At 58.0% G+C, this 56,137-nt stretch carries 58 protein-coding genes and 2 pseudogenes (2 of these 60 only partly in view); 25 read left to right on the top strand and 35 right to left on the bottom strand.

Annotation, left to right across the window (positions count from 1 at the left end; genetic code table 11):
• On the bottom strand, positions 1-344 hold the 5' portion of the coding sequence (locus C1J05_RS15425; protein ID WP_114871032.1) for a PaaI family thioesterase. The gene continues 91 nt to the left of window position 1, outside the view; only the first 344 of its 435 coding nucleotides appear in the window; its start codon is at positions 342-344; the stop codon falls past the left edge of the window.
• 144 nt (positions 345-488) lie between these two features.
• Between C1J05_RS15425 and C1J05_RS15420 the strand changes: the two genes are divergently transcribed.
• On the top strand, positions 489-1,250 hold the full coding sequence (locus C1J05_RS15420; RefSeq protein ID WP_114871031.1) for a LytTR family DNA-binding domain-containing protein: 762 nt from the start codon (positions 489-491) through the stop codon (positions 1,248-1,250).
• On the opposite strand, the gene pdeM is transcribed toward C1J05_RS15420, so the two are convergent.
• The 16 genes from pdeM to C1J05_RS15340 all read right to left on the bottom strand — a co-directional run bounded on the left by pdeM (position 1,251) and on the right by C1J05_RS15340 (position 17,753).
• Positions 1,251-1,913 (bottom strand): ligase-associated DNA damage response endonuclease PdeM, encoded by a 663-nt coding sequence (pdeM, locus tag C1J05_RS15415; protein ID WP_114871030.1) that lies wholly within the window; start codon positions 1,911-1,913, stop codon positions 1,251-1,253.
• A 63-nt stretch (positions 1,914-1,976) separates the two neighbouring features.
• A complete protein-coding gene (locus C1J05_RS15410) occupies positions 1,977-4,412 on the bottom strand; it encodes a ligase-associated DNA damage response DEXH box helicase (RefSeq protein WP_114871029.1) in 2,436 nt (811 codons plus the stop codon).
• Between the two features lie 63 nt (positions 4,413-4,475).
• Positions 4,476-5,276, bottom strand: coding sequence for an NAD(P)-dependent oxidoreductase (locus tag C1J05_RS15405; protein WP_114871028.1), 801 nt, complete (start codon positions 5,274-5,276; stop codon positions 4,476-4,478).
• Positions 5,273-6,583, bottom strand: a complete 1,311-nt coding sequence (locus tag C1J05_RS15400) for an ATPase (RefSeq protein ID WP_114872356.1) — start codon at positions 6,581-6,583, stop codon at positions 5,273-5,275. The genes C1J05_RS15405 and C1J05_RS15400 overlap by 4 nt, the downstream gene beginning before the upstream one ends.
• A 143-nt stretch (positions 6,584-6,726) precedes the next feature.
• A complete protein-coding gene (locus tag C1J05_RS15395) occupies positions 6,727-7,221 on the bottom strand; it encodes a prepilin peptidase (RefSeq protein WP_114871027.1) in 495 nt (164 codons plus the stop codon).
• 6 nt (positions 7,222-7,227) lie between these two features.
• Positions 7,228-8,076, bottom strand: coding sequence for a tetratricopeptide repeat protein (locus tag C1J05_RS15390; RefSeq protein WP_114871026.1), 849 nt, complete (start codon positions 8,074-8,076; stop codon positions 7,228-7,230).
• A 30-nt stretch (positions 8,077-8,106) separates the two neighbouring features.
• Positions 8,107-8,637, bottom strand: coding sequence for a tetratricopeptide repeat protein (locus C1J05_RS15385; protein WP_254684617.1), 531 nt, complete (start codon positions 8,635-8,637; stop codon positions 8,107-8,109).
• A 46-nt stretch (positions 8,638-8,683) separates the two neighbouring features.
• Entirely contained in the window at positions 8,684-9,664 is a 981-nt protein-coding gene (locus C1J05_RS15380; protein WP_114871024.1) for a type II secretion system F family protein, read from the bottom strand.
• Positions 9,665-9,676: 12 nt separating this feature from the next.
• Positions 9,677-10,639, bottom strand: a complete 963-nt coding sequence (locus C1J05_RS15375; protein ID WP_114871023.1) for a type II secretion system F family protein — start codon at positions 10,637-10,639, stop codon at positions 9,677-9,679.
• Positions 10,640-10,650: 11 nt separating this feature from the next.
• A complete protein-coding gene (locus tag C1J05_RS15370) occupies positions 10,651-12,096 on the bottom strand; it encodes a CpaF family protein (RefSeq protein ID WP_114871022.1) in 1,446 nt (481 codons plus the stop codon).
• A 21-nt stretch (positions 12,097-12,117) separates the two neighbouring features.
• Positions 12,118-13,371, bottom strand: coding sequence for an AAA family ATPase (locus C1J05_RS15365; RefSeq protein WP_114871021.1), 1,254 nt, complete (start codon positions 13,369-13,371; stop codon positions 12,118-12,120).
• A gap of 208 nt (positions 13,372-13,579) precedes the next feature.
• Positions 13,580-14,218, bottom strand: a complete 639-nt coding sequence (locus C1J05_RS15360; RefSeq protein WP_433988759.1) for an OmpA family protein — start codon at positions 14,216-14,218, stop codon at positions 13,580-13,582.
• A 16-nt stretch (positions 14,219-14,234) separates the two neighbouring features.
• Positions 14,235-15,674, bottom strand: a complete 1,440-nt coding sequence (locus C1J05_RS15355; RefSeq protein WP_114871019.1) for a type II and III secretion system protein family protein — start codon at positions 15,672-15,674, stop codon at positions 14,235-14,237.
• 194 nt (positions 15,675-15,868) lie between these two features.
• Complete coding sequence (gene cpaB, locus C1J05_RS15350; protein ID WP_114871018.1) at positions 15,869-16,723, bottom strand: Flp pilus assembly protein CpaB; 855 nt, start codon at positions 16,721-16,723, stop codon at positions 15,869-15,871.
• Between the two features lie 535 nt (positions 16,724-17,258).
• Positions 17,259-17,444, bottom strand: a complete 186-nt coding sequence (locus C1J05_RS15345) for a hypothetical protein (RefSeq protein ID WP_114871017.1) — start codon at positions 17,442-17,444, stop codon at positions 17,259-17,261.
• Between the two features lie 126 nt (positions 17,445-17,570).
• Positions 17,571-17,753 carry a hypothetical protein gene (locus C1J05_RS15340; protein WP_114871016.1) on the bottom strand — a complete coding sequence of 61 codons (183 nt, stop codon included), beginning with the start codon at positions 17,751-17,753 and terminating at the stop codon, positions 17,571-17,573.
• A 360-nt stretch (positions 17,754-18,113) separates the two neighbouring features.
• On the opposite strand from C1J05_RS15340, the gene C1J05_RS15335 reads away from it, so the two are divergent.
• Positions 18,114-18,932, top strand: a complete 819-nt coding sequence (locus C1J05_RS15335) for a lytic transglycosylase domain-containing protein (RefSeq protein WP_205388973.1) — start codon at positions 18,114-18,116, stop codon at positions 18,930-18,932.
• A gap of 27 nt (positions 18,933-18,959) precedes the next feature.
• Here the strand turns inward: C1J05_RS15335 and C1J05_RS15330 are convergent, their stop codons facing one another.
• The 9 genes and pseudogenes from C1J05_RS15330 to C1J05_RS15290 form a co-directional block, all read right to left on the bottom strand.
• Positions 18,960-19,250, bottom strand: coding sequence for a GNAT family N-acetyltransferase (locus C1J05_RS15330; RefSeq protein WP_114871015.1), 291 nt, complete (start codon positions 19,248-19,250; stop codon positions 18,960-18,962).
• Positions 19,243-19,869 carry a 3-oxoacid CoA-transferase subunit B gene (locus tag C1J05_RS15325; protein WP_114871014.1) on the bottom strand — a complete coding sequence of 209 codons (627 nt, stop codon included), beginning with the start codon at positions 19,867-19,869 and terminating at the stop codon, positions 19,243-19,245. The genes C1J05_RS15330 and C1J05_RS15325 overlap by 8 nt, the downstream gene beginning before the upstream one ends.
• A gap of 9 nt (positions 19,870-19,878) precedes the next feature.
• Complete coding sequence (locus tag C1J05_RS15320) at positions 19,879-20,577, bottom strand: CoA transferase subunit A (protein WP_114871013.1); 699 nt, start codon at positions 20,575-20,577, stop codon at positions 19,879-19,881.
• A 129-nt stretch (positions 20,578-20,706) separates the two neighbouring features.
• Positions 20,707-23,316, bottom strand: a complete 2,610-nt coding sequence (gene topA / locus C1J05_RS15315; protein WP_114871012.1) for a type I DNA topoisomerase — start codon at positions 23,314-23,316, stop codon at positions 20,707-20,709.
• A gap of 261 nt (positions 23,317-23,577) precedes the next feature.
• Positions 23,578-24,637 (bottom strand): annotated as a pseudogene (dprA, locus tag C1J05_RS15310) (DNA-processing protein DprA).
• Positions 24,638-24,789: 152 nt separating this feature from the next.
• On the bottom strand, positions 24,790-26,121 hold the full coding sequence (locus tag C1J05_RS15305) for a pilus assembly protein TadG-related protein (RefSeq protein ID WP_114871011.1): 1,332 nt from the start codon (positions 26,119-26,121) through the stop codon (positions 24,790-24,792).
• Between the two features lies 1 nt (position 26,122).
• Positions 26,123-26,674, bottom strand: a complete 552-nt coding sequence (locus C1J05_RS15300; RefSeq protein ID WP_205388972.1) for a TadE/TadG family type IV pilus assembly protein — start codon at positions 26,672-26,674, stop codon at positions 26,123-26,125.
• A 406-nt stretch (positions 26,675-27,080) separates the two neighbouring features.
• A protein-coding gene (locus tag C1J05_RS15295) for an IS5 family transposase (RefSeq protein WP_205388971.1) occupies positions 27,081-27,832 on the bottom strand; the annotation gives its coding sequence in 2 pieces (ribosomal slippage) (positions 27,081-27,499 and positions 27,499-27,832; 753 coding nt in all).
• Between the two features lie 247 nt (positions 27,833-28,079).
• Positions 28,080-28,280 (bottom strand): hypothetical protein, encoded by a 201-nt coding sequence (locus C1J05_RS15290; RefSeq protein ID WP_114871009.1) that lies wholly within the window; start codon positions 28,278-28,280, stop codon positions 28,080-28,082.
• Positions 28,281-28,615: 335 nt separating this feature from the next.
• Between C1J05_RS15290 and C1J05_RS21925 the strand changes: the two are divergent.
• Positions 28,616-28,732: pseudogene (locus C1J05_RS21925) on the top strand (IS481 family transposase); the annotation flags it as partial.
• Positions 28,733-28,967: 235 nt separating this feature from the next.
• Here the strand turns inward: C1J05_RS21925 and tldD are convergent.
• Positions 28,968-30,410 carry a metalloprotease TldD gene (gene tldD, locus C1J05_RS15280; protein WP_114872354.1) on the bottom strand — a complete coding sequence of 481 codons (1,443 nt, stop codon included), beginning with the start codon at positions 30,408-30,410 and terminating at the stop codon, positions 28,968-28,970.
• 217 nt (positions 30,411-30,627) lie between these two features.
• Between tldD and coxB the strand changes: the two genes are divergently transcribed.
• The 11 genes from coxB to C1J05_RS15230 all read left to right on the top strand — a co-directional run bounded on the left by coxB (position 30,628) and on the right by C1J05_RS15230 (position 40,422).
• Positions 30,628-31,467, top strand: coding sequence for a cytochrome c oxidase subunit II (coxB, locus tag C1J05_RS15275; RefSeq protein ID WP_114871008.1), 840 nt, complete (start codon positions 30,628-30,630; stop codon positions 31,465-31,467).
• A 59-nt stretch (positions 31,468-31,526) separates the two neighbouring features.
• A complete protein-coding gene (gene cyoE, locus C1J05_RS15270; RefSeq protein ID WP_114871007.1) occupies positions 31,527-32,474 on the top strand; it encodes a heme o synthase in 948 nt (315 codons plus the stop codon).
• Positions 32,471-32,632: a hypothetical protein gene (locus C1J05_RS21745; RefSeq protein WP_205388970.1), complete on the top strand. Its 162-nt coding sequence runs from the start codon at positions 32,471-32,473 to the stop codon at positions 32,630-32,632. The genes cyoE and C1J05_RS21745 overlap by 4 nt, the downstream gene beginning before the upstream one ends.
• Positions 32,632-33,207 (top strand): cytochrome c oxidase assembly protein, encoded by a 576-nt coding sequence (locus tag C1J05_RS15265; protein WP_114871006.1) that lies wholly within the window; start codon positions 32,632-32,634, stop codon positions 33,205-33,207. Before C1J05_RS21745 ends, C1J05_RS15265 begins: the two co-directional genes overlap by 1 nt.
• 23 nt (positions 33,208-33,230) lie before the next feature.
• Positions 33,231-34,034, top strand: coding sequence for a cytochrome c oxidase subunit 3 (locus C1J05_RS15260; RefSeq protein ID WP_114871005.1), 804 nt, complete (start codon positions 33,231-33,233; stop codon positions 34,032-34,034).
• A 119-nt stretch (positions 34,035-34,153) separates the two neighbouring features.
• The gene (locus C1J05_RS15255; RefSeq protein WP_114871004.1) at positions 34,154-34,831 is read left to right on the top strand and encodes an SURF1 family protein; all 678 of its coding nucleotides are present in this window, start codon (positions 34,154-34,156) and stop codon (positions 34,829-34,831) included.
• 4 nt (positions 34,832-34,835) lie between these two features.
• Positions 34,836-36,227, top strand: coding sequence for a threonine synthase (gene thrC / locus C1J05_RS15250; protein WP_114871003.1), 1,392 nt, complete (start codon positions 34,836-34,838; stop codon positions 36,225-36,227).
• Positions 36,224-37,486 carry a M16 family metallopeptidase gene (locus C1J05_RS15245; protein WP_114871002.1) on the top strand — a complete coding sequence of 421 codons (1,263 nt, stop codon included), beginning with the start codon at positions 36,224-36,226 and terminating at the stop codon, positions 37,484-37,486. The genes thrC and C1J05_RS15245 overlap by 4 nt, the downstream gene beginning before the upstream one ends.
• Positions 37,486-38,070 (top strand): GNAT family N-acetyltransferase, encoded by a 585-nt coding sequence (locus C1J05_RS15240; RefSeq protein ID WP_114871001.1) that lies wholly within the window; start codon positions 37,486-37,488, stop codon positions 38,068-38,070. Before C1J05_RS15245 ends, C1J05_RS15240 begins: the two co-directional genes overlap by 1 nt.
• Before the next feature lie 75 nt (positions 38,071-38,145).
• Positions 38,146-38,964, top strand: coding sequence for an MBL fold metallo-hydrolase (locus C1J05_RS15235; RefSeq protein ID WP_114872353.1), 819 nt, complete (start codon positions 38,146-38,148; stop codon positions 38,962-38,964).
• Positions 38,965-39,003: 39 nt separating this feature from the next.
• Positions 39,004-40,422 (top strand): FAD-binding oxidoreductase, encoded by a 1,419-nt coding sequence (locus tag C1J05_RS15230; RefSeq protein ID WP_114871000.1) that lies wholly within the window; start codon positions 39,004-39,006, stop codon positions 40,420-40,422.
• A gap of 44 nt (positions 40,423-40,466) precedes the next feature.
• On the opposite strand, the gene C1J05_RS15225 is transcribed toward C1J05_RS15230, so the two are convergent.
• The 3 genes from C1J05_RS15225 to C1J05_RS15215 are packed head-to-tail and all read right to left on the bottom strand — an operon-like array spanning position 40,467 to position 42,522.
• On the bottom strand, positions 40,467-40,997 hold the full coding sequence (locus C1J05_RS15225; protein WP_114870999.1) for an adenine phosphoribosyltransferase: 531 nt from the start codon (positions 40,995-40,997) through the stop codon (positions 40,467-40,469).
• Between the two features lie 8 nt (positions 40,998-41,005).
• A complete protein-coding gene (locus C1J05_RS15220) occupies positions 41,006-41,638 on the bottom strand; it encodes a LysE family translocator (RefSeq protein WP_114870998.1) in 633 nt (210 codons plus the stop codon).
• Positions 41,635-42,522: an S-methyl-5'-thioadenosine phosphorylase gene (locus C1J05_RS15215; protein ID WP_114870997.1), complete on the bottom strand. Its 888-nt coding sequence runs from the start codon at positions 42,520-42,522 to the stop codon at positions 41,635-41,637. The genes C1J05_RS15220 and C1J05_RS15215 overlap by 4 nt, the downstream gene beginning before the upstream one ends.
• A gap of 203 nt (positions 42,523-42,725) precedes the next feature.
• On the opposite strand from C1J05_RS15215, the gene C1J05_RS15210 reads away from it, so the two are divergent.
• Both C1J05_RS15210 and C1J05_RS15205 read left to right on the top strand, forming a co-directional pair.
• Positions 42,726-44,354: a SulP family inorganic anion transporter gene (locus C1J05_RS15210; protein WP_114870996.1), complete on the top strand. Its 1,629-nt coding sequence runs from the start codon at positions 42,726-42,728 to the stop codon at positions 44,352-44,354.
• Positions 44,355-44,429: 75 nt separating this feature from the next.
• Positions 44,430-45,734: a ferredoxin reductase family protein gene (locus tag C1J05_RS15205; protein ID WP_114870995.1), complete on the top strand. Its 1,305-nt coding sequence runs from the start codon at positions 44,430-44,432 to the stop codon at positions 45,732-45,734.
• Between the two features lie 259 nt (positions 45,735-45,993).
• Here C1J05_RS15205 and C1J05_RS15200 read toward each other — a convergent pair whose 3' ends face one another.
• Positions 45,994-46,599 (bottom strand): flavin reductase family protein, encoded by a 606-nt coding sequence (locus C1J05_RS15200; protein ID WP_114870994.1) that lies wholly within the window; start codon positions 46,597-46,599, stop codon positions 45,994-45,996.
• Positions 46,600-46,690: 91 nt separating this feature from the next.
• On the opposite strand from C1J05_RS15200, the gene C1J05_RS15195 reads away from it, so the two are divergent.
• Both C1J05_RS15195 and C1J05_RS15190 read left to right on the top strand, forming a co-directional pair.
• A complete protein-coding gene (locus C1J05_RS15195; RefSeq protein WP_114870993.1) occupies positions 46,691-47,185 on the top strand; it encodes a GNAT family N-acetyltransferase in 495 nt (164 codons plus the stop codon).
• A gap of 51 nt (positions 47,186-47,236) precedes the next feature.
• Positions 47,237-48,004, top strand: a complete 768-nt coding sequence (locus tag C1J05_RS15190; protein WP_114870992.1) for an EcsC family protein — start codon at positions 47,237-47,239, stop codon at positions 48,002-48,004.
• A 71-nt stretch (positions 48,005-48,075) separates the two neighbouring features.
• On the opposite strand, the gene modC is transcribed toward C1J05_RS15190, so the two are convergent.
• Genes modC through modA form a run of 3 tightly spaced genes read right to left on the bottom strand, consistent with a single transcriptional unit; the run spans position 48,076 to position 50,619 of the window.
• Positions 48,076-49,179: a molybdenum ABC transporter ATP-binding protein gene (gene modC, locus C1J05_RS15185; protein WP_114870991.1), complete on the bottom strand. Its 1,104-nt coding sequence runs from the start codon at positions 49,177-49,179 to the stop codon at positions 48,076-48,078.
• The gene (gene modB, locus C1J05_RS15180; RefSeq protein WP_114870990.1) at positions 49,172-49,870 is read right to left on the bottom strand and encodes a molybdate ABC transporter permease subunit; all 699 of its coding nucleotides are present in this window, start codon (positions 49,868-49,870) and stop codon (positions 49,172-49,174) included. Before modB ends, modC begins: the two co-directional genes overlap by 8 nt.
• Positions 49,870-50,619 carry a molybdate ABC transporter substrate-binding protein gene (modA, locus tag C1J05_RS15175; protein WP_114870989.1) on the bottom strand — a complete coding sequence of 250 codons (750 nt, stop codon included), beginning with the start codon at positions 50,617-50,619 and terminating at the stop codon, positions 49,870-49,872. Before modA ends, modB begins: the two co-directional genes overlap by 1 nt.
• A gap of 188 nt (positions 50,620-50,807) precedes the next feature.
• Here modA and C1J05_RS15170 point away from each other — a divergent pair, with 188 nt between their 5' ends.
• The 5 genes from C1J05_RS15170 (at position 50,808) to C1J05_RS15150 (ending at position 54,386) form a co-directional block, all read left to right on the top strand.
• Positions 50,808-51,281 (top strand): NUDIX hydrolase, encoded by a 474-nt coding sequence (locus tag C1J05_RS15170; RefSeq protein ID WP_114870988.1) that lies wholly within the window; start codon positions 50,808-50,810, stop codon positions 51,279-51,281.
• A 70-nt stretch (positions 51,282-51,351) separates the two neighbouring features.
• The gene (locus tag C1J05_RS15165) at positions 51,352-51,783 is read left to right on the top strand and encodes a DUF1178 family protein (RefSeq protein ID WP_114870987.1); all 432 of its coding nucleotides are present in this window, start codon (positions 51,352-51,354) and stop codon (positions 51,781-51,783) included.
• Positions 51,784-51,786: 3 nt separating this feature from the next.
• Positions 51,787-52,431: an SDR family NAD(P)-dependent oxidoreductase gene (locus tag C1J05_RS15160; RefSeq protein ID WP_114870986.1), complete on the top strand. Its 645-nt coding sequence runs from the start codon at positions 51,787-51,789 to the stop codon at positions 52,429-52,431.
• A 114-nt stretch (positions 52,432-52,545) separates the two neighbouring features.
• Entirely contained in the window at positions 52,546-52,950 is a 405-nt protein-coding gene (locus C1J05_RS15155) for an OsmC family protein (RefSeq protein ID WP_114870985.1), read from the top strand.
• A 197-nt stretch (positions 52,951-53,147) separates the two neighbouring features.
• The gene (locus C1J05_RS15150) at positions 53,148-54,386 is read left to right on the top strand and encodes an aspartate kinase (protein WP_114870984.1); all 1,239 of its coding nucleotides are present in this window, start codon (positions 53,148-53,150) and stop codon (positions 54,384-54,386) included.
• Here C1J05_RS15150 and C1J05_RS15145 read toward each other — a convergent pair.
• The gene (locus C1J05_RS15145) at positions 54,383-55,051 is read right to left on the bottom strand and encodes an ureidoglycolate lyase (protein ID WP_114870983.1); all 669 of its coding nucleotides are present in this window, start codon (positions 55,049-55,051) and stop codon (positions 54,383-54,385) included. The genes C1J05_RS15150 and C1J05_RS15145 overlap by 4 nt on opposite strands.
• 29 nt (positions 55,052-55,080) lie before the next feature.
• Between C1J05_RS15145 and C1J05_RS15140 the strand changes: the two genes are divergently transcribed.
• Both C1J05_RS15140 and ptsP read left to right on the top strand, forming a co-directional pair.
• Positions 55,081-55,293 (top strand): hypothetical protein, encoded by a 213-nt coding sequence (locus C1J05_RS15140; RefSeq protein ID WP_114870982.1) that lies wholly within the window; start codon positions 55,081-55,083, stop codon positions 55,291-55,293.
• A 14-nt stretch (positions 55,294-55,307) separates the two neighbouring features.
• Positions 55,308-56,137 carry the start of a phosphoenolpyruvate--protein phosphotransferase gene (ptsP, locus tag C1J05_RS15135; RefSeq protein WP_114870981.1) on the top strand. 1,414 nt of this gene lie beyond the right edge of the window, so the window shows 830 of its 2,244 coding nt (coding positions 1-830); its start codon is at positions 55,308-55,310; its stop codon lies off the right edge, out of view.

Genomic DNA, 56,137 nt, shown 5'->3' with positions numbered 1-56,137 from the left:
TCGGCACCGACGACAATCAGGCGGCGGCCCGGTTTGATAACCCGGCCGGTCGCTCGCAACATATCGCCTTGCGCCGGGGCCAGCAGGTTGATCTTGATCTCGGCGGTCAGTACTTCGTCCTGCGCCGCCATCAGGCTCAGTGCGGCATAGCCTGCCGCACTGTCGCCCAGCGAAAACGTCAGGCCGGCATGGGCAAAGCCGTGCTGCTGGCGCGCGTTTTCAAGGATCGGCGCGGTGATGCTGACCTGTCCCTGCGAAATGTGATCAATCTGTGCGCCGAAAGTCGCCATCAGCGACTGCGCGGCGAAACTTGTCTTGATCTTGTTCAAGATGTTTTCATTCATTTAAGTCTCTCATTCCGGTCAGGTTTACATGAGGTGTCACAAGTGCGCGAGAGGGGGAAAACCCCCGCAATCGACACCTATGCAAGCCAGTAGGTTCATTTATTTTCAATTTGATCAGTTCTATACGGGAATTCGGCAAATGACATGCAGGCAAAGATCACGGAATTCTTGCGTGGCCTATTTGCGCCGACCCCCCTTGCCATATGGCTTCTGAGTACGCTGGCCGTTTCGCTGGCGGGGCCGTTCGGGACATACGGCATTTTGTCCTACACCGAGCGTACGATATTCTGGGGCACAGTGATCGGCCTTTCGATCGTGTTGGGCGGTATATGCCGACTGATGAGCCGTCAGTTGTTTCAACACGCCGAGCCGATCAAGCAGGATATCGCGGCCGTGATTGCGATGACGGTCTTGTTCACACCCACATTGCTGGCGCTGATGGAATTGATGGTTCCGCGTTATGCGTCCTCACGCCCCGATACCGCGACGACGGTCTTCTACGTCGCGGCGATATCGACAACGATCTTTGTGATCCGGCGTCTGATCCCCGGGATTGAACCCACCTCGTACAAGGGAATAGCCACACCGCAAGAGCCGCCGCGATTGCTGCGCCGCCTGCCGCGGGATTTTGTCGGGCCGGGTTTGCGCATGTCGGTGAACGACCGTTTTGTCGATGTCGTGACGCCTGATGAAACCCACCGGATACGCATGCGATTTTCCGATGCCGTCGATGAAATGTCGGGGGTGCCGGGGTATTGCACACACAGATCGCATTGGGTTGCTATGGATGCCATCAAATCGGCAGAACACAAGAACGGCAAAGTGTCGTTTCGGCTGGTGAATGGTGATATCGTGCCGGTCAGCCGCAAATACCGTTGCGATCTGGAACAGGCGGGCCTGATCTGATCAGCGCGGCATCGGCACCGCGTGCAGCGTTTTGCCGGTCAGCACTGCAATCGCTTCGGGTCGCATCAGATTGACCAGCGCGATATCATGGCTGGCCAGCCCGCCGGTATAGGTGCCGTAGGCCGGCAGAATGACGCGATCGGCATCAATCAGAAAAGCAGGGCGCGAAATGGTTTTTGCCCGTGTTTTTATGCGTGCCTTGGGATGGTAATGCCCTGAAATTTCACCGCTGGCACCCGATTGGGCGATGTGGCGAAAGATCAGCGGGGGCAGGGGCAACGCGGCCAGATGGCTGCCGCCCAGATCGACCGGGCCGGGATCGTGGTTGCCTTCGATCCACATCCAGCGCCGTCCGGCCTGCAATTTGGCGATCCACAGCTTTTCTTCTTCCGGCAGGGCCTGTGCAGCTTCGATATCGTCAAAGCTGTCGCCAAGACAGATCACCGTGCGCGCATTGCTGCGCGCCAGATCAGCGCCCAGCCGGGTCAGGGTATCGCGTGTGTCATAGGGGGGCAGAATGGCCCCGCCGCGCCGTGCGATCCGTTCAGATTTGCCCAGATGCAGATCGGACACGCATAATAGGCTTTGATCGGGCCACCACAAAGCCCCCGATCCCAACGCTGTCATCGGCGCGCCAGCCAAGGTGAAATTGTACCCGTTCATGGCGCAAACAAAACAGGAACGGTATGCAAGGGCAAGGGCAAAAACTGTATTCCTGAAAGAGGTTTAGGCAGGTTTCCTGCCCCGTCCCTCAAGATCGGCAAGCCCGGCGTCACGCATCAGGGCTTCTGCCTCTTGTGCCAGCAGTTTTTCCTCTGCCGATCCTTTGATCGGCACCCTGCCCATTTCAAGCAACATCGGCGCGGACAAGGGCGATACATGCGGCAGCCGTACGTGATCAATGCGCCCGCCGATGCGGGTGATCATCTCTTCGATCCGGCTGAAATCGACCAGTCCGCGCATCGCTTCCTGCCGGGTGATCTGCATCATCAGGTGTTGGGGGTCGTATTTCAGCAACGTGTCATACAGGATATCGGAACTGAACGTGGCCTGACGACCGGAGGATCGCGCGCCGGGCCTGTTGCGTTCGATAAGCCCGGCAATGGTTGCGCTGGCGCGAAAGGTGCGTTTCATCACCGCATTGCCTGCAAGCCAGCTGTCCAGACCATCGCGCAAGGCATCGATCCTGAACAGCGCGGCGGGGTCCCGAACAGCGTCCAGCCCCCAGATCAGCGTGGCATAATCTGTCGCGACGAACCCCAGCGGGTTCAGCCCCAGTTCATCCAGCCGTTTGGTCAGCAACAGCCCCAGCGTCTGTTGCGCGTTGCGCCCGGCAAACCCGTAAACGCAGGTGTGCGCCCGCCCGTCCTGCTCAAAGCTTTCGACCAGCAGGCGGTCGGGGCCGGGCAATCGGGATATGGTGCGTTGCAGGCTCAGCCAGTCGGCGGTGTGGCGCGGCAATTCGGGCCAGTCGTTCTGCTGGAACAGACGCAAGATCCGATCCGAAAGCTGGGTCGAGGTGGCAAACTTGGTACCCGCAAAGGTGGCGATCTTTGGTTTTTTGTCAGCGCGGCGCGTGACCTCGACGGTCATTTCCCGCAGGCCTTCGTAGCGCACGATCTGCCCGCCGATCAGAAACGTATCGCCCGTGCTTAGCGTTGCCGCAAAAGCTTCCTCGACCTCACCCAGGGGTTTGCCGCCGCGGGCCCGCTTCAGGCGCACTTTCAACGTATCGGTATCCTGAATGGTGCCGATGTTCATGCGAATACGCTGCGCGCTGCGCGGATCGCGCAAATGCCAGCGCCCGTCGGGATCCTGTTTCAGACGTTGCCAGCGGTCGTAGCCGCGCAGCGCGTATCCGCCGGTGGCGCAGAATTCCAGACAATCGTCAAATTCGGCGCGTGTCAGATCGCTATATGGGCCTGCGCCGGTAACCTCCTGAAAAAGAACATCTGCTGCAATCGGGCCAGCGCAGGCCGCGATCAGCACATGTTGGCACAGCACGTCACGCGGCCCCGGACCGCGCGGTTCGCCGTCCAGTTCACCGGCCTTGACCGCGTCTAGCGCGGCAACGCATTCGACCACTTCAAACCGGTTGGCAGGCACCAGAACAGCCTTTGATGGGGCGTTGTAGCGGTGATTGGCCCGCCCGATCCGCTGTACCAGCCGTTTGACATTCTTGGGCGCACCCATCTGGACAACCAGATCGACATCGCCCCAGTCGATCCCCAGATCAAGGCTTCCGGTGCAGACAATCGCGCGCAAGTCACCGCGCACCATCGCCGCTTCGACCCGCGTGCGCTGAACTTTGTCCAGACTGCCATGATGGATCCCGATGGGTAGCGCATCGTCATTGGCAAGCCACAGGTTGTGAAAGAATATTTCGGCCTGTGCACGGGTGTTGTGAAAGATCAGCGTGGTCTTGTGCGCCTTGACCATGTCCAGAACGGCAGGGATCGCGTAGGCCGCGTTGCCACCCGACCATGGCGGGTTTTCCGACGTTTGCAACATGCTGATGTCAGGCGCAGGCCCCGGATCGGCCAGCAGAACAGGGCAGGGATCGGGGTGGCGCGCCAGGAACCGGGCAATGGCGGCAGGGTCTTCCACGGTTGCGGACAGGCCAACGCGTTTCAGATCGGGGCACATCGCCTGCAATCGTGACAGCGCCAGCACCAGCTGATCACCCCGCTTGCTTTCGGCCAGTGCGTGCACTTCATCGACAACCACCCGTTTCAGCCCGGCAAACATCCGCGGTGCGTCTTCGTAAGATGTCAGCAGGGCCAGGCTTTCGGGGGTTGTCAGCAGAATATGGGGCGGATCGGCGCGCTGTCGTTTCTTGCGGCTGGCGGGGGTATCTCCGGTGCGGTCTTCGATCCGGATCGGCAGGCCCATTTCGGTTACCGGCGTTGTCAGGTTGCGTTTGATGTCTGCCGCCAGCGCCTTGAGCGGTGAGATATATAGCGTGTGCAACCCGTCGTGCGGGGCCTGTGCCAGATCAACCAGTGTCGGCAGGAAACCGGCCAGTGTTTTGCCGCCCCCCGTTGGCGCGATCAGCAAAAGCGCCGGATCATCCGCGCGCTCCAGCATGTGCTGTTGGTGCGGATGCACGGACCAGCCTTTGGTTGCAAACCAGTCTGCGAACAGGGGGGGGACGGGTGCCATAATCCTAGTGTAGTCTGTTGGCGATCCGATGGCAGGGCGGATATGCGCAAATCCGCGAAAAAGTTACCGGCGCGGTTTCAGGTCGCGGATCAGATCGCGCACCGTCTCGGGCAGCGATGTATCGGCCCCCTTTGGTGCCGAATCAAGGGCGCTGTTTACGTCCTTGACCAGAATGCCGATCGTGTTGTCATCGCTGTATCCGTCGCGGGCAAATTCGATCTTTTCATAGCCCGAGGCAAACCAGTTCTGCCCCGATGACGTTGCAATCAGGTTCAGCAAGGCAGTTTCATCCAGTCCGGCGTGATCGGCCCAGTCCAGCACCAGCCGCGTCATCGCCGTGGACCCTGCGGCCAGCAGATTGTTCAGTACCTTGGCCTGCATCCCGGCCCCGAACGGCCCCATATGGTGAAAATGCTGGCCCATTGCCCGCAATGCAGGGTCAAGCGCCTGCAAGTCGGCCGCGTCTCCCCCAAGCATGAAAGACAGCCGCGCCTCCCGCGCAGCGATCTGCGCGCCCGACATCGGCGCATCGACCAGCGCGATGTGATCGGCGATACGGTCGCGCAGGGCGATCACGTAATTTGGTGAGAGGGTGGAACAGATCACGATGTGGGTCAGGTGCGGCGCAGCGGAAAAGTTCTGCGCGCCGAACAAAACGTCTTCTGTCTGATCGATGTCGCGCACAACGGTGATCAGCACAGACAGAGTAGCGGCAAATGCGCCAGCATCATCCGTCATCGCAGGGGTCAGTTCGCCGAATTCGGATGGCGGGCGAATATCATAACCGCGCGCCTCCAGCCCGTCGGCACGCAGCGCAACCAGCATGGGCGCGCCCATCCGGCCGCACCCGGCAACGCCGATCATTTCACGATGACTTCGTCTTTCACGAACATGTTGGCCCACGCACGATCAATCAGTTCCGGTGTCATCTGATAAGGAATACCTTCAAATTCGCAGATAGCAATCATTTGGTCGATCAGGAACACGGGTTGATAGTTGGCATAGACGTTGTCGATGGTCGGGTATTTGACCTTCAACAGATGGATCAGCGCGCTTTCTTCCAGCGGAACGCCTTTATTACGCGCGACCATTGCAAAGATTTTCAGGAAGTTTTCCTGATCCGGCCCGTCGATCTTGATCTTGAAAAAGATCCGGCGCAGGGCCGCTTTGTCAAAGATTTCGTTTGGGTGGAAGTTGGTCGAGAAGATGACCAGCGTATCAAACGGAACCTCAAATTTCTCGCCCGATTGCAGTGCCAGAATATCCTTGCTTTCTTCCAGTGGAACAATCCAGCGGTTGATCAATGCCTGCGGAGATTCGGATTGGCGACCAAGGTCGTCCACAATAAAAATGCCGCCGGTCGATTTCAACTGGAGCGGCGCCTGATAGGTTTTGGCGTTCGGGTTATAAACCAGATCCAGCATGTTCAGCGTCAGTTCCCCGCCTGTCACAACGGTGGGGCGTTCACAGCGTACATAACGCGTATCGTAACGGTTGGCATTGCGGCGCAGCGCGTTGGGATCATCCTTTTGCTCTTCCGCCTTGGAATGCACCATCGGATCATAGACGGTGATCACCTGTCCGGAATATTCAATGGCGCGCGGCACATAGACCTTGTCGCCCAACGCGTCACGGATACCGTTCGAGATTGACGATTTACCGTTTCCGGGCGGGCCATACATAAGGATGGAACGGCCCGCGCTGACGGCCGGGCCCAAATGGTCCAGCAATTCACCTGGCAAAACCAAATGGCCCATTGCGTTGGTCAACTGGTCGCGGGTGATCGAAATGTTCTTGATCGACTGGCGTTCGATCTGATCACGATACACCTCAAGCGGCACAGGCATCGCCCCGAAATATTCTGACTGAGACAGCGCGTCTAATGCGCGGGCCTTGCCTGCATCGGTCAGTTGGTATCCCATTTCATTGCCATTGTTGGCGTTCAGTGTACCTGTCGCTTCCAATAATTTCTGGTCGCGCGCCATGTCGATCAATTGCTGTGTCACGGGAATCGGCAGGCAGATCGCTGCGGAAATTTCCGAAGCCATATCCATGTTCTTGCGGAAAATGGTTTTCAAAAGAATATCCCGCATCATCACGACGGGCAGCTTCATTTCCTGGATGCTGCGCGGTGTGGGCGGTGCCATTACGCTTTGGGTCTGCATATTCATGATTTTGGCCTGTAAATAACGGTTGTCGAACTGCGTCATCCGGCCTGCCAGCGCATTCTGATTTGCGCAGATACAGCCCGAATTTTCACAGTCTGACGGGCTATTGTGGGTATTTTATGGCAAAATCGGTTACAAAGTGGCCGTCAGACCCCGAAATAGGCCCCAAGCCCTAGATACATCGCCAAAGTGCCACCCAGCGCCATGCCCATCGGAAACAGGCGGCCTCGATCCCAGTTGATCCAGTCGGGCGCCAGACGGCGCAATCCGCTATATTTTGCAAAGCGTTGCGTCACAAAGGCCGCCAGCAGGCACGCGGCGAATATCTGCCCGACAAGGACCGCATCGCTTTGATGAACAAAGGGCGCGGCAGCGGCCAGAAACTTGGCATCCCCGCCGCCCATCGTGCCGGCCGCGTTCAGCACGAAACCGATCACCAGCACAATCGCCAGCTGCGCCAGACGCCACAGGTATTTATCAAAGGGTAGGGCAACCAGACCGATCACAACAAAAACAGCCCCCAGCAGCAGCACAGTATTGTTCGTGATTTTCATTTCCCGAAGGTCGTTGAAAATCACGAAGAAACAGATGGGCACCACAAAAGGCAGAAACCATAGGGCCGATGCAACCGTTATTTGCATCGGCGTCTAGGCTGCTTCCAGCGCACGCAAGGACCGCACAGCGTCTTCAAAATGCTGCGGATGTGTTTCGATCGCTTCGCGCAGCAGGTTTTCACCGGTTTTCACATCGCCCTGCTTGATCGCGGACAGGGCCAACGTATGCAGCAACTGGGCGCGTTCCGTCTGGTCCATCGGGATTACGGGCAGCGAATATTCGCGTTGCGCGCCGCGGGCCAGAACCAGATTGTTCTTGGCGGTGAACAGGCTGTTGTCCTGCCGGATGGCTTCGCTGAACAGGCGTTCTGCCTCGGCGTAATCGCCGCGCGTCAGCTTGGAATAGCCCCAGTTGTTCATAACGCTGGCAGGGCGCGTTGTCAGGCCCACAGCGGTTTCATAGAATGTATCCGCCTTTGACCATTCTTCGCCCGCATCGGCAACCATCGCCTCCAGACGGTAGCGTTCAAAGGTTTCAAAGGTCGGGGGGATGGTATCCAGTGTCTGTTCGGCCTTGGTCCATTCGCCAGACCGGATCAGCGCGTCGGCAAGATTGACGCTGTCTTGCGGCTCCGCACCTTCCATCTTGGTGACTTTGGTCCACGCCGTCACACCTTCGGTGTTGCGCTTGGCCCGCACCAGAGATGCCGCCAGACCACGTTGCAGATCAATCCGGTCGGGGTTGGCCTTGGAGGCGCGGGCGAAATAGTTCACCGCTTCATTCGGGTCGGCCACCGTCAGCATCACGTCATTCAGGTTGGTTTCATCCACGACATTGACGTCCTGAATGGCGCGTTCAACGGTTTCGTCATCGTTCTTTTCACATGCGGAAAGACCGATCACACCTGTTAAACACAGGCTTAATAGGATGGTATGGCGCATTTTTGCGTCCTTTTACTGCTCTGGCCTCAATCATGGTGTTGTCTGGATCAGAAAATCGCCTCCGCCCCGTCTCACCAATTTATATTCTTCGCCTTGTATATCATTATTATCAGATATTTCGGATTTTTCGATAGCCAGACGCAAATTATCTCGGATTGAGTCGCTTTTGCCATCATCCAGCGCATAGGCGGTGCGAAATACCTGAACAGATTCGGCCGTTTTGCCTTCTTCCATCAGCACAACGCCCAGATTGTTCCAGATTTCAGGGCGCGTTTCATCCTGTTCTATGGCGCGCCGCAACAGTGTTTCGGCCTGACCCAACCGGCCCAGGCCCAGATTTGCAGTGCCCAGCCCCGACAGGATTTCGGCTGTCATGCCGTTTTCCAACGCCGCACGATTGAACGCTTCAAGGGCCAGTTCGTACTGGCCGGCATCAATCAGGCGATGCCCGACTTCCAACCCGTCAACCGCTTCCTTGCGCGTGTCCAGACCCGGTGCATATGGGCTGTCCGGTTCACGCGAAAGGCCGCCCGCAGTGCAGGCCGCCAATCCAAAGCTCAAGGCGCTTGCGAAAAGAAGTGTTTGCGTTTTTTGCCAGTAATTCGCTTTAATTTCCCATATTCCCCAGCTGTGAAATGCCATGCGCGGAAGGTCCGACCAGAATGATTAAAAGCGGTGGTACTGTCAGCATCATAGTGGCAAGGGTCATCTTGGTTGGCAACTTGTTTGCGGCCTCTTCCGCGCGCATCACGCGTTTGTCACGCATTTCTCCGGCATAAACCCGAAGCGCTTCGGCAATGGATGTCCCGAAGCTGGCCGACTGGATCAGTACCGTCACGAAAGAGGATACATCTTGAACGCCGCAGCGATCAGCCATATCTTTGAAAACGGTCACCTTGTCTTTGCCGGCCTTCATCTCCTGAGCAACAACTTCAAACTCGTCTGCCAGAGAGGGACAGCTTGAATGCAGCTCCTTGGCCACGCGCACAATACATTGATCAAGCGATTGGCCCGCTTCGATACAGACCAACATCATGTCCATTGCGTCCGGAAAACCCGAAATAATTTCCTCTTTGCGGGCTTCGACCCGCCGTGTCACCCAATACTTAGGAAGCATGTACCCGATCCCGCCCGGGGCGATCGTATAGATCATCATCTTTTGCGTGCTCATCCCTTCGCCACCGCCGAAAACGGTGACGTAAAGAACACCTGACAGCAAACCCAAAATGCCCAAGGAAAACTGTGCAAAGTGGAAAAAACGCACGGCGTCTTTGGTTTGGTAGCCGGCCTGACGCAGTTTCAATTGCATCGCCGACAGATCGGCCACGTCTTTTGGTTCGAGAAACCCTGAGAATTTTTCCAGTTTTTCGTTGCGACCGCCGTGGCGCAGCCGTTCACGCTTATTGGCTTGCTCCTTGGGCGCCTTGAGTTGGCGCTTGAGTTTGTCCAGCGGGTCTTTGCGTTGTTGCAGCATCAAAGGCACTGCCAACATGATCATCAGCATGCCAGCTACACCGATGGCGATCAGCGGGCCGAATTCGCCCAGTGAGTCTGTTACGAGAGTATCTATTTGTCCAAAGAATTCCATTCTTTCACTCCCTCAGACTTTGATATCGGTCAGGACACGCATGACCAGCAGGTTGGCAGCCAGAAGGATGCCGACGACGAAACATGCAGGAATAAACCAAGGGTGATCGCGCACTTCGTCATAATAGTTAGGGTCACCGATGTTGATCACAATCAGCGCTACAATCGGAAACGCAGAAAGAAACTTGCCAGACCATTTCGCCTCGGCGGTGATCGCTTTGACGCGCCGGAACAGGCGGAACCGCGCGCGGATCACCTTGGCCAGACCAGCCAGGATCTCGGCAAGGTTGCCCCCTGATTGCTGCTGGATCGTCACGGCAACCGCCAAAAAGCGAAGATCCTGTATATCAAGCCGTTTGGCCATGTCTTTCAGCGCCTCACCGATCTCGCGTCCATAGGCGGCTTCATCGGAAATCACACCGAATTCGCTGGCCAGCGGATCCTGAGCCTCTTTCGCAACGATCTGAATTGCCGATGAAAACGGATGACCCACACGCAAGGAGCGCACCATCAATTCGACCGCATCGGGCAATTGTTCTTCGATCATACCCAGGCGTTTCCCGGCCTTGTGGGATACCCAGAAATAAACCGCCCCGACGCCAATGCTGATCGACAAAAGTACACGCACGGGTGGTTCTGTTTCGGTCCCGATGGACAGGCCAATAAACGCAACGGCAGCCAGCCCGGCCATAATGATCATCAATTGCTTGGGCGAAAACGCGATCGCCGCTTTTTGTGCCTTTTCCGCCAGCAACGAATACAGCGGTATCGTGCGCGATTTCATATGCTGCTGCATTTCTTTGCGCAGCTTGGCCAGCACTTCTTCGCGCCCAGTACCCCGTTCCAGCATTTCCAGACGGCGGTTGATGCGGCTGTTAAGGCTGATGGATTTGCCGAATGCGACAAGGTACAGGCCTTCGACCAGTACCAGGACACCGACAAAAATCAGGCCATAAATAATTGGTTCTGCACTCATTGTTCTGGTCCTTATTCGGCTGCCATGGGTTCAAAAATCTGCGGCGGCAGATCGTAGCCCCACATCCGGAAACGTTCTGAATAGTGGCTGCGCACGCCGGTGGCTGTGAAATGCCCGATAATCTTGTTCTCTGGGGTCAGGCCGACACGCTGGTAGCGAAAGATTTCCTGCATCGAGATCACTTCGCCTTCCATGCCGGTAATTTCGGTAATCGAGGTCATGCGCCGCGAACCGTCTTGTAATCGCGATGCCTGCACGATCAGGTTCACAGCCGACGAAATCTGCGACCGAACCGCTTTCAATGGCATTTCGATACCAGCCATCGAAATCATGTTTTCCAGACGGCTGACACCGTCGCGGGCGCTGTTGGCGTGAATGGTGGTCATTGATCCATCGTGGCCGGTGTTCATCGCCTGAAGCATGTCGATCACTTCTTCTCCGCGCGTTTCGCCCACGATAATGCGGTCCGGGCGCATCCGCAGGGCATTCTTCAGACAGTCGCGGGGGCTGACTTCGCCTTTGCCTTCCACGTTGGGTGGGCGGCTTTCCATTCGGCCGACATGGATCTGTTGCAACTGAAGTTCGGCGGTGTCTTCGATTGTCAGGATACGTTCGGAATTGTCGATAAAGCTGGACAGCGCGTTCAACGTGGTTGTTTTTCCCGAACCGGTACCGCCGGACACGATAATGTTCAGCCGACAGGCCACTGCCGCCTGCAGATAGGCGGCCATTTCTTCGGAAAATGCGCCAAAGCTCACCAGGTCATCAATGCCCAGTTTGTCCTTTTTGAATTTCCGAATGGAAACAAGACTGCCATCCACGGCAATCGGCGGCACCATGGCGTTGAAACGAGATCCGTCTTTCAAACGGGCGTCAACATAGGGGTTGCTTTCGTCCACGCGCCGGCCAACTGCGCTCACGATCTTGTCGATGATCCGCAACAGGTGGCGTTCATCCTTGAACGTGATCTCAGTCAGTTCCAGTTTGCCGTCGCGTTCAACAAAAATCTGCTGGGGTCCGTTGACCAGGATATCGTTGACAGTTTCGTCCTTCAGCAGGGTTTCCAGCGGACCCAGACCGGTCACTTCGTCATAGAGTTCCTGTGTCAGCGTCAGCCGATCTTCGCGGTTCAGAACTATGCCGCGCTCTTCTAGTACTTCGGCTGAAATCGAATTGATCTCTTGGCGTAGGTCCGCTTCGGTCGCGTGTTCCAGGGCTGCAAGATTCAGATTGTCTAACAACGCGCTGTGCAGTTCCAGCTTGATCTCGCCCATACGCTCCTTGCGCTTGCGCTCTTTGTCAAAAGGCGCTGCCTTGGCGGGGGTGCCAGTGTTCGGTTTGCGCATGGAAATTGGGGCTGGCTTAGCTGGTTGCGCGGCCACAATTTCAGTTATGTTCGTTGCGGGTTTCGCACCGGATTTGATGGGTGCCGCTGGCTTTTTATATTTTGAAAACATCACTATCGCCCCTGTTCATGTTCACGCAGCCTTTGCGTCTGATTTGTCGGCGTCCTGACCAAGCTGGTGCAACGAAGCCGCCAGTTTGGCGATTTCCTTGCGCAACGGGTTCTTGGCGGCCGACAAGGCCAACGGCAATCCATGGTCGGCGCCTTGCGCTACTTGTTTGCCACCATCCGGCAATTGTAATTCAATCGAAATACCTAAGCTTTCAGCAAGTCGCTTGACCCGGCTTTTGCCGTTCAAATCGGTAAATTTCGGTGCCCGGTTCAGTGCAAAGCGCAGCTTTTCAAAAGGCAGTTCTTCCGACTGAAGTGCTCGTTTCAGACGCAAAACGTTCTGCGCAGACCGCATGTCCAGTTCCAGAGTGGCGAAATACACATGCGCCGCATGCAGCAGGGTTTCCGACCACTGGACCAGCGTTGAAGGCATATCGACGACCACGTAATCAAAATGGCGCCGCGCAATTTCTATCACGCGGTTGACGTCTTCGGATGTGATCAGATCTAGTGGTAAAAGATCAAACGGGGCTGTCAGAACCTGAAGTTTGTCTTCATACCCCAGAAGCGCATGTCCGAATACTTCGTCGTCCATGTTTGCGGTTTCCGACAGCATTTCCAGCACTAATTCACGGCGTGGCAGATCCAGAAAGGTCGCCACCGATCCGAATTGCAGATCCAGATCCAGAATGCAGACTTTGGGCGGGTCTTCTTTTGTGACTGTGGCCAATTCCCACGCCAGATTCACAGCGAGGGTCGTGGACCCTGTTCCACCGGCAAGGCCGTGCACGACGATCAGCGCACCTTCCTTGGAGCCGCCGTTTGAATTTAGCGGTTTTACTTGTGCTTCAGTCGGAGCCATTTGCGGTGCGGGGGCACGAACGCGATCAATGGCGGCCTGCAGTTCATTTTCAGGAAGCGGGTAGGGCACGAATTCGTCCGCACCCTGACGCAGCAACTGGTGCAGCCAGGCGGGCGTGACGTCTTCGGCAATCAGGATGATCTTGATATCTTTGGCCTTGGCGCGGGTGATGATCTCGCCCATGAGAACAAGATTGTCTTCGTCCGAATCGTCCATTGCCAGGGCGATGAATTCCAGTTTGTCCGCGTCCGCTTGGGCGAAAAAGGCCAGTGCCTCGGCAAAACCTAGATCGCCCCAGTTCTCACCCAGTGCCATTTCCATATCTTCAATCAACAGATCAAAATTCTGGACATCGCGGCTGACGGTGCAGGCCACGATCGGGTTTGTTTCAGGTTGCGGCATTATGCTGCTCATTGCCTTATGTCCTTCTTTGAAAAGGACGGCGCAGGGCAGGGCAGGGCAGCGAAATTGCGCCATTGCGTGTGCGGTCTACGATCGTCCCCGTCCGGTTAACCCGGACACAACTCTCCTATTGGGACGAATATCGCGGACAATCTGGGCAATAATGGGGCCAAAAAAACCCAATTGTAGGGTTTCTTGGGACGATCATAGAAAAAAGACGTTATTGTCCAGACTGGAAGTCTGCGGCGCTGGTGCCAGTCAATTGTGTCGGCGGCACGGCACTTGCGATGTAATCGCGATAGATGATTTGTGCGTATTTCCCATCCAGAACAGTGGGATGGCGTTTCACAAATCCGGACACTTCCGTCACGGTGCGTCGGTTCTGGCGTTCCGGCCCTTGTGACATGATCACAAGCTGGGTTTCGCCAAAGGATGCTACGGCTTCAAGACGCGACCGGCTGATGCCTTGCGACGCAAGGTAGGACACAACCGCATTCGCGCGCCGCAATCCCAAAGACTTGTTGTACCGATTGCTGCCCACGGCATCGGTGTGGCCGTAAACACGGAACCGCACTTCGGGAAACTGACGGATCCAGTTTGCCTGTTGGTTCAGGATCGTGCGGGCCTGTTGATCCAGCTGAGAGCTGTTGAACTCGAAATTGACGGTCGAATTCACCTCGGACGCAAATCGGGTGGCCAGGTTGAAGGCGAATTGCTCTTCATCCGAATGCACCAGCGTGTTGTTCAGGGTGGGTTGGCCGAAATTGCCTTCGTTCAGAAAACTCCCGGCTTCGTTGTCGCAAGCTGCCAAGAGTGACATCCCGGCCAGTAGGCTGACCGCCGATACAGTGTTTTTCATCTGTTTCCGCATTGTCTCAATCCATCACATAGCCATAAGAGCCGCTGAAATCCTGTTTGGCAACTTCACCTGCCGCGCCGGTCGTCGGGGTACGGCTGTTTCCGGCCGTACGGCCAAACAGGAACAGATCGCTTTCAGTGGGGGGTGTTACCCTGTCGGTTGGCAGGGCAATTGCCTCGCCGCGGGTCGGTGTGACCAGATGCGCGGTGACAATAATCACAAGTTCCGTCTGGTTGCGCTGGTAATCCGCACTGCGAAACAGCGATCCCAGCACAGGGATGTCGCCCAGCCAGGGCAACTGGGTGTTGTTGTCCTTGAAATCATCCAGCAACAGGCCCGCAATCGCAAAGCTTTCGCCATCCCGGATTTCAACCGTGGTTGATGTTTCGCGACGGGTAAAGGCATCGATATTAAAGCCATTGACCGAAAAACCGTTGCTTGGGTCGATCGCGGAAACGGCTGCGCCCATTTCAAGGTTGATCAGGTCGCCATCCACAACGCGCGGGATAAAGTTCAGCTCGATCCCGAAAGGTTTGAATTCAACGGTAATCTGGTCGTTGTCCTGCGAAACTGGCACCGGATATTCGCCACCGGCAAGGAATTTCGCCTCTTGTCCCGACAAAGCCGTCAAATTCGGCTCGGCCAATGTGCGGACCATACCTTTTTGCTCCAGCGCTTCGATCAGAATACCCACCTGGGTGGACCCTGCGTTAAAGCCGAACAGGATAGCACCGGCGTTTTCGTTGGAAAGAGGTGTGTTCCCCGCCAAAGAGTTCGCGATGTTAAGGGCGTTGTTGTTGGTGCCGTTACCACCGGACAGGCCCAGATCGCCGCCAAATGCCGTGCCACCCAATGCAACCGAGCTGCTGAGGGATTTGGAAACCGACCGGTTCATCTCGGCAAAGCGCACTTTCAGCATCACTTGCTGAACACCGCCAACACTCATCAGGTTGGAAACCCGCTCCGGCGCATAGCGTTCCGCCAGATCAAGTGCGCGTTGCAGGCGGGCGCTGCTTGAAACAGTCCCCGACAGCACGATGCCGTCATTTGCAGTGCGCACTTCGATTTTTTCGCCCGGCAGGATTTGCCGAAGACGCTCTTTGAACTCGCTGACATCCGCAGCAACGCGGACATCGACATTGGTGATCAATTGGCCGCCAGCATCCAGGAGCGTAAGTGTCGTTAGGCCCGGCGATTTACCCAATACGTATATAGTGCGGTCCGACAAAGACGAGATATCGGCGATTCCCGGATTGGCGATGCTGAGCTCCGAAAACGGAACGTCACTTTCCACGACAACGGCCCTGTTCATCGGAACGCTCAGGACCGTTTCGACGCCCTTTTTGACCACACGCACACTTTCAGCCTGCACGTTCGTCGGTGCGGTAATGGCCACTGGCACTATACCAACCGAAAGGCCCAAAAGAGCCGCTTTCATAAATCTATCAATTTTCATGTGACCTGCCTCTCCGATCACGCCTCATTTGCGGGTCTTTGATGCCCACGATTGCCAGCACTCTGCGTCAGTTTCGATTTTATTGCAAGAATCAATGGGTTCACTGTGAATGTTTATGTGGATAAGTGGCAACAGAACCCTAAACGCAACAACGCCCGGCGGGGCCGGGCGCTGTCTAGTCCATTGAATTTGCATCAGTTTGTGCAGGGGATCGGAATTTCGACAACTTCCGCGCCACGGCGTGTTCTGATGGTACATACTTTCGCGGCTTCCCTTTGAACAACCGGGGCCTGCTGTTCGATGCCCAGCAATTTGCGCTGATCAATCTCGATCGACTGGGCGATCGTGGTGTCGTCCGTGCCCACTAGCGACAGTGATAAACTACCAGTGGTTTGCGCTTGCGCCAGTGCAGCCACCTGTTCCGGTTTCACCGAAACGGTTACTGTCCGCGCGATCGTTGCTTCGTCCCGATTGCCGCCCGTCGACTGATCAACCGCAATCAGGCGCACGCCGGTTTCGATCAGCTTTGTAATATCGCCTCGCCCGTTCAGATCATTGCTGACGCGGCCAGTCCAATACACATCGACACGGTCTCCCGGACGCAGAAAACCGGAAACGCCGCTGGTCACGTCCACGCGGATTGCAAAAGCGCGCATCCCACGTTCCAGACGCGATGTAATACCCGCATCCTCGCCGGGTTCTGTCACTTTGAGCGCCATGATCGCTTCGTCTTTTTCCATGGGTCGCAATACAACGCGGAGAACGTCGTCTCCTTTCGAAAACATTTCTTCCATTGTCACGAACGTACCTTCGGGTATTGCGTTTTCGGGCCACTTCACAAGCCGGATGTCTTCCTTCAGGATCGGCTCGCCATATTTTAGCGGCCGCTCTGCAACCAGAACCTCGACCGTTGGAACGATATTTTCTCTTGCTTGCCGTTCGACAGCCAGTGCTGTCTGGTAAGCTTGGATATAATTTTTAGCCATATACACGGCACCGCTGGCCAGGGCCAAACCCACCAATAAGACCAACCCAAAAACCACACGCATAACATAACCTCTCTTGAATTGGGCTGCATGTAGCAGCTCATACTACTTCGTTTATTTAATAGCAGGGAAATGTGGCTAAAACTTGGTGCCGCAATGGTATAGAAGTGCCCTTTCTATGTGATGCCATTGCGCAACAGTATACCTTGAGCCGATAATCGAAAAAAAACGGCAACTTAAAACCCCATTTTGATTGTTTTTGGTCGGCTGTTTCTAATTTCAAAACGTCCAACCGCCACGAAGCTTGCGAATGCACCTGTCAGAATCAATGTTGAGTCACTAATCGACGCGGAGATCGCTACAGCCATGGCTACTGCGCCGGCACACAAAACAATCCAGTCAACGGTAACGTTGCCGTCTTCATCCCGAATGAATTTTTTTTGAAATATTCGACAAGTTTTTGTCTTTCCTGGCTCTAGTGTAAAAATTACATCTATGTTGCGTAGGCGGGATACGAACTGAAAGGTCGCATCCTTTTAGCAAGGGTGCGGCCTTTCGTTTTACAATGCGACCGAAGTTGACTTAAAGGCCGGTGGCGTTAGGGGGCGTTAGGGTCCTGCTTGCCCAAGAACGTCGCAGTCTGGTCTGTCAGGGTAGTCGAAGCAGATTCAATCGAAGTGAAGGCTGCGACAGCCAAGCCAGCAACGGCTGCGGTCAGAACAACCCAGTCAACTGTTACGGCGCCGTCTTCGTCTTTACGGAAGTTTTTAAAAATATTCGACATGTTTTTGTCTTTCCTGGCTCTAGTGTAAAAATTACATCTATGTTTTGTAGGCGGGACAGAAACTGAAAGGTCGCATCCTTCGAACAAGGGCGCGGCCTTTCATTTTAGAATGCGACCGTAGTTTACTCAGAGGTTAGGGTCCTGCTTGCCCATGAACGTGTTAGTCTGAGTTGTCAGGGTTTCCGCACCAGTTTCAATCGTAGTGTACGCTGCGACAGCCAAGCCAGCAACGGCTGCGGTCAGAACAACCCAGTCAACTGTTACGGCGCCGTCTTCGTCTTTACGGAAGTTTTTAAAAAATTTGATCATTGTTTGTCCCTCCAAAGGATCAGGTATTCAGTTACATATTACCTTGTCGTCTGTTGCGGGCTGTCTCTCTCAGACCCTGTCCGACTTGGTATGCAGTGTTTATGCTGCGCGAATGGGGCATCAATTTGGCGCAAAACACCGGTTTTTTAAAAATTTCCAAATTATTTGAAAAAAAAATTTAACACTATGAAATAAAATGAAAAAAAAATTCATAGAAATGCATTGCTAGGGATGCGCTTGGGTTTTTGAGGCACATTAAGGCAAAAATGCCACGTTCAAACGCCTGAAATGCTGGTTTGATGGGGTGTTTTCTGCATTATCAGCGCTAACAAACCCAGAGGCAGGGGTAAAACGCGCAAAATGCGGTATCTGACCATAATAATGATGGCGCTGGCCTTGTGCGGCCCTGTTGCCGTGTGGGCGGAATCGACCGAACCGGCGCCGTTTCCCGAATTCAGCGCCAAGCGGGTCAAACCGCCTGCGGCCAACGTGGCCAAACGGATCACCGTGCAAATTGATCCTGCAACCCAGTTCCGTAAAAGCAAACCACTGACAAAAGAAGATGACGCAGCCGCGCCCAAAGGTGAACCGATCGGCCAATATGTCTGGTTCTGGGACAAGGTATCGCCCGCGCTGGCGCAATCGGGCCCCGGACGTCTGGCCGCCGCGATGAACGTGCTGGCGGGTTCCAACAGCCCCGTGGCCGCGCCGCGCATGCAACACATGCAGGACATCGCCCGCGCCCAGGGTATCGAGATTCTGAAATCCACCATCGGCACCAGCGTGTCGCCTGCCCTGGTGCTGGCCGTGATCTCGGTTGAATCGGCGGGCAAAACCGATGCGGTCAGCAGGGCAGGGGCGCAGGGGCTGATGCAATTGATGCCGGCCACCGCCGAACGGTTCGGAGTCGCGGACAGCATGATCGCCGCGCAAAACATTCTGGGCGGCGTGAAATATCTGGATTGGCTGATGGGCGAATTTGATGGTGATCCCATTCTGGTTCTGGCCGGGTACAACGCCGGTGAAGGATCGGTGCGCAAACATGAAGGTGTGCCCCCCTTTGCTGAAACCCGCGATTACGTGCCCAAAGTGCTGGCAGCATTTCAGGTCGCGCGGGGGTTGTGCAAGACCCCACCCGAACTTGTCACCGATGGATGTGTGTTTGCAGCTTTGAACTAATGGAAACAATCTGTTTCCAAAGGCGTTTCAAACGTTGAGCGCGTCGGTCCAGTCTGGATGCTTGCGTCGTTGCGTATTTACAAAGGGACACAGGGGCGCAATCTTTACACTACTCTTACGTGCGTCAGAAACCATGCGCGTGACCAGTGCCAACCCCGCGCCCGTGCCGCGCAGACTGTCGGGCACAGCGGTATGATCGGCAATGGTCAGATAGTCCGAGGCGATGCTGTAGGTCAGCTCCGCCTCGACCCCGTCATGGCGCAGGATATTGCGGCCCTTTGAACCGTCCACCTCTTGCGTGATGGCAAACTCAGACAATCGTGGCCTGCGTGGCAGCGCGCAATTCGTTCTCGCTGACGCCGTCGGCACATTCCACGATCTTCAATCCGCCCTCGACCACGTCCAGCACACCCATGTTGGTAATGATCCGGTCAACCACGCCTTTGCCGGTCAGGGGCAGGGTGCATTCTTTCAGCACCTTGCTGTCGCCGTGTTTGTTGGTGTGGTCCATCACCACCACCACGCGGCCCACACCGGCCACCAGATCCATCGCGCCGCCCATGCCTTTGACCAGCTTGCCGGGGATCATCCAGTTGGCCAGATCACCGTTTTCCGCCACTTCCATCGCGCCAAGGATCGCCATCGCAATCTTGCCCCCACGGATCATGCCAAAGGATTGCGCGCTGTCGAAATACGCTGTGCGTGCCAGTTCGGTGATGGTCTGCTTGCCCGCATTGATCAGGTCGGCGTCTTCTTCACCTTCGATCGGAAACGGGCCCATGCCCAGCATGCCGTTTTCCGATTGCAGCGTCACATCCATCCCGTCAGGGATATAGTTGCTGACCAGCGTCGGAATGCCGATGCCAAGGTTCACGTACCAGCCGTCCTGCAGTTCCTGCGCGGCCCGTGCGGCCATTTGGTTGCGATCCCACATAATACCGTCTCCTTATGCCGCTGGACGCGTTGTGCGTTGTTCGATGCGTTTTTCGTGCTGGCCCTGCACAATGCGGTGCACGTAGATGCCGGGCAGGTGGATGCCATCCGGGTCCAGTGATCCGCGCGGTACGATTTCCTCTACCTCGGCCACACAGACCTTGCCGCACATCGCGGCGGGCGGGTTGAAATTGCGCGCGGTCTTGCGGAATACCAGATTGCCGGTGTCGTCGGCCTTCCACGCTTTGACGATAGCCAGATCGGCGAAAATGCCTTCTTCCATTATATATGTCTCGCCGTTGAAGTCCTTGTGCTCCTTGCCCTCGGCAATCACGGTGCCCACACCTGTTTTCGTGTAGAAGCCCGGAATACCGCAGCCACCGGCGCGCATCCGTTCGGCCAATGTACCTTGCGGGTTAAACTCCAGTTCCAGTTCGCCGCTCAGATACTGGCGCATGAATTCGGCATTTTCGCCGACATAGGAGCTGATCATTTTCTTGACCTGACGGGTCTGCAACAGGATGCCGATGCCAAAATCATCCACGCCCGCGTTGTTGGACGCAAAGGTCAAATCCTTGGTGCCCGCGTCCTTGATCGCGTCCAGCAGCAATTCGGGAATGCCGCACAGGCCAAAGCCGCCGCTGGCAATAAACATCCCGTCAAACAAAAGCCCCTCAAGCGCTTCTGCGGGGGTGGCGTAGATTTTTTTCATGAAAGACGCTCCTCAAACCCAGTGTTGCGCAAACTTGTGACGCGCGGGCAAATGAGAGTCAATTGGAATGCCGCATCGCAGCGCGCAGCACTGCGGTTCAAACCGAACTTCCGGCGGATTGGTCGGGCTTTAGCTTGCCTTGGTCGCCGGTTTCTTTTTGGCTGCGGTTTTATTGGCTGCCGGTTTCTTTGCCGGTTTTTTCGGGGCCGCCTTGCGCCGCGTGCCCTTCTTGGCAGCCTTGGCGTCGATCAGCTCGACCGCCATATCCATTGTGACCGCATCAGGCTCCACGTCTTTGGGCAGGGTCGCGTTCACCTTTTCCCACTTCACGTAAGGCCCGTATTTACCTTCCATGATGCTGACCGCCCCGCCGCTTTGCGGGTACTCACCCAGATCGCGCAGGGTTTTCGCCACGCCGCCGCGCCCGCCACGGCTCGCGACTTTTTCTGCCAGCAATTGAACCGCGCGGTTCATGCCGACGGTGAACACTTCTTCTATGCTTTCCAGATTGGCATTTGTCCCGCCACGCTCGCTCGTGCTGGCGGCGTGTTTCAGATAGGGGCCATATCGCCCGATATTGGCCCAGACCATCACGCCGTCATCGGGATGCGCACCCACCTCGCGCGGAAGGGATAACAACCGCAACGCCTGTTCCAGATCGACATCGGCAGGCGGCCATTCCTTGGGAATGGACTGGCGCGGCGGCTTTTTATTATCGTCTGTCACTTCGCCACGCTGCACATAGGGGCCGAACCGCCCCTTGAACGCATAAATCTTGTCGCCGGCATCTTCGCCCAGCACCTTGCCTTCGGGCGGGATGCCGCCGCTGTCCTCTGCTCCGGGGGGGCCGAAGGCGCGGGTATAGCGGCATTCGGGATAGTTGGAACAGCCGATAAACGCGCCCCCGGATCGTGCGGTGCGCATGCTCAACCGTCCGGCCCCGCAATTGGGGCACAGGCGCGGGTCGCCACCGTCTTCCGTCATCGGAAACAGATGGGGTTCCAGAACCTCGTTGATCTTTTCCAGCACATCGGTGATGCGCAGTTCGCTGGTTTCGGCAATCGCTGCCGAAAAATCGCGCCAGAACCGGCCCAGTACATCCTTGTAATCGGCCTCACCGGCGCTGACGACATCCAACTGGTTTTCCAGATCGGCGGTAAAATCATATCCGACATATTTGCGGAAGTAGTTTTCCAGAAACGCCGTGACCAGACGGCCCTTGTCTTCGGGGATCAGGCGGTTCTTTTCCTTGCGCACATATTCACGGTCCTGAATCGTGGTCACGACCGATGCATAGGTTGATGGACGACCGATGCCCAGTTCTTCCATGCGTTTGACAAGCGTTGCCTCGGTATAGCGGGGCGGGGGCTGGGTGAAATGCTGGTCGGGGGTGACGCTGCGCTTGTCCGCCGGATCGCCCTGCGAAATCTGGGGCAGGCGGTTGTCATCGTCTTCGTCCAGCACCGCATCATCACGGCCTTCTTCATAGACTTTCAGAAAACCGTCGAACAATACGACCTGACCGGTCGCGCGCAATTCGACCTGTGTGTCTTTGCTGGCTACGTCCACCGTGGTGCGCTCCATGCGCGCCGCTTCCATCTGGCAGGCCAGGGTGCGTTTCCAGATCAGATCATACAGCTTGCGTTGATCGGCCTCCAGCAGCTTCAGGGCAGATACGTCCTTGGACATTTCTGTCGGGCGGATACATTCGTGTGCTTCCTGCGCGTTCTTGGCCTTGTTCTTGTACATCCGCGGGCTGGCGGGCACATAGTCCGCACCGTAGCGCGCCTTGATTTCGTCGCGCGCGGCGCTGACCGCTTCGGGGGCCATATCGATGCCGTCGGTCCGCATATAGGTAATGTGGCCGGCTTCGTACAATCTTTGCGCCGTGCTCATTGTCTGGCGTGCGCCCATGCCGAATTTGCGGCTGGCTTCCTGTTGCAGGGTCGATGTCATGAACGGCGCGCTGGGGTTGCGATTGGCGGGTTTCGCCTCGACCGATTTCACGGTCAAATCGCGGCTGTTGATCGCCTGCACCGCCAATTCGGCCTGCGTGGCGTTCGAAATATCGAACTTGTCCAGCTTCTTGCCTGCCAGAACCGTCAGGCGCGCCTCATAGGTCTGGCCGCGCGGGGTGCCCAGTACCGCCTTGACGCTCCAGTATTCGCGGGCGCAGAACGCCTCGATCTCCATCTCGCGCTCGACAATCAGACGCAGACAGACCGATTGCACCCGCCCCGCCGATTTCGCGCCGGGCAATTTGCGCCACAACACCGGCGACAGGTTAAAGCCCACCAGATAATCCAGCGCGCGCCGCGCAAGATACGCCTCGACCAGAGGCATATCGACCTGACGCGGCTTTTTCATTGCTTCGGTCACGGCATCCTTGGTGATTGCGTTGAACACCACGCGGCTGACGGGGGTATCTTTCTTGATCGATTTGCGCTTGGTCAGCGCCTCTTGCAAATGCCAGCTGATCGCTTCGCCTTCGCGGTCAGGGTCGGTTGCAAGGATCAGTTCGTTGTCATTTGCCAGTGCATCCGCGATCGCCTTGACGTGTTTTTTGCTGTCACTGGCGATTTCCCATTTCATGTCGAATTCATGATCCGGATCAACCGATCCATCCTTGGGCGGCAGATCCCGCACGTGCCCGTACGAGGCTAGAACGGTGTAATCGGACCCCAGATATTTGTTGATTGTTTTAGCTTTGGCCGGGGATTCGACGACAACGACTGGCATAAATGTTTGCACCTTTTCTCTAAAACCTTGGGCGTCTATGGCCGCGCAAAATGTGGTGTGCAAGGGGGAATCGTCAACCGGGTCGAATGAACGTAGTCTGGTTGTCTTGGCTCAGGGACCGGATTTGACGCACCGAAATACACGGTTCCGGCGGGTGTGGTACATCCCGCGGCACGATTTACCGGTACCGCGTTTGCGCTGTGTCGGGCGGCAAGTCTCATGTGAGGACACTATATACATGCACTATATATAAGAGTGTGTTTACTGCGCCAACGACAGCAAACCACCGGCCTGACGTTTGATTTTGCCGGACAGTTCTAGATCAACCAGAACCGGGGCCATCATGCGTGCCGGGGCCGCCATATCGCGGATCAACTGATCTTCCGCGACAGGGGACGGGCCAAGCCGCGCGAGAATCTGTAAATGCAGGGCGGCGGTTTCGCGCAAGCAGCGCTTTGGCGGCGGGGCGACGGTGGGGGGAATCGGCAATTCCGGTTGTGCGTTTTGCTGCGGTTGGGCGGCAGGGGCCAAAGCCTCGATCACATCCGCGCCAGAGCGGACCAGAACCGCGCCATTGCGGATCAGCATGTTGCATCCGGCGGCGCGTGCATCAAAGGGGTGGCCCGGTACGGCCAGAACCTCACGGCCTTGATCCAGCGCATTGCGCGCGGTGATCAGGTTGCCCGATTTTCCGACAGCTTCCACAACCACAACCGCGCAGGACAGGCCCGAGATAATGCGGTTGCGGCTGGGAAAATGGCGCGCTTGCGGGGTCAACCCGACGGATTGTTCGCTGATACGCAGGCCTGTTTGCGCAATCTGCAATGCCAGATCGGTATTTTTGGCCGGATACATAACGTCAATGCCCCCAGCCTGCACCGCGATCGTGCCAGTCTCCAGCGCCGCGATATGTGCGGCGGTATCAACCCCGCGCGCCAGCCCCAATACCACGACATTACCCGCCTGACCCAGTTCGCGGGCCAGTGCGTGTGCCAAGCGAGGACGCGTTGCGCGCCCCGACAAGAGCCACAATAGGCCGGTTTAACAGCGCCCGATTGCCCGTCAGCCACAAAAACGGTGGCGCATCGGGCAAGTCGGTCTGTGATTTCGGATAGTCAGGCGTGCCGCGAAACACCAGTTTTGCGCCGGCCTGCGCGCCATTTCGCAGTTCGGCCTGCGCAACGGCTTCGGGGCAAATGCGGTAATCCTTTACACCGGCGGCGCGCGCTACGTTCGATAGCGCGGCCAGCGCGTTCTGCGCGGTGCCTTGTTCAGCCAGCAGCCTGTAAAACGTGGCAATGCCAACCCGGCGAGAGCGCAACAGACGAAACCACGAAAACCGATCATCTTCCTTGGTGGGTGGAAGTGGGGGGTGAGTGGAAGGATGGTCGAAACAACTTGGGTGAACAATGCCCCAGTCGCAACTGAGCCATTCAGATAGCCGAATAGCTTCTCAGATGAAATATCCCTTTTTCATTGCATGAGGCGCGGCCCATACTCGGCGTACTTACCGAGTATAGGTGAAGTCTCACAGACCCTCATTTCGGCTTCAGATGTGGCTGTTAAACTGCCTTGTGTCTTCATTGAGAGGCCTTCGATTTTCTTAGCCCTAGCATGGAAGTATATGTCGCCTCTTGCCCAGACGACGCCCCCGTAAGCCGAAAAGTTCGCATTGGCGTAAAATCCACCCAAAGACAGGAGCGTCGCACCTCCACCGATTGCGCAATCATCGTTGACACCAAGTTGCAATCCAGAGCTTGAATAGAACGCTTGTGCCGAAGTATTGCGGGTTGCGATCACAACATTCTTCAAGATGACGTTTGATGAGAACTCGACCTGGCAATCTGTGACAAGTGTAAAGTCTTCGTAGGTTCCAGATTTGAATATGATTTTTCCACCCGCGCAATTGTGCCTGTGAGCCAGTCCCGGTGCGATATCGGACGGACGAAACTCACTTAGCGTCAGTGGGGTAGGTGCCTTTAGTAAAACAGTCGATGGAACGAACAACCCGACTCCCAATTCGAGGTTGGTGATGATGTTGGGAAGCTCGTCCAAAGATGACAGATTATACCAGCCCTCCGCCTTGGCTCCCTCAAGGTTGGTATTCGAGCTATAAGCTGAATCAGGTATATCCAGTTTTTCGATATGGGGCATCGACACTTTGGAACCAAGAATTTTATCCGCGTAGTTATCAGCAGTAAAGTAATTGTTGGTCCTCAGGCTAACATAAGTATTCGAGTGCAGGCAGAAGCTGGGGCCAAAGAAATTGCCTGAGTCGATCGTCAGGACCCCTTCTGCAAGCAAACCTTGAAACGAGCATGGCTTGCGCTTCAGGACTTGAATCGAGTCCTCCGCGACATTGAAGCTGTCAAAACCAATCATGTAGAGAAGAAGGTTGGGGGTGGAGTTCCCGCGGTCTTTTGTCATGCCAGCATATACGCGCACCGCATCTACGGCTCCTGGTGCGGGCGTAAAGGTGCGCGTGTCGTAATCCCATGTGCCGAACGTAAAATCAGCCGAGGTGATTGCCTCTTGCATGTTTTTCCGTGGAAGCATACCGCGCACGACCTTCAAGGCTTCAGATATTGCAACAGATTCCGATTTTGACTGGCGCGTCAATAAAGCTGCATGCGCGGCTGAATCGGCTGCATTTTGTAAATACTGACTATCTGCTTGGCGCTTTTGGAAGTCCACGGCCATTCCGCCAATAATAAGAATGATAAGACAGAAAAACAGTGCCAAAACTGTGGCAGAGCCATTCTCATCTTGAATGAAACGGCGCGGGTAAACCATTCTGATATTCATCTTAATACTCCACTAGGTGGCTGCTCGAGATATTCAGTATGATCGTGTTGAAGGGTTTGCGCACAAAGCCCAACGGCATCATGGATCCTGCTGGAACCTGTACGCTCGCTTCAGCCACGTTGAAAGCTTTTGACGCATTCGCAGAGATCGCCGTGTCAAGATAGGCCAAGCGGCTCTCTAAATCAGCTTTGGCTTCTGCGTTTGTATCGTACAATCCGAGCGAATGTTGTCGCGAGACAGTCTGCACCACTCGCAAAATTTGCGCCTCACTGAAAAATACCATTGACACGTTTATTGCAAAGCCAATCAGAATAAAAAAAATAGGCATCCAAATGACGGACTCGACAGTAAAGCTACCAGCTTCGCACATCCAGAAGCGCTTTAGAAATTGACTTCTTTCTTCGGATCGGCGGGTGCAATTGATTTCACTTGTTTTGAACAATTTGATACCCTCTTCTTGACACAACCATTTTGATCCTGAATCTGGCAAAATATAGGCAAATTCTTGTTCTATTTGCGATTTACCGGCGCCATCAGACAAAACAAACGGCAATCACTAGCCATCGATAAGGTCTGAAATGTCCGTCGTCCGGGTTTTTGGAACTAATGGCAGCTTAAATTAGGAGAGTATCTGGCTCGTCTTTTTGGTTGCAGTATGCCGCGCGCTCGCGATGATGCAAGCGGCGCGTTTGAGGGTTTTTCGTTTGATCTGTTCCCTTGGCAGTGTCACAGGAACTTTCTTGTCGGCTGGGTGCGCGCCGACTTCGACAACATATCCGCCATGAGTTTCGGGGACTTGTCGCCCAATGCAATTTTAGCCCTTAACAAGGGCACAAAATGGGGGCTTTGCTCATCACACTGGCGAGGGCGGAACCTCGCGCTATCGCCGCGAAGGTGGGGTGCTGTCAGAACAAATCAGCTTGAGGCGGGCGGGGCGGTCGATTAGGGGCTGTTGACGTTCACCTGATGTGAATGATTGTAGCGGCGATCGAGATGAATGCTTTGAAGCTGGGGTCTGTTTTGCACGAGCGCATAGCTATCCCTCTGTTTTCCTTCAGTTTGCCAAAGTAGTTTTCGATCAGGTGCCGCCATTTGTAGGTGTCTTTGTCGAACTCCGCCGGGAACTTCCGGTTGGACTTCGGCGGGATGATCGGAGTGATGACGCGATCCAGCAGGTCATTGCGCAGCCAATCCGCATCAAAGGCCCTGTCCTCCAGCAGGTGCCCGGCAGACAGATTTCGGATCAGCGTATCGGTCTCGCGCAGATCATGGGCTTGTCCGGGCATCAGGCAAAAATCGACGAGGTTGCCGAGCGCGTCCGTCAGCGCCAGTATCTTCGTGGTTATCCCCCCGCGAGAGCGCCCGATGGCCTGGCAAAGAGTCCCCCTTTTGCGCCTTGGCCAGAGCGGTGAACCTTGACGATGGTGCCATCGATCATGGCGTATTCGAGGTCGGCGTCTGAGGCTAATACTTTGAACATATGATAGAAAATATCTGCCTTAACCCACCTGCGGAACCGCTTGAACACAGAGTTCCACTTGCCGAATTCGTCCGGCAACTCGCGCCATTGTGCCCCAGTGCGAACGATCCAAAGGACGGCTTCCACAAACAGGCGAGGATCGCGCCCAGTTTGTCCCGGGTCTGTGGGTTTTCCAAGACAATACGGGTCGATGATTGTCCAATGCGCATCGGTCAGGACTCTTCGGGTCAAGGCTGCTCTCCTCTGTTTGCAACCTTGAATCAGAAGTTAAGTGATTTGGGAATCCCGAACGTCAAAAGCCCCTAGGGACGCGAGAAAAACTGATTCCAAATTTCGCCTCCCTTTCAGAAACGCAAGCCGTCATGGTGGAGGCGATGGGGCTAAACAGGATCGTATTTTCGGTTGCCATGTAAAAGTCCAGGAGTGAGTTGCATCGCTAATGCGCACGCTTCGACGATTTTTCTGCTTACAACAGCTTCTACAACAAGATTTCCAGAAGCTTGGCGATGAGAATTATCGCGGTCGAAACGACGGCGATATACGTCAGTATGAACGGAAAATCTAGAAGCGGCTTTGGCCGGATTGGTATGGATAAATCAATTGCCTCATGTGTCACGTTTGCTGCCGTCTCGGGCAGTGACATGCGGAAAATGGCGACACGCGTGGCAATGATAGTCATACTAAAAGCCCTTCAAACAAGGATACTGGTTACAAACACAAACAACGCTGGAGGGTTTGGCGAACAAAAAACCCATATAGCATGGCTTAGTTGTAAGGGATTGGCGAAAAGTGTCAATTAGTAGAATCAAAAGTGTAAATTTGTACACTATATGCAGCTGAGTTTACCTTAAGAAATTGTTTTAAATAGATAAAGCTTCACTTCTCAGCTTGAAACCACCTTATCCAAATTGCCCAGAAACAGTCTTATTCCAAAAACGAACCTATATAATACTCTAGTTGTTTGATCCTACGGTTTGATGGTGTGATCCTTTCTATGGAATGGAAGGAAGCCATATGGGACAAGTTCGTCACGGGAGCGCCACGACCACGCACGCCGTCAGAGCTGCAATACAGCGATCGCAAGCTACGAACGCGGCGCTGAGCAAAGAACTGGGTATCAATCCCAAGACCGCTTAACCCTTCTTCCATATACTCACGAAACCGCGTGCGCAGCTCTGACGATAGTGCTGATGACATGAAACATCCTCCCAATCAGGGTGAGTCACAAATCAAAGCCAATGGGAATCCCACGATTCAGGGTTCAAGCTCGCCGCTTTAAACTTGAAAGAACTAAACCATCTCATATGGTAAGGCCGCAGAATAAGGAAGGGCGCAATCACGACTGGTCAAGACCCGATCGCGGGATTTAAGTCTCCGATCCGCCCACCGTCAAACCACCGATCATCATAGTCGGCTGGCCCACACCCACCGGCACCCATTGACCGGCCTTGCCGCAATTGCCCATACCCGGATCCAGCGCCATATCGTTGCCAAGGGCGCGGATGCGTTTCAACGCGGTCGCCCCGTCTCCGATCAGTGTGGCGCCCTTGACCGGCGCACCGATCTTGCCGTTTTGCACGCGGTAGGCTTCGGTGCAGGAAAACACAAACTTTCCATTGGTGATGTCGACCTGACCACCGCCAAAGCCGACCGCGTAAATCCCGTCCTTCAGATCGGCGACGATATCGGCCGGGTCGGCATCCCCGCCCAGCATATAGGTATTGGTCATCCGTGGCATCGGCGTATGGGCATAGCTTTCGCGCCGTCCGTTGCCTGTGGGGGTGACGCCCATCAGGCGCGCATTCTGGCGGTCCTGCATGAACCCGACCAGAATCCCGTCTTCGATCAGCACGTTTTTGGCTGATGGCGTGCCTTCGTCATCCACGGTAATACTGCCGCGCCGGTCCGGGATCGTGCCGTCATCCAGAACGGTCACGCCGCGCGCGGCCACCTGCTGGCCCATCAAACCGGCAAAGGCGCTGCTGCCCTTGCGGTTGAAATCCCCCTCAAGCCCGTGCCCGACGGCTTCGTGCAACAGGATACCGGGCCAGCCATTGCCCAGCACCACATCCATGATGCCTGCAGGGGCAGGAACCGCCTCAAGGTTGACCAAGGCAATGCGCAGCGCCTCGCGGGTATTGGCCTGCCAGTCGGCAGGGTCCATCACGCCATCAAGGCTGACACGCCCACCGCCCCCTGCGCCACCGGATTCGCGGCGTCCGTTTTCCTCGACAATCACCGATACATTCACACGGCTCATCGGGCGAACATCGCGCACGATCAGCCCGTCGGGGCGCAAAATCTCGACCTCTTGCAGGCTTGCGGCCAGGGTGGCCGATACCTGCACCACCCGTTTGTCCAGATCGCGGGCAAAGGCATCGATGTCGCGCAAGGTTTCGATCTTGACGGGAAATGCCGCGCCGGCAATCGGATCGGCATCTGTATAAAGCTTGCGGTTTGTGTGGGCCGGCCCGGTGTCCAAAACCGCGCCGCCATCGCCCACGGCCAGCCGTGCGGTCTGCGCCGCGCGGCGCAGGGCGGCGGCGCTGATTTCGGTGGAATGGGCATAACCCGAAACCTCGCCACAGACCGCGCGCAGGCCGAATCCCTCGGACGCGTCATAGCTGGCGGCCCGAATGCGCCCATCATCAAAGGACAGAACTTCTGACCGGCGACGCTCCAGAAACAACTCTCCGTCGTCGGCGCCTTGTGTTGCATCGCGCAAAATACCCAGCGCCTCGTCGCGGTCCAACGCGGTCTCAAACGGGGCAAACACATCCGCCTTTGCAGCATTTTTGTCGTTTTTCATCGGGGTATCCTGCATTTCAAGGCTGCCCTGTCGTTTTGGAGGGATGAAAATAGCGTCTGTTTGACGCAAGCTTATGGCTTTATCTGTGCATCAGAATATGATTGTAAGCATGAACAAGACAACGGGCAATCATCGCGGGGGTAAACTGACGCGTGGAACTGATGCCTTGACCGATATAATAATGCGACCAACAGTGATCAACTGATCAGGAACAAAGATGAAAAACCTAGCCATGCTTACCGGCCTGTTTGCCGGCCTTTCCACTCTTCCCGCCTTCGCTCAGGAAGGTCTTGAGATTATCGGCGCGCCGGTCGACGGTAAAATGGGGTTCCAGCCTGCGGCCAGCGAACTGGCGCGGGATCTGCAATGGCTGGACGGCATGATTCTGGTCGTTATTACCGCGATTACGGTTTTCGTGACGGCGTTGATGATCTACGCGATGGTGCGGTTCAACCGCAAATCAAACCCGACGCCAAAAACCTTTACCCACCACACCCCGGTCGAGATCGCCTGGACGATCATCCCGGTCTTTATCCTTGTGGCCATCGGCGCATGGTCGCTGCCGATCCTGTTCAAGCAACAGGAAATCCCCGAGGCAGACGTGACCATCAAAGTCACCGGCTACCAGTGGTATTGGGGCTATGAATATGTCGATCACGAATTCGGCTTTGAAAGCTTCATGCTGGATCGCGCCTCTCTTGCTGAATATGGCTACAGTGATGACGAATACCTGCTGGCGACGGATACGGCCGTTGTCGTGCCGGTGGGCAAAACCGTTGTGATGCAGGTCACAGGCGCCGACGTGATCCATTCCTGGACGATCCCCGCCTTTGGCGTGAAACAGGATGGTGTACCCGGTCGACTGGCCGAACTTTGGTTCGCCGCCGACAAGGAAGGCATCTATTTCGGCCAGTGCTCTGAACTGTGCGGCAAGGATCACGCCTATATGCCGATCACGGTCAAAGTGGTCAGCGAAGAGGCCTATCAGGAATGGCTGGACGGCGCGATCGACGAATATGCCGGCGTGCCGCGCGCGATCACTGTCGCGTCTAACTGACCTTCGGATCAGCGGGGCGGTCTTTGCCCCGCGATTTACCTGATGATCGGACCTGCCTGATGAGTGATGCAAGCATCAACACAAAAGACACAGCCCACCCGGGCGAGGCGTCGTTTGGCGATTATTTTGCGCTGTTGAAGCCCCGTGTCATGCAGCTTGTGGTCTTTACTGCTCTGGTCGGTCTGCTCGCCGCGCCGGTGCAGGTGCATCCGATGATTGCCTTCTCGTCGATCCTGTTTATCGCGGTTGGGGCAGGGGCATCGGGTGCGCTGAATATGTGGTGGGATGCGGATATCGACGCCGTGATGCGCCGGACAGCCAACCGCCCCGTTCCCGCTGGCAAAGTGGAACCGGGCGAAGCGCGGGCCATCGGTCTGGCGCTGTCGGGTCTTGCCGTGATGATGCTGGGGCTTGCCGCAAATCTTCTGGCGGCGGCGTTTCTGGCGTTCACCATTTTCTTTTATGCCGTCATCTACACGATGTGGCTGAAACGTTCGACACCGCAGAACATCGTGATCGGCGGCGCCGCGGGGGCGTTTCCGCCGGTGATCGGCTGGGTCTGCGCCACCGGGTCAATGGCTGTCGAACCGTGGCTGATGTTCGCGCTGATTTTCATGTGGACGCCGCCACATTTCTGGGCGCTGGCGCTGTTCATGCGCTCGGATTACGACGATGCGGGCGTGCCCATGCTGACGGTGACACACGGACGGCGCGCAACGCGCACGCATATTCTGGTCTATACCGTTCTGCTGTCGATCCTGGCGGTGGGCACCGGATTTTCGGCCATTGGCGGCCCGATTTATCTGTCGGTCGCGCTGGTGCTGAATCTGTTGTTCCTGCGCGGGGCCGTGCAGATTTGGCGCCGTGACGAAACACAATCCGAAGCCGACAATTTTGCCGTCGAACGCAAATTCTTCCGGCTGTCGCTGTGGTATCTGTTCGCCCATTTCGTCGCCATCCTGCTGGAAGCGGCGCTGGCGCCGTTCGGTCTGGGGGGCTGGGGATGAGCTTTCACACGGAACATGAAATTCACAAGCGCCGTTTTGGCCGCAATCTGGGCGTGGCGCTGGTGCTGGTCGGCTTTATCGTCGTCGTGTTCGGGCTGACATTCGTCAAGGTCACACGGGGCGATTTCGCCCTTCCCACATCGGAGGTTCAGAACTAATGGCGTTGCAGGGACCAAAGAAAACCGTTTTGCAGACCGTATCCGTCGTCGTGTTCATGGGCGCGCTGGCCTGGGCCTCTGTGCCGTTTTATGACTGGTTCTGCCGTGTCACCGGATTTGGCGGAACCACCGATGTTGCGACAACGGGGTCTGACGAGATTCTGGACCAGACCATTACGGTGCGGTTCGACGGATCGATCAACAAGAACATGCCTTGGGAATTCAAACCGGTGCAGCGTGAAATGGAACTGCGCATCGGCGAAACCGGTCTGGCCTTTTACGAGGCTTACAACCCGACCGACAAACCGGTGGCGGGATCGGCCAGCTACAACGTCACACCTTACGAAGCGGGCGGGTTCTTCAGCAAGATCCAGTGTTTCTGCTTCGAGGAACAGGTTTTGCAACCCGGTGAACGGGTGCAGATGCCGGTGACATTCTTTGTCGATCCGGAAATCGTAACCGATCGCGATGCAAAATACGTGCATACGATCACTCTGTCTTATACGTTCTACGAAATTGACCTGCCCGAAGGCTATGCCGCCTTGGACAATCAGGCCACAACAAACTTAAACTAAGCCGTAAGGTGAGGGACACAAACATGGCGCACGAAAAAAACCACGATTACCACATTCTGAACCCCTCGATCTGGCCATTGCTCGGATCGCTGGGTGGCTTTGCCATGCTTTTTGGTGCGGTCCTCTGGATGCATGATGTTACGCCGTTCCTGTTTCTCGCGGGGCTTGCGGCTGTGTTGTACGTGATGTTCGGCTGGTGGTCGGAAGTGGTGGCAGAAAGCCGCGTCGGGGATCACACCCCGGTTGTGCGGATCGGCCTGCGCTACGGCTTTATCCTGTTTATCATGTCCGAAGTGATGTTCTTTGCCGCATGGTTCTGGTCGTTCTTCAAACATGCGCTTTATCCGATGAACGAATATGTCGGGAGCACCTATGTTCCTGCGGAATTCTATCAGGTGAACGCGTTTGAACTGCCACTGATCAACACGCTTCTGCTGCTGCTTTCGGGCTGTGCGGTCACATGGGCGCACCATGCGCTTGTCCACGAAGACAACCGCAAGGATGTCATCAACGGTCTGGCACTGGCCATTGTTCTGGGTGTGCTGTTCACCGCCGTGCAGGCCTATGAATATTATCACCTTCTGGTCGACAAAGACTGGCAGTTCGGCGGCGACAAGTTCTTTTCGAACTTCTTCATGGCCACAGGCTTTCATGGCGCGCACGTGATCATCGGTACGATCTTTCTGGCGGTCTGTATGTTCCGTGCGATGAAGGGCCACTTTACGGCGGAAAAGCATGTCGGCTTTGAAGCGGCGGCCTGGTACTGGCACTTTGTGGATGTGGTGTGGCTGTTCCTGTTCTTTGCGGTCTACATCTGGGGCATCTGATCTGCCCGACAAAGCGGATTGCGGGTTGATCCCGCGCCGCAGACGATTATCAAGCAAAGCGCGCAAGGCATCTGACCTTGCGCGCTTTTCCTTTGTCGGGCGGGGGGGCCTGATCTGATATGCGCCGTTGGGTGTTCTTGCTGACGTTCGGGTTGATCGGGGCCGCGATCCTGATCGGGCTTGGCACCTGGCAACTTCAGCGGCTCGACTGGAAACAGGGTGTGCTGGCTGACATTGACAGCCGGATTACAGCAAACCCGGTGGCGGTGCCTGCCACACCCTATCCCGCAACTGACAAATACCTGCCGGTGCAGGCGCAGGGCACAATCCTGCCGGGCGAAGCGCATGTGCTGGTGTCGATCAAGGATGTCGGGCCGGGATACCGCATCATTGCACCCTATGAACTGGCCGATGGCCGCCGCATCCTGCTGGATCGCGGCTTTGTCCGCGATGCCGCCAAAAACAACACCCGCACAACAGGGCCGATCAGCGTCAGAGGCAATCTGCACTGGCCGGACGAGGTTGACAGCTACACGCCCGCGCCCGATCTGGCAGGCAATACATGGTTTGCCCGCGATGTGCCCGCGCTGGCGCAGGTACTGGGCACCGACCCTGTATTGTTGATTGCGCGCACCATTTCGGAACCGAACCCTTCTGTAACGCCTTTGCCGGTCGACAGTGCTGGCATTCCAAACGATCACTTGCAATATGCCATCACGTGGTTTTCGCTGGCCGCCATCTGGCTGGCGATGACCTTCTTTTTCATGCGCTCGATGCGCTCAAAACCGGAAAGCTGAAAAGTTGCGCTACATCTCGACCCGTGGACACGCGCCTGTTTTAAGTTTCGAAGACGCAATGCTGACCGGCCTTGCACGCGATGGCGGATTGTACGTGCCCGAAACGATCCCGCAGATGGATCAGGCCGATATTGCCGCCCTGCACGGTCTTTCCTATGAAGATGTCGCCTATCGCGTGATGCGCCCCTTTGTCGGCGATACGTTCACCGATACGGAATTCGGCGATATCATCACGCGCAGCTATGCCGGGTTCGGCCATGCCGCCCGCGCGCCTCTGGTGCAGCTGGACAGCGGCCATTTCCTGCTTGAACTGTTTCACGGCCCGACGCTGGCGTTCAAGGATTTCGCCATGCAACTGATCGGCCAGATGTTCCAGACCGCACTGGCGCGGCGCGGTGAACGCGTGACCATCGTCGGGGCCACCAGCGGTGATACCGGTTCTGCCGCGATCGAGGCGTTCAAGGGGCTGGACGTTGTCGATGTGGTCATCCTTTATCCCCATGGCCGCGTCAGCGAAGTGCAGCGCCGCCAGATGACGACACCGGGCGAGGCCAATGTGCATGCGCTTGCGGTCGATGGCGATTTTGATGATTGTCAGGCCCGCCTGAAGGATATGTTCAACGATTTCACCTTCCGCGACGAGGTCCGGCTTGCCGGTGTGAATTCGATCAACTGGGGGCGCGTGCTGGCTCAGGTGGTTTATTACTTCACCTCCGCAGTCGGCCTTGGCGCGCCGCACCGCCGCGTCAGCTTTACTGTGCCGACGGGAAATTTCGGCGATATATTCGCCGGATACATCGCCAAGAAAATGGGGCTGCCCATTGATCAACTGGTTGTCGCGACCAACCAGAACGACATTCTGGATCGCTGCCTGAAAGGACAGGGCTATCACACCAGTACGGTGCACCCGTCGATCAGCCCGTCGATGGATATTCAGGTCAGTTCCAATTTCGAACGGGCGCTGTTTGATGCCTACGGGCGCGATGGCAATGCCGTTGCGCAACTGATGGACGAACTGAAATCCGGTGGCGGATTCGACGTCAGTCAGGGCGCGCTTCAGATGTTGCAGGATACCTTCCAGTCCGGGCGCGCCTCGGAAGATGAAACATCGGCCACTATCACCGCGGAACTGGCGCGCAGCAGCGAATTGCTGTGCCCGCATTCCGCCGTGGGCGTCAAGGTTGCAAACGCGCTGCGCGATCCCGCAACACCGATGATCACGCTGGCCACGGCGCACCCCGCCAAATTCCCCGATGCAGTCGAGGCGGCAACAGGAATACGTCCACCCCTTCCCCCGCGCATGGCAGACCTGTATGACAGGCCGGAACGGGTGACGCGGATCAGCAACGATCTGGCCGCGCTCGAAGCTTTTGTCAGAGGACAGATCAGACATTGACAGTACAACAACACACTCTGGCGAACGGGTTTCGCATCGTCACCGAAAACATGCCGGGCCTGCAGTCGTCCTCGATCGGGATCTGGGTCACGGCAGGTGGACGCCACGAACGGGTTGAACAGAACGGCATCGCGCATTTTCTTGAACACATGGCGTTCAAGGGCACAAAGCGGCGCAGTGCCTTGCAGATCGCCGAAGCCATTGAAGACGTGGGCGGGTACATCAATGCCTATACCAGCCGCGAAGTCACCGCCTACTACGCCCGGGTTCTGGAAAACGATGTGCCCTTGGCGCTGGATGTGATCGCCGATATCGTTCTGAACCCGGTATTCGAACCGGGAGAGATCGAAATAGAACGCGGTGTGATCCTGCAGGAAATCGGCCAGGCACTGGATACGCCGGATGATGTGATCTTTGACTGGTTGCAGGAAAAGGCCTATCCGGGTCAGCCGATCGGGCGCACCATTCTGGGCCCGTCCGAACGTGTCAGCGCATTCACCCGCGAGGATCTGGCCGGCTTTGTCGGCGAACATTACGGGCCCAACCAGATGATCCTGTCAGCAGCGGGGGCCGTGGATCATGATGCCCTCGTGCGCGAGGCCGAAATCCTGTTCGGGCACCTGACGCCAACGCCATCCTTTGATATTTCGCCCGCCGCCTTTTCCGGAGGCGAGGTGCGCCGTACCAAGGATCTGGAACAGGCCCATTTTGCGCTGGCCTTTGAAAGCCCGGGCTATCGTGATGACGCAATCTATGTGGCGCAGATCTATGCCAGCGTTCTGGGTGGCGGCATGTCTTCGCGCCTGTTTCAGGAAGTGCGCGAACATCGCGGTCTGTGCTATTCGATCTTTGCGCAGGCCGGGGCCTATGCCGATACCGGCATGACCACGATCTATGCCGGCACCAGTGCCGGTCAGATCGGTGAACTGGCCGAAATCACTGTGGATGAAATGAAACGCGCCGCCGACGACATGAGCCCGGCCGAAGTGGCCCGCGCCCGCGCCCAGATGAAGGCCGGTATGCTGATGGGGCTGGAAAGCCCCTCAAACCGCGCCGAACGTCTGGCCCGCATGATCCAGATCTGGGATCGCGTGCCTGATCTGGACGAAGTCGTGCAGCGCATTGACGCGGTGACAACCGGGGATGTGCGCGATTTTGCAGGCCACATGGCCACCGCCGCCCGCGCAGCCATGGCGCTTTACGGTCCGGTGCAGAAAGCCCCCGATCTGGAAAAACTGCAGGGACGGCGCGCTGCCTGATGCTGCTGGCCAAGCGCAAGCTGAAGATCGAAACCGAGCGTATGACGCTGCGCCCGCCGACCCATTCGGATTTTCGCGCATGGACCAGTCTGCGCCGCGAAAGCGAGGATTTCCTGACCAGATGGGAGCCAAGCTGGGCGCAGGATCATCTGTCGCGCAAGGGCTTCACCAATCGCGTCTATTGGGCACAACGCTCTGTCAACAACGGTTCGGCTGTGCCGCTGTTCCTGATCCGCCGGTCCGATCAGGTTCTGCTGGGCGCGATCACCCTTGATAACATCCGCCGTGGCCCCGCGCAGGCGGGCACGTTGGGATATTGGACAGGCCAGCCCTTTATCCGTCAGGGATACATGCGCGAGGCGATTCTGGCCGTTGTGCATCACGCATTCAACCGACTGGACCTCAGCCGCATCGAAGCCGCCTGCCTGCCTGAAAACGTCGCCTCGCGCGGGTTGCTGGAACGGTCAGGCTTCAAATATGAAGGCGTGGCGCAATCCTATCTGCAGATCGATGGCCGCTGGCGCACCCACGTGCTTTATGCATGCCTGCGCAGCGACCGGCGCGGCAAGACCGAAGCGGGCTAAAACCCCGCTATCAAGCTCAGGTGTTTTACACTTCCCCCTAGACCTGTCCCGCCGCTGCGCTATCTTTCAGTCATGTTGCTTCGGTTGATCCTGCTTTTTGTGCTGATTGCAACGGCGTCCAACGCACAGGACCGCCGGCCAAGCCACTGTATTGCCATTGCGCAAGCCGATCCGCAGATCGAATACCTCCACCAAGCCAGCTACCGCGCGCCGGTGCCGGATTTTTCGGTTCGCCTGCAATACATCGCCCATGCCAGTTTTCTGATCCAGACCCAAGGCGGGCTGAACGCCGTGACCGATTTTACCGGATTTGTCGGCAATGTGCCCCTGATCCCCGACGTGGTCACGATGAACCATGCCCATGATACGCACTGGACGGCCTATCCCGATCCGGCGATTCCCCATGTTCTGGAAGGGTGGGGGCCGTTCGGTGAAGGCATCGACCATCATCTTGATCTGGGCGAGATGCTGGTGCGCAACGTATCCACCGATATCCGGTCGCAATTCGGCGGGCGCGAAGATAACGGAAATTCGATTTTCGTGTTCGAGGTGGCGGGCCTGTGCATCGGCCATCTGGGCCATCTGCATCACGAACCCAATGATGCGCAATATGCTGCGCTGGGGCGTCTGGATGTGGTGATGGCACCGGTCGATGGCGGTTATACGCTGGATTTGCCGACGATGACGCGGGTGCTGAAACGGTTGAAATCATCTGTCGTTGTTCCGATGCACTGGTTCAGCACCTATGCGCTGGATGCGTTTCTGGTGGGCATGGCAGACGAATTCGCGATCGAACGGCGCGACAGTTCCGCGCTGACGGTTTCGCTGCGCGATCTGCCGAACCGTCCGACGATCATCGTGTTGCAGCCCGAATGGCTGCGTGACACCGAATAGCGGCTTGCGTTTTTCCCGCCGGCGCGCTTTGAAAGACGCATGAGCCTTGCCCCCGCCACAGACCTGTTTCGTGATCATCTGCGCAGCCTTCTGCCGCAGGATGTGTTTCGCGATTCTGCGGCGCATTATCTGGAAGAACCGCGCGGCCAGTTCGAAGGGCAGGCAGGGCTTGTGCTGTGTCCGGACAATACCGAACAGGTGGCCACAATCATCCGCGAGGCCGGTGCCGCCCGTGTTGGCGTGATCCCCTATGGTGGTGGCACAGGCGTGGTCGGCGGGCAGGTGTTGCCTGACGGGCCTGCGCCGGTGATCCTGTCGCTGGAGCGGATGAACCGGGTGCGCGGGCTGTACCCGCTGGAAAACGTGCTGATCGTCGAGGCGGGTGTCATTCTGGCCGATGTGCAGGCCGCGGCCGAAGCCGCGGACCGGCTGTTTCCGCTGTCGCTGGCGGCCGAAGGATCGGCGCGGATCGGGGGCAATCTGGCCACCAATGCCGGTGGCGTGAACGTGCTGCGCTATGGCAATACCCGCGATTTGTGCCTCGGGATCGAGGCGGTGTTGCCCGACGGGTCGATCTGGAACGGGCTGTCACGCCTGCGCAAGGACAATACCGGGTATGATCTGCGCAACCTGCTGATCGGATCCGAAGGCACATTGGGCGTGATCACCGCCGCCGCGCTGAAACTTTCCCCGCGCCCTGCCGGAACCGGCACCGCGATGATGGTCGTCCCGTCGCCCGAAGCGGCGATAGAACTGCTGGCGCTGGCGCGCGCGCAAATGGGCGAAGGGGTCAGCGCCTTTGAACTGATCCATCGTCAGGGCCTTGAATTCCTGAGCGAAACACTGCCCGATCTGCGCCAGCCTTTTGCCGACCCGCCCGAATGGAGCGTTCTGATCGAGGTCGGTCTGGCGCAGGGGCTGGATCCGGCACAGGCGCTGGAAACCCTGTTCGAAAGCGCGGCGGAAGCCGGCGCTGTCGTGGATGGCACCATTGCCCAATCCGAAGGGCAGCGCCGCGCGCTCTGGTCCGTGCGCGAACACATCCCCGAAGCCAACCGCCGCATCGGTGCGATCGTCAGTTCCGATATTTCCGTGCCCATCGGCGCGATCCCCGATTTCATTCGCGCAGGCGCCGGCCGGATTGCCGCGATCGGCAGTTTCCGGATCAACAGTTTTGGCCATCTGGGGGATGGCAACCTGCACTACAATGTGTTTCCGATGCCTGGAAAAACCAAACATGATCACCAGAACCAGCGCGATGCGATCAAACAGGCGATCCATGATCTGGTGCAGGAAATGGACGGATCGTTCAGCGCCGAACACGGGATCGGACGACTGAAGGTCGACGATCTGGAACGCTATGGCGATCCGGTCAAACTTGCCACGATGCGCGCGATCAAGGCCACACTGGACCCCGTCGGCATCATGAACCCCGGCGCGGTGTTGCGCGCCCGTTAAGGGCGGTGCGGGTTTCCCGTATTTCTAGCAAAAAGAAGCAGGGGTTACACACCCTCAAAGGCGCAGAGTGCGTGCACATCCATGCCCAGTGCCTCAAGCCGTTTGCGCCCGCCCAGATCGGGCAGGTCGATTACAAAGGCACAGCTGAGGATCTTGCCGCCCAGCCGTTCGATCAGTTTGATCCCGGCCTCGGCTGTGCCGCCGGTTGCAAGCAGATCGTCGACAATCAGAACGGTTTCGCCGGGCTGGATCGCATCATCGTGGATTTCAACAACCGCCTCGCCGTATTCCAGGGTATATTCCTCGCTGATCACCGGGCCGGGCAGTTTGCCTTTCTTGCGCACTGGCACGAACCCGACGCTTAGCTGGTGGGCGATGGCGCCGCCAAGGATAAAGCCGCGCGCTTCCAGCCCGACGACCTTGTCGATGCGCAATCCGGCATAGGGGTGCAGCATCTGGTCCACCGCCATGCGAAAGCCGCGCGGATCGGCAAACAGCGTGGTGACATCGCGAAACAGGATGCCTTCATGGGGGAAATCGACGATGGTGCGGATATAGTCCTGAACGGTTTTCATGATGTTCCTTAAGGGGTTGTGCGGCGCAGGGTTGCGGTCAGTAGACCCATCGAGATCAGGGCAAGCCCGCCACCGCGCGTCAGCCACGTGATCACGCGGGGCCGTGCAATGGTGGTGCGCAGCCGGTCGGCCAGCAGCGCATAGGCCAGCGTATTGAGTGCCGCAAGGCCGACAAAGGTTGCGATCAGGATAATGAACTGCGGCGCCAGCGGTGCATCCGGGCGCAGGAACTGCGGCACGAAGGCAATGAAGAAGCCGATGGATTTCGGGTTCAGCGCTGTCACCGCCGCCGCATGGCCAAACACGCCGCGCGCACTGACATCGCCTTTTGTCACGACCGTGCCCAGCCCGCTTGAGGGCGCAGAGCGCAGCATTCTGACACCCAGATAGATCAGATAGACGGCACCGGCCCATTTCAGCACCGTGAATAGCGTGGCCGAGGTCAGCACCAGCGCGCCCAGACCCAGAAGCGACGCGGTCATCGCCACCAGATCACCCAGTGCGACACCGGCGGCAGATGCAACAGCCACGCTGCGCCCCTTGGACAGCGCATAGCTGAGCACCAGAAGAACCGTTGGTCCTGGGATCAGCAACAGCGCGGTCGAGGCGGCGACAAAGGCCAGCCAGAGATCAAGGCTCATGCCAGCACCCGCCCTGCAACGGCATCCAGTTTCGAAAGGACCGCCGGATCGCGGGCCTCGGGGGCGGTCAGGATGGCATATTCCAGCGCGCGATCACAGCCGTGCGGGCAGGGCGCGCGGCTTTTGCCCAGCAGGTTCGGCAGCTGCGCCACCAGCGCGCGGGCCTTGTCGGCGTTGCCGGTCAGGGTCTTGATGATGTCGCTGATGTCCACTGCGCCGTGATCGGGGTGCCAGCTGTCGTAATCGGTGATCATGGCGACCGAGGCGTAGCACAATTCCGCCTCGCGGGCGAGTTTGGCCTCGGGCATGTTGGTCATGCCGATCACGTCACAGCCCCAGCTTTCGCGGTACATCCGGCTTTCGGCGATGGTGGAAAATTGCGGCCCTTCCATCGCCAGATAGGTGCCGCAGCGATGCACGGTGACACCGGCGGTTTTCGCGGCGGTTTCGCAGGCGTCACCAAGGCGCGGGCAGGTCGGATGGGCCAGCGATACATGCGCCGCGCAACCGGTGCCAAAAAACGACTTTTCACGTGAAAAAGTGCGGTCAATGAATTGATCCACAATGACAAAATCGCCCGGTGCCATATGATCGCGGAACGATCCACAGGCGCTGACGCTGATCACGTCTGTCATTCCAAGCCGTTTCAGGGCATCGATATTGGCGCGGTAGGGCACTGTCGTCGGGCTGTGCACATGGCCGCGCCCGTGGCGGGGCAGAAACGCCATGGCAACCCCGTCCAGCGTACCGGTCAGGATCGCATCCGAAGGCGCGCCCCAAGGGGTGTCCACATCCACCCATTCGGCATCTTTCAAGCCGTCGATATCGTAAACGCCGGACCCGCCGATCACGGCAAGTCGGGTGCGTAGGTCTGATGCTGTCATGATCCGGTCCGGTGATTGTGTTTGCGCCGGATCGTGATGGGTTGGCGGGGGGAAATCAACCCGTTCCGGGCGGGTTTCTGGCCGGTCAGACGGCGCTATGCGTCAGGCGCATGGCAGCATCCCGCGTGCAAAAGGTATCATTCCGGCCCGGTTCCGTCTAAGGACGCGCGAGCGCTTAGCCCCAATCCCTACAGGATCGTCCGATGAAAAAAGCCATTCTGGCCTCGTTTGCCACGCATATTGCCATGCCCGATCTGCGCTGGATGCCCGAAGACGGGCTGACACTGGACCGGTTGCGCATTGAAATTCTGGCCGGCCTGACCGTTGCACTGGCCCTTGTGCCCGAAGCTGTGGCCTTTGCGTTTGTCGCGGGTGTCCACCCGCTGGTGGGCCTTTACGCCGCGTTTCTGGTCGGGCTGATCACGGCGCTGATCGGCGGACGTCCGGGGATGATTTCGGGCGCCACCGGGGCGCTGGCCGTTGTGATGGTGGCGCTGGTGGCCCAGCACGGCGTCGAATATCTGTTTGCGACCGTGGTGCTGATGGGGCTGCTGCAGATGTTTGCCGGGATCATGAAGTGGGGCAAATTCATCCGTCTGGTGCCGCATCCGGTGATGCTTGGCTTTGTGAACGGGCTGGCGATCGTTATTTTTCTGGCCCAGATGAGCCAGTTCAAGGTGCCGGGCACGATGGTGGATACAGGCCACGGCATGTCGGGTGGCGAATGGCTTTCGGGGATGCCGCTTTATATGATGCTGGCGCTGGTGGCGGCGACGATGGCGATCATCTGGGTGATGCCGCGCATCACGCGCATCGTGCCGGCGCCTTTGGCGGGTATCGGGATTGTCGCTGCAGTGGTGATCGGATTCGGGCTTGATGTGCCCCGCGTCGGGGATCTTGCCTCGATCAAGGGCGGGCTGCCCAGCCTGCACATCCCGATGGTGCCGCTGACCTTTGAAACCTTCAAGATCATCCTGCCTTACGCGGTTATTCTGGCCGCCATCGGCCTGATCGAAAGCCTGCTGACGCTGAACCTTGTCGGGGAAATGACCGGGCGGCGTGGCGGGGCAAGCCAGGAATGTATCGCCCAGGGCGTGGCCAACACCGTCACCGGGTTTTTTGGCGGTATGGGCGGGTGCGCGATGATCGGACAATCGATGATCAACGTGAAATCGGGAGGTCGCACGCGGGTTGCGGGCATCGCGGCGGCGCTGTTTTTGTTGCTGTTCATTCTGGTCGGATCCTCGGTGATCGAACTGATCCCGCTGGCGGCGCTTGTCGGCGTCATGTTCATGGTGGTCATCGGGACATTCGCGTGGAATTCGCTGACCATCCTGCGCCGCGTGCCGAAAATGGATGCGTTCGTGATCGGTCTGGTCACGGTTGTCACGGTGATGGAGGACCTTGCCGTGGCTGTCGTGGTCGGGGTGATCGTGTCGGCGCTGGCCTATGCGTGGAACAATGCGCGCCGCATTCACGCCAACACATTCATTTCCGACGAAGGCGCCAAGGTATACCGCGTTCAGGGGCCATTGTTCTTTGGGTCAAGCGACGGGTTTGCCGAACTGTTCGATCCCAAATCCGACCCTGATCTGGTGATTGTCGATTTTGCCGACAGCCGCGTTGTGGATCAGTCCGCGCTTCAGGCGATCGAAGCCGTGGCGCTGAAATACGAAGGGCAGGGCAAACAGATCCAGTTGCGCCACCTCAGCCGTGATTGCCACCGTCTGTTGAAGAAGGCGGGGCACCTGATGGTCGACAGCGATGATGACCCCGATTACGAACTTGCGGTGAATTATTCCGTGCGCACGGGGATTCTTGGCGGGCACTGATCCGCGCTGAGTTGCCCTGACCCGCGCTTGAGCCAGATCATATCCGGGTGCGGGCGTCTGTGTAGACTGGCGCGCATGAAGCCATTCTTTCTTATCGGTTTTTATGCCATTTCGGTCACGCTGCCCCTGATACTGTCCTGGGCGGTCGGGGGTGCGCCGCGCCCTTTCCGGCAGGAACTCGCCTCGGGTCTTGGGATATTGGCGTTTTCGATCATCCTGACCGAATTCGTACTGTCGGGCCGTTTCAAAAGCATATCCAAAGGCATCGGCATGGACGTGACGATGCGGTTTCATCAGATGATGGCGCGCACCGCGCTGGCCTTTGCGCTGCTGCACCCGTTTCTCTACGCTGGCTCGCCCGCAGGGGGCGTGCGGCCATGGGATCCGATGCGGCGGATGACACTCACTACCGATTTTTCCGATCTGGTCACCGGCATCGCTGCATTCCTGTTGTTGCCCAGCCTTGTCCTACTGGCCATCGCGCGCACGCAACTGGATTACAAATACGAAACATGGCGGCTGATGCACGGGCTGGGGGCGCTGGTAATCGCCTTGCTGCTGTTTCATCACACCATCTATGCGGGGCGCTATGGGTCGCAGCCCGAACTGGTCTGGCTATGGGGCACAATGACGGCCGTCGCGGCGGGATCACTGGTCTATGTCTACCTGATTGTTCCGCTGAGACAGCGCCGGTTGCCGTGGCGCGTTACATCGGTTGTTCAGATGACACCCAAACAATGGGAGCTGACACTTTCACCGCAAGGGCATGCGGGCATGACCTATGAGCCGGGCCAGTTTGTCTGGCTGAATGTCGGCAACAGTACCTTTTCCCTAAAGGAAAACCCGTTTTCGATCAGTTCCGCCCCCGCTCAAGGGCCTGATATGTCTTTTCTGATCAAGGAACTGGGTGATTTCACCGACACAATCGGACAGATCAGGCCGGACACGCGCGCCTATCTTGACGGGCCTTATGGCAACCTTTCGGTTTCGGGGCGCGATGAACCCGGTGTGGCGCTGATTGCAGGCGGGGTGGGGATTGCGCCGCTGCTGGGGATCATCCGGCAGATGCGCGCAACCGGTGATCCGCGCCAGCGCAAGCTGATCTACGCCAACCGGACAGAACAGCAGATCGCCTGCCAAAGTGACCTGAATGGCGAAGATGTCACCTATGTGCTGTCCGAACCGCCGACAGGCTGGGCCGGGGAAACCGGATATGTCGATGCCGGGGTGCTGGATCGTGCGTTTTCAGAGGATGCATTCAAAAACTGGGTTTTTGTACTCTGCGGCCCAAAGGCAATGCTGGACAGCGTCGAAGATGCCCTGATCGCGCGCGGTACGCCATCTTCGCGCATTCTGTCGGAACGGTTCGAATATGATTAGGTCTGCGCGAAACCGTCCTTTGCGCCAGCGCGTTTCCCGCGCCATCACCGCGTTGAACATCACGCTGGTTCTGGTTCTGATCGTCTTTGCGCTGCGTTAGGGTGTGCGGCGGAAAGGCCTGCAAAAATTAACCTTTAACGGTTCATTAGCTTGTTTCGCATGCGAAAACATCTGCGCGATCTGCCGGCCGGAATGGCGGAAATTGCGCTGATCATTGGAAAATTGCGGGCCTTTCGCGCGCAACTAAGCCGCCGAAACCTTAATCATCCGGGCGTTTAAGCTCGAACACATCGCGCACATGGGTGTAATCGCGATACCCCATCCGCGCCAGCGGCTGATAGGTTGTCACGTCAAAGCGGCCGTCTTTCAGGCAATCGTCACGCAGGTGGATGCCAACGACTTCGCCCAGAACCAGAAAGTTGCTTTCCCCCAGCAGGGGCACGATCTGGTTCAGCCGGCATTCCAGCGCGGCGGGGGCATCGGACACGCGCGAACAGGCAATTTCGCGGCATTCGGTGCGCGCGATGCCGGCGCGGTCAAATTCGTCCACGTCCTTGTCATAGGTGCCCGAACTGACATTCATCACATCGCGCATTTCATATTCCACGATGTTGACGCAAAACACGCCGGTGTCGCGGATGTTGGCAACGCTGTCCTTGGTCGGGCCGCGATCCGGTTTGGCCCCGGTCGAGGCAAACATGACCTGCGGCGGCACATAGGCCACGGCATTGAAGAACGAATAGGGTGCAAGATTTTCTGAACCGTCCGCACCACGGGTCGAAATCCAGCCGATCGGGCGCGGTGTCACGATGGCATTGAACGGATTGTGGGGCAGGCCGTGGCCATCGGCGGGGCGGTAGAACATTGCACTCTCCTGTCTTTTGCCCCATCCCTAGCGCCGTGTCGGGGCGAAGGCCACCACCAAGCGCGAAAAACGGGCCGAAGGGAAACGGGCGGTGTATCATCTGCAACCAGAGCAGGACGAAGATTACTGGGAGGTCGAGGCGCTTTATGATCTGTGCTTTGCGCCCGGACGCGAGGCGCTGTCGTCCTACCGTCTGCGTGATGGTGTGCCCGCCGTCGCCGATCTGTCGCTGGTTGCGCGTGATCCGGATGGTATTCTGGCGGGCGCGATCCGGTTCTGGCCGGTCTGGGTCGGGCCTGCACCGGCGCTGTTGCTGGGGCCGGTCGCGGTGCACCCGACCCGTCAGGGCGAAGGTCTGGGCGGGGTGCTGATCGCCGACAGTCTGGGTCTGGCGCGCGCCAGCGGCTGGCAACGGGTGATGCTGGTGGGTGATGCGCCCTATTACAGCCGATTCGGCTTTGCGCGTCTCAGCGGTGTCGACATGCCGCCCCCCACCAACCCGGAACGCGTTCTGGGCCATGATCTGCAACCGGACGGCTGGCGCGATGTGACGGGCACGGTGCGATCCTGGGCGGCCAAGGCTTGAAAGCGCGCGTGCGGGTGCCGATCTGTAAGGCACCCTGAAAGGACCGCAAGAATGCACGATACAACCGAACTGATCCCGATCGATGTTGATGCCGAACTTGACCGGCTGGCGCTGCGCTATCGTGCGGCGGGCGGCATCGGCGTGCAGGTGTTGACCCTGTTTGGCGGCAAGGCCGAAGGATTGCTGGATCAACTGCCTCGTCCGGTACGCGCCGGTCTGGAAGAGGGGGCGGCCAGAGCGCTAAAAATCGCGATGCGTGCCGCGCAGGGGTCACGCGATGTGGTGCCCGATCAGGCCGGATGGCTGAACACCGCAGCGGCCACCGCCATGGGGGCTGCGGGCGGCTTTGGCGGATTGCCCACGGCGCTTGCGGAACTGCCGGTGACGACAACTGTGTTGTTGCGTGCTATTCAGGGTGTGGCCAAGGAATATGATTTCGACCCCGCGGCGGAAAATGTCCAGTTCGATTGCATTCAGGTCTTTGCCGCGGCAGGGCCTTTGGCCAACGATGATGGCGCTGATCTGGGGTTTCTGTCGGTGCGTCTGGCGCTGACCGGCGGCGCGGTGCAGGGGCTGATTGCGCGGATCGCGCCACGGCTGGCTACGGTGCTGGGGCAAAAGCTGGCGGCGCAGACCGTGCCGGTGCTGGGCGCGGTTGCAGGCGCGGCGACGAATTATGCCTACACCAGCTATTATCAGGAAATCGCGCATGTGCATTTCGGATTGCGCAAACTGGCGATTGACGGCGATGTGGCCCACGCCGATCTGGTCGAGCGGTTGCGAACGCGGATGATCGCGGCCCGGCCTGCGGATCGCTGAGCGCGCCGGCCGCTGCAAACGTAGCGCGGGCTTTCCCGTATTTTTGGCAAAAAGAATGACAGGCTGCCGCCCTAAAGCGTAGGGCGTGTCAATCCGATGCTGCCACGTGCCACGGTGGTGGCTTTGACGATGGCATGGCATGTCACGCCGGGGGCAAGGCCCAGTTCGCGCACCGCGCGCAATGTCAGGCGCGCCAGCAGGCGGTCCTGTCCGGCGCTGAGCGCGATGGCGCCGCCGGGGCCTTCGCCGGTGTGGATGCTTGTGACGGTGACCGGCAGGATATTGACCGAGGAGAGGCCTTCGGGGCGGCTGCGCGACAGGATCACATCCTGCGCCAGCACCCGCAGGCGCACCTGCGCGCCGATCGGGGCCGCCACACCGGGCAGTTCCAGCGCGCCGGCGCTGGTCGTGAGAGTGCTGAGCCCGTCCGGCGCATGATCTGTCACGGTCGCAACAAGGATTGATCCGGCCTCGCGCACACCGATCAGCGGCACCGCCGCCGGATCGGACAGAACATCGAACACATCGCCCTGCGTGGCGACCTGCCCCTGTTGCAGCAGCACGATCCGGTCGGCAAGGCGGGCGATTTCATCGACCGCATGGCTGACGTAAAGAATGGGCACCGCGCCACCGGGCGCATCGCGCAACTGTTCCAGATAGGGCAGGATTTCTTCCTTGCGGGGGCCGTCCAGTGCGGCCAGCGGTTCATCCATCAACAACAGGGACGGGGCGGGAAACAGGGCGCGTCCCAGTGCCACCCGCTGTTTTTCGCCCCCTGAAAGGGCCGCGGGGCGGCGGTTCAGCAGGGGGGCGATGCCCAGCAGATCGATCAGTTCGGCGCGCGCGGCGCGTGACAGCGGGGCGGCTGCGTAGCGCAGCCCGAATTCCAGATTTTGGGCGACATTCAGATGGGGAAACAGGCGCCCGTCCTGAAATACATAGCCCAGATTTCGCTGGTGCGAGGGGCGGTTGATGCGCTTTGCGGTGTCCAGAAGATCGGTCTGATCCAGCCTTATATGGCCCTGATCCGGTGTGATCAGCCCGGCAATGGCATTGACCAGCGTGGTCTTGCCCGCGCCCGAGCGCCCGAGGATCGCCGTCACGCCCGCGCCGGCGTGAAAGGCCACATCAAGGCGGAACGCGCCAAGGCGGTGGGTCAGCGCGACATCAAGCATCCTGCCCCGCAATCCGGCGCGCGACACGGCGCGCCAGCCATTCCGACACCACAACAGCTCCCAGCGCAACGATAAGCGCAAGTGCTACCAGTCGCGCGGCCGCGCCTTCCCCGCCGGGCACCTGCAGGAACGCGTAGATCGCCGAGGGCAGGGTCTGGGTCTGGCCGGGAATATTGGCGACAAAGGTGATCGTGGCACCGAATTCGCCCATGGCCTTGGCAAAGCCCATGACCGCGCCCGCCAGAACACCGGGCAGGATCAGGGGCAGGGTGACGCGGGCAAAGATGGCATGGCCCGGTGTTCCAAGCGTTGCGGCGGCCTGTTCAAGACGGGGATCGACCGCTTCGATCGCAAGGCGAATGGCGCGCACCATCAGCGGAAAGCCCATGATGCCCGCCGCCAGCGCCGCGCCGGTCCAGCGAAAGGCAAAGCTGATGCCGAACCAGTCATACAGCAGGGCCCCGACCGGCCCGTTGCGCCCGAAGCCGATCAGCAGCAGGTAGCCGATGACGACAGGGGGCAAAACCAGCGGCAGGTGCACCGCCGCGTTCAGCACCGATTTGCCCCAGAACGATTTGCGCGCCAGCACCCACGCCACCCACAAGGCCAGCGGCAGCGCCACCAGCGTCGCTGTCAGCGATACTTGCAAAGACAGGGCAAGGGCCGTCCATTCAGCTTCGCTCAGGGCCATCAGGACGGATCCAGCGGCACAAAGCCATTGGCGGCAAACACCGATCTGGCTGTGGCCGTGTCGAGAAAATCCAGAAAAGCCGCGCCCTCCGTTGTCAGTGGTGCGGCGGCGTAGCGAATGTGCGGATGCTGATCGGACGGCACATTGTAAACCACCGATACGGCGGGTTCGGCAATGGCATCACTGGCGTAGACAATGCCCAAAGGGGCCTCTTGGCGCGCGACATAGGCCAGCGCGGCGCGCACGTTTTCGGCTTCGGCCAGATGTGCGGACAGTTCGGGCCAAAGCCCGGCGGTTTCAAGCCATGCGCGGGCATAGATGCCGGCGGGAACACTGTCGGTCTGGCCGGTGGCCAGCCGCCCGCCGTTAAGCGTCTTCAGCAGAACACCGGGCTGGTCGGCTGCGATTGGATCGTGGCCTGCGGGGGCGATCACAACCAGCGTGTTGCCCAGTATCATGCGGGTTTCGTCCGGGTTGACGATGCCCTGATCCTGCAACCAGACCATCCACTGCGGATTGGCCAGAATGACCAGATCGGCGGGAGCGGACTGGGCCACCTGGCGGGCTATCGCGCCGCTGCCGGCATAAGACAGCGTCACATTGCCCTGCCAATCCTCTGCTATATCATCCAGAGCGGTCTTGAGGCTAGCGGCGGCAAAGACGGTCACCGGCGTGTCGGCCTGTGCGACAGGCGCGCACAGCATGACCACAGCACAGACCAGCACCCGGATGTTGAGCCTTAAGGTCATCTGGCCTCGTTTATCCTTCCGGTCGGGTGGCAAAGTCTGCTCTGGCGGGCGAAATTCGGTGTAAAATCCCCGCGCGCAACGATAAAACCGAGTTGGCAAGGACGCAATAGAGGGATTAATAAAGCAAAAGACACTTCATTCTGTGCCATTATTCATGTATGACTATTAAAAAAAACAGGTATGGGCCAATGACTGCCCCTTTTGTCAAACAATTGCCCATTTCAGTTCGGGCCGATAACAAGAGCGATGTGCGCACCCAGTTTGCAGCACTGTGCTACCGTGTGAAAAGTGGTAAGATCGAGGTTCTGTTGATCACATCGCGCGGCACGGGGCGCTGGATTGTGCCCAAGGGCTGGCCGATGGACGGGCAAACCCCTGCGCAAAGTGCGATGCAGGAAGCGTGGGAAGAGGCGGGCGTTGTCGGCAAGGCATATGATCGCTGCCTTGGGCTTTATTCCTATACCAAAGTGATCGCGCCGAAAGCCGGGTTGCCCTGCGTGGCGATGGTGTATCCTGTTGCGGTGAAATCGCTGCAATCAGACTATCCCGAGGCTGGAGAGCGCCGGCGCAAGTGGTTCAGCCAGAAAAAGGCGGCGCAAATGCTGCAAGAACCGGAACTGGCGCGCATTGTGCGTGATTTTGACCCCAAGATGTTGCGCTGATCCGGATCAGGATGCTTGCGCTTGGCCTGTGCAGGCTTAAGTATGGCGTGTCAGACCAAGAGTATCACGCATGATCCAGTATGCTTTGAAATGTAAGGACGGCCACAGCTTTGACAGTTGGTTCCAGTCGGCGGATGCGTTTGAAAAACTGCACCGCGCGGGCCTGATCGAATGCGCGGTCTGTGGCGATGGCACTGTGTCCAAGGCGGTGATGTCACCCAGAGTGAATTCTGCCGTGGCAAACGTGCAAAAGCCCGAGCGCGCCTTGTCTGAACCGGCGTCGCCCGCGCAACAGGCACTGGCGGAATTGCGCAAAACCATCGAAAAGAACGCGGATTATGTGGGCAACAGGTTTGTCGAAGAGGCGCGCGCGATTCACGAGGGAACGGCGCCGGAACGCGCAATCTATGGCGAGGCGCGTCTTGAAGATGCGAAAAAGCTGATGGATGAAGGCGTGCCGGTAGCACCGCTGCCCTTTAGCCCAAACCGGAAGGTGAACTGATCCATGCATGTTTTGATTACGGGGGCAAATCGCGGCATCGGCGCCGCGCTGGCGGCAACCTATCGCGCGAACGGGGCGGATGTGACCGGTACGGCGCGCGACGGATCGGGCGATGCGATGCTGGATGTGACCGACCCGAACAGTCACGCGGCATTGGCGCGGGCGATGGACGGGCGGGCAATTGATCTGCTGGTATGCAATGCGGGCGTATATCTGGACAAGGGGCAATCCCTTGCGGACGGGTATGGGGCCGATATGTGGGCACAGACCTTTGCCGCCAACGTCACGGGCGTATTTCTGAGCATTCAGAGACTGCTACCGTCCCTGCGCCTGTCGGATAGGCCCAAGATCGCGATTATTTCATCGCAGATGGCATCGGATACCCATGCGCCGGGGGGCAGTTACATCTATCGCGCGTCCAAGGCGGCGGCGCTGAACCTTGGGCGGAACCTTGCGGTTGATCTGAAACCGGCGGGCATTGCCGTTGGCATTTACCATCCCGGTTGGGTGCAGACGGATATGGGCGGGCCTTCCGCTTCGATCACGGTTGATCAGGCAGCCGGTGGTCTGGTGCAGCGGTTTGCGGATTTGTCACTAGCCACCACGGGCTGTTTTGAAACCTGGGATGGGCAGGCGCACGCGTTTTAAGCGCTTTGAGCGGACGCCAAGTTCGCCAAGCGGCGGGTTGAACTGGATCATCCGGCTTGACACGGCCGATCCGATTGCAGGACAGTTTCAGCATCTTCGGTTGAGAGATGCCCCATGCAAGTCGATGTACAATTGCGAAATCTGCCCGGCACCGGCGCGGCAGTCGGCTGGGCGGGATGTCACACGATCATTGCCGATAGACCGGAGGGAAAAGCCGGTGGCCTTGGCCTTGGGTTTAACGGTGCACAGCTTCTGGCGCTGGCTATAGGCGGTTGTTTTTGCAATGATTTACGATACGTCGCGCAAGAGCTAGGTGCAGAGCTGTCCGAGATTTCGGTTCAGGTGTCGCTAGTACTGGAGGGCACACCGCTGTTGGCCACTTCTGCCCTTATGACGGTCAAATGCTCTGTTCTTGACGGGTCTGATCCGGCGCCCATTGTCGAGCAGGCAAAGAAAAGCTGCATGGTCAGCAATTCCCTTACCAACGGCATACCCGTTTCAGTGGTGTCTGCCCCATAGCGGGCTGCTGCGTTCCAACCAATCCGATTGCGCTGCGGTGCGGGCCGGTCAAGGGGGCATGGCTGACCTTTGACATATGCGTCAAACCCCTATTGTTGATCTGATGTCGCACCTGCACATCCGGCGCGCTGTGCCACTTGCCCTTGGACGCGCCGCCGCGTAAACCCGCCCCGTTCAAGGCGTGTGAAGGAAGATCAATGCCGGTTCTTGTGATGAAATTCGGTGGCACATCGGTTGCCACGCTGGACCGGATCAGGCGGGCGGCCAAGCGCGTGGGCGTGGAAGTGGCCAAAGGCTATGATGTGATCGTGATCGTGTCGGCCATGTCGGGCAAAACCAACGAACTGGTCGGCTGGGTGCAAGAGACATCGCCCCTGTTTGACGCGCGCGAATATGATGCGGTCGTGTCTTCGGGTGAAAACGTCACCGCCGGACTGATGGCGCTGACCCTGCAGGAAATGGATGTTCCGGCGCGCAGCTGGCAGGGCTGGCAGGTGCCGGTGAAAACCACATCGGCCCATTCCAGCGCCCGGATCGAGGATATTCCCCCCGAAAACATCCGCGCGCGGTTTGCCCAGGGCATGCGCGTGGCGGTTGTGGCCGGATTTCAGGGCGTCAGCCCCGAAGGGCGCATTACCACATTGGGGCGGGGCGGCAGCGATACGACAGCCGTGGCCTTTGCCGCCGCGTTTCAGGCGGAACGCTGTGATATCTATACGGACGTGGACGGGGTTTACACGACCGATCCGCGCATCACGTCCAAGGCGCGCAAGCTGGACAAGATCGCGTTCGAGGAAATGCTGGAACTGGCATCGCTGGGGGCGAAAGTGTTGCAGACCCGGTCTGTTGAACTGGCGATGCGTTACAAGGTCAAGCTGCGGGTGCTGAGCAGTTTCGAGGAACAATCTGACACGGCGGGAACGCTGGTGTGTGATGAGGATGAGATCATGGAAAGCAATGTAGTGGCCGGTGTGGCCTATTCGCGCGACGAGGCGAAGATGACGCTGGTGTCGGTGGCCGACCGCCCCGGGATTGCCGCGCTGATTTTTACCGCGCTCAGCGATGCGGGCGTGAACGTGGACATGATCGTGCAGAACATTTCCGAAGAAGGGCGCACCGACATGACGTTTTCGTGCCCGACCGATCAGGTGGCACGTGCGCAAAAGGCCATGGCCGATATCAAGGAGTCCGGCGTGCTGAATTTCCACGATCTGATCGCGGACACGGATGTGGCCAAGGTTTCGGTTGTCGGTATCGGGATGCGCAGCCACACCGGTGTGGCGGCCAAGATGTTCAAGGTTCTGAGCGACGAACGGATCAACATCAAGGTGATCACCACGTCCGAGATCAAGATTTCGGTGCTGATCGACCGCAAATACATGGAACTGGCAGTGCAGGCGCTGCACGACGCGTTCGAGCTGGAAAAAGCCGGCTAAAGCGTTCTGAGCTTGTCCGCCACAAGCGGGCAACACAGGTAAACGCCGAATTCGGTTCCGATATCAGCGCTGACACGCGCGTGTACGGCACCCTGACGATCCAGAAAACGCTGCTGATCCTGCGTTGGAAACACGCCTTCGTGCCAGATGCCCGCGTGGATATAAAGACCCTGCGCGCCGTCACACCAGAATGCGATCACCTTGTCCGGGGTCAGGTTGTCACCGGGAAGCGCGACGGGCACGACAAAGGGCTTGTTGTCCAAGGGAAAAAACAGCTGTCCCCCGTCGGGGTGGTAATTCATGTGCCACAGCAGAACCTGATCACGGGGTGCAGTCTGGCGATCGCTCTGAGCCTGTTGCGGATCGGCAGACCACCCCAGAACATAATGCCCTGAGACGGCTTCGTTCTCGCCATAGAGAACATCACCTTTCCAGTCGCACTTGAATGTGCCCTCGACAAAGCCGCCTTCGTCGCCGGTGCCTTCGTCGATGGGGCGCCAGCCCTGCTGGGGCCAGCGGGTGATTTCGATATCGAATGCCGCCGGATCATCCACCAGACATCCGTATCCTTTGACCGTTGCATCGGTCGCGCGCACCAGCGGAACCTCGTGCCATGGCAATGATGGTTTTGAACTGGCTTCGAAGATGTATTGCGGTTGGTTCATGGGAACTGGCCCTTGATTGATGCGCCACGATGGAAGAATTCTATATTGCTTTGAAAGGACAGATCAATTCTCATCATCGGTACAAGCGATCAGGGAACATCGGTTACATGCGTAATTTTTCGGCAGGTTTGCGCGGGGCGGGCAACGGAAATGGCCATGCAGGCAGAAATGGCGTTTCGCTTTCACACGCGCTGTTCTATAGAGTGGCGCTGGGTGCCAGCCAAACGGTGCCTGACGTCTAGGTTTGGATGATGTAATGCCGGAACGCACAGAATCAGAAAGCCGCCGGTTGCTGGGGCGTTTGCGCGATGCGATGGCCAGCGATGAAGCCGGGCAGGCTCGTCTGAACAAGATCACGCATCTGATCGCGGATTCCATGCGGTCCGAAGTGTGTTCAATCTATCTGTTTCGCGATGACGTGACGCTGGAATTGTGTGCCACCGAAGGGCTGAAACCGGAATCAGTTCACCAAACCCGCATGAAACTGGGCGAAGGTCTGGTGGGGCGCGTCGCAAAAAGCCGCCAGATCATCAACACCCCGAATGCACCCGGTGCCAAAGGCTTTCGCTACATGCCGGAAACCGGAGAAGAGGTGTTTTCATCCTTTCTGGGCATCCCCGTGCAACGATTGGGCGAGGCGCTGGGCGTGCTGGTGGTGCAATCGCGCGAAGCCCGGGAATTTTCCGCCGATGAGGTCTATGCGCTGGAAGTGGTTGCGATGGTTCTGGCCGAAATGACGGAACTGGGCGCGTTTGTTGGTGAAGGTGCTGCATTGTCCGCACGTCACCAGCAACCGGTGCTGATCCGTGGCACCACCGGGCAGGAAGGTGCGGCAGAGGGCCATGTCTGGCTGCATGAACCGCGTGTTGTCGTCGCAAATCCGATTGCAGATGATCCCGCCGTCGAATTGAAACGCCTGCAAAACGCTGTCGAGGAATTGCGCGTCGGCGTGGACAAGATGCTGGATATGGCGGCGATCGGGGACAAGGAACAACGCCAGGTGCTGGAAGCCTACCGGATGTTCGCCAATTCCAAAGGCTGGATGCGCCGGATGGAAGAGGACATTGCCCGCGGTCTTTCGGCCGA

The sequence above is a fragment of the Sulfitobacter sp. JL08 genome, assembly GCF_003352045.1.
Classification (GTDB): Bacteria; Pseudomonadota; Alphaproteobacteria; order Rhodobacterales; family Rhodobacteraceae; genus JL08.
This window is presented reverse-complemented; position numbering and strand designations above follow the sequence as displayed.

Excerpts from the sequence above, each read along its gene's own strand:
- C1J05_RS15265 (WP_114871006.1), top strand. The coding sequence starts at position 32,632 with ATGGCGTTGCAGGGACCAAAGAAAACCGTTTTGCAGACCGTATCCGTC.
- modB (WP_114870990.1), bottom strand. The coding sequence starts at position 49,870 with ATGGCCCTGAGCGAAGCTGAATGGACGGCCCTTGCCCTGTCTTTGCAA.
- C1J05_RS15405 (WP_114871028.1), bottom strand. The coding sequence starts at position 5,276 with ATGATCGGCGTTGCCGGGTGCGGCCGGATGGGCGCGCCCATGCTGGTT.
- C1J05_RS15240 (WP_114871001.1), top strand. The coding sequence starts at position 37,486 with ATGCTGCTGGCCAAGCGCAAGCTGAAGATCGAAACCGAGCGTATGACG.
- C1J05_RS15420 (WP_114871031.1), top strand. The coding sequence starts at position 489 with ATGCAGGCAAAGATCACGGAATTCTTGCGTGGCCTATTTGCGCCGACC.
- C1J05_RS15165 (WP_114870987.1), top strand. The coding sequence starts at position 51,352 with ATGATCCAGTATGCTTTGAAATGTAAGGACGGCCACAGCTTTGACAGT.
- C1J05_RS15345 (WP_114871017.1), bottom strand. The coding sequence starts at position 17,444 with ATGTCGAATATTTTTAAAAACTTCCGTAAAGACGAAGACGGCGCCGTA.
- C1J05_RS15230 (WP_114871000.1), top strand. The coding sequence starts at position 39,004 with ATGAGCCTTGCCCCCGCCACAGACCTGTTTCGTGATCATCTGCGCAGC.
- C1J05_RS15220 (WP_114870998.1), bottom strand. The coding sequence starts at position 41,638 with ATGAGCCTTGATCTCTGGCTGGCCTTTGTCGCCGCCTCGACCGCGCTG.
- C1J05_RS15190 (WP_114870992.1), top strand. The coding sequence starts at position 47,237 with ATGCACGATACAACCGAACTGATCCCGATCGATGTTGATGCCGAACTT.
- C1J05_RS15225 (WP_114870999.1), bottom strand. The coding sequence starts at position 40,997 with ATGAAAACCGTTCAGGACTATATCCGCACCATCGTCGATTTCCCCCAT.
- C1J05_RS15140 (WP_114870982.1), top strand. The coding sequence starts at position 55,081 with ATGGAAGAATTCTATATTGCTTTGAAAGGACAGATCAATTCTCATCAT.
- C1J05_RS15170 (WP_114870988.1), top strand. The coding sequence starts at position 50,808 with ATGACTGCCCCTTTTGTCAAACAATTGCCCATTTCAGTTCGGGCCGAT.
- coxB (WP_114871008.1), top strand. The coding sequence starts at position 30,628 with ATGAAAAACCTAGCCATGCTTACCGGCCTGTTTGCCGGCCTTTCCACT.
- pdeM (WP_114871030.1), bottom strand. The coding sequence starts at position 1,913 with ATGAACGGGTACAATTTCACCTTGGCTGGCGCGCCGATGACAGCGTTG.
- tldD (WP_114872354.1), bottom strand. The coding sequence starts at position 30,410 with ATGAAAAACGACAAAAATGCTGCAAAGGCGGATGTGTTTGCCCCGTTT.
- C1J05_RS15355 (WP_114871019.1), bottom strand. The coding sequence starts at position 15,674 with ATGAAAATTGATAGATTTATGAAAGCGGCTCTTTTGGGCCTTTCGGTT.
- C1J05_RS15320 (WP_114871013.1), bottom strand. The coding sequence starts at position 20,577 with ATGAAAAAAATCTACGCCACCCCCGCAGAAGCGCTTGAGGGGCTTTTG.
- C1J05_RS15390 (WP_114871026.1), bottom strand. The coding sequence starts at position 8,076 with ATGCGCCATACCATCCTATTAAGCCTGTGTTTAACAGGTGTGATCGGT.
- C1J05_RS15155 (WP_114870985.1), top strand. The coding sequence starts at position 52,546 with ATGCAAGTCGATGTACAATTGCGAAATCTGCCCGGCACCGGCGCGGCA.
- modA (WP_114870989.1), bottom strand. The coding sequence starts at position 50,619 with ATGACCTTAAGGCTCAACATCCGGGTGCTGGTCTGTGCTGTGGTCATG.
- C1J05_RS15410 (WP_114871029.1), bottom strand. The coding sequence starts at position 4,412 with ATGGCACCCGTCCCCCCCCTGTTCGCAGACTGGTTTGCAACCAAAGGC.
- cpaB (WP_114871018.1), bottom strand. The coding sequence starts at position 16,723 with ATGCGTGTGGTTTTTGGGTTGGTCTTATTGGTGGGTTTGGCCCTGGCC.
- C1J05_RS15395 (WP_114871027.1), bottom strand. The coding sequence starts at position 7,221 with ATGCAAATAACGGTTGCATCGGCCCTATGGTTTCTGCCTTTTGTGGTG.
- C1J05_RS15305 (WP_114871011.1), bottom strand. The coding sequence starts at position 26,121 with ATGAATATCAGAATGGTTTACCCGCGCCGTTTCATTCAAGATGAGAAT.
- C1J05_RS15290 (WP_114871009.1), bottom strand. The coding sequence starts at position 28,280 with ATGACTATCATTGCCACGCGTGTCGCCATTTTCCGCATGTCACTGCCC.
- C1J05_RS15340 (WP_114871016.1), bottom strand. The coding sequence starts at position 17,753 with ATGATCAAATTTTTTAAAAACTTCCGTAAAGACGAAGACGGCGCCGTA.
- C1J05_RS15215 (WP_114870997.1), bottom strand. The coding sequence starts at position 42,522 with ATGACAGCATCAGACCTACGCACCCGACTTGCCGTGATCGGCGGGTCC.
- C1J05_RS15370 (WP_114871022.1), bottom strand. The coding sequence starts at position 12,096 with ATGTTTTCAAAATATAAAAAGCCAGCGGCACCCATCAAATCCGGTGCG.
- C1J05_RS15365 (WP_114871021.1), bottom strand. The coding sequence starts at position 13,371 with ATGAGCAGCATAATGCCGCAACCTGAAACAAACCCGATCGTGGCCTGC.
- C1J05_RS21745 (WP_205388970.1), top strand. The coding sequence starts at position 32,471 with ATGAGCTTTCACACGGAACATGAAATTCACAAGCGCCGTTTTGGCCGC.
- C1J05_RS15360 (WP_433988759.1), bottom strand. The coding sequence starts at position 14,218 with ATGAAAAACACTGTATCGGCGGTCAGCCTACTGGCCGGGATGTCACTC.
- C1J05_RS15375 (WP_114871023.1), bottom strand. The coding sequence starts at position 10,639 with ATGAGTGCAGAACCAATTATTTATGGCCTGATTTTTGTCGGTGTCCTG.
- C1J05_RS15255 (WP_114871004.1), top strand. The coding sequence starts at position 34,154 with ATGCGCCGTTGGGTGTTCTTGCTGACGTTCGGGTTGATCGGGGCCGCG.
- modC (WP_114870991.1), bottom strand. The coding sequence starts at position 49,179 with ATGCTTGATGTCGCGCTGACCCACCGCCTTGGCGCGTTCCGCCTTGAT.
- C1J05_RS15400 (WP_114872356.1), bottom strand. The coding sequence starts at position 6,583 with ATGAATATGCAGACCCAAAGCGTAATGGCACCGCCCACACCGCGCAGC.
- C1J05_RS15200 (WP_114870994.1), bottom strand. The coding sequence starts at position 46,599 with ATGTTCTACCGCCCCGCCGATGGCCACGGCCTGCCCCACAATCCGTTC.
- cyoE (WP_114871007.1), top strand. The coding sequence starts at position 31,527 with ATGAGTGATGCAAGCATCAACACAAAAGACACAGCCCACCCGGGCGAG.
- C1J05_RS15145 (WP_114870983.1), bottom strand. The coding sequence starts at position 55,051 with ATGAACCAACCGCAATACATCTTCGAAGCCAGTTCAAAACCATCATTG.
- C1J05_RS15205 (WP_114870995.1), top strand. The coding sequence starts at position 44,430 with ATGAAGCCATTCTTTCTTATCGGTTTTTATGCCATTTCGGTCACGCTG.
- C1J05_RS15210 (WP_114870996.1), top strand. The coding sequence starts at position 42,726 with ATGAAAAAAGCCATTCTGGCCTCGTTTGCCACGCATATTGCCATGCCC.
- C1J05_RS15380 (WP_114871024.1), bottom strand. The coding sequence starts at position 9,664 with ATGGAATTCTTTGGACAAATAGATACTCTCGTAACAGACTCACTGGGC.
- C1J05_RS15150 (WP_114870984.1), top strand. The coding sequence starts at position 53,148 with ATGCCGGTTCTTGTGATGAAATTCGGTGGCACATCGGTTGCCACGCTG.
- C1J05_RS15335 (WP_205388973.1), top strand. The coding sequence starts at position 18,114 with ATGCGGTATCTGACCATAATAATGATGGCGCTGGCCTTGTGCGGCCCT.
- C1J05_RS15160 (WP_114870986.1), top strand. The coding sequence starts at position 51,787 with ATGCATGTTTTGATTACGGGGGCAAATCGCGGCATCGGCGCCGCGCTG.
- C1J05_RS15260 (WP_114871005.1), top strand. The coding sequence starts at position 33,231 with ATGGCGCACGAAAAAAACCACGATTACCACATTCTGAACCCCTCGATC.
- topA (WP_114871012.1), bottom strand. The coding sequence starts at position 23,316 with ATGCCAGTCGTTGTCGTCGAATCCCCGGCCAAAGCTAAAACAATCAAC.